This window comes from Clostridium hydrogenum, assembly GCF_021432385.1.
Classification (GTDB): Bacteria; Bacillota; Clostridia; order Clostridiales; family Clostridiaceae; genus Clostridium_S; species Clostridium_S hydrogenum.
Genome location: NZ_JAEACT010000002.1, coordinates 2,407,501 through 2,465,171, shown reverse-complemented (window position 1 = coordinate 2,465,171; position 57,671 = coordinate 2,407,501). Strand labels below are relative to the sequence as shown.

Genomic DNA, 57,671 nt, shown 5'->3' with positions numbered 1-57,671 from the left:
GTCCCAGATGGATATATATTTGTTATGGGTGATCATAGAAGTGTAAGTGAAGATAGTAGAGATTTTGGACCAGTATCGCTTAAAGCATTAAATGGTCATGTTGTTTTTAGATTGTATCCTTTTAATAAAATTAAAATATTTTAAGGGGATGTGCAGGGGATGGAAATAAAGGATAATGAAAAAAATAAAAATGTTAAAAAAGAAATAGCTCAATATGTAATAACTATAGGCATTGCTATAGCAATTTCTTTACTATTTAGAACTTATGTGTTTGCTAGGGCTAATGTAGATGGTTCTTCAATGGTATCTACACTTAAAAATAAAGATGTGCTATTTGTTGAAAAAATTAGCCTATATACCAAAAATATAAAAAAAGGCGAAATAGTTACATTTAACTCTGGAGATTCAGCACATGAAACCTTTGTAAAAAGAGTAATAGCTACTGCGGGAGACGAGATAGAATTAAATTCTGGAAAAGTTTATTTGAATGGTAAGGTATTGAAGGAAAGCTATCTTGATCCGAATACCTATACAGGAGGCGAAAGCTTTTTGCATGAAAACCAAAGCTATAAAATTCCAAACGGATATATATTTGTACTTGGGGATAATAGAAGCATAAGTAAGGATAGCAGGGATTTTGGACCAGTGTCTCTTAAAGCATTAAATGGTCATGTCATACTAAGGGCGTACCCATTTGATAAAATAAAAACTTTTAAATAGTATTGACACTATAATGGAATAGTGATATTATAAATAAAGCAAATGAAAACTGAATATACCTTTAATGATTGGTCCAGAGAGGCTAAGAAGGATTTGGGAATATGTTTAAAATTTACTTAAAGTATTGTTATGTACATTAAGTCTTCTTTCTGGAGAAGGCTTTTATTATGCAGTTTTATAGTAAGTACATAATTAGGTGATTTTAAATATGATTTAGAATGTTACGGTTGTTTATAAACCTTCTGTCTTTGGCAGAAGGTTTTTTTTATAAATAATTGTATAAATATAAGAAAAGTTTGTTTGCATATTGTAAATAAAAAGTGGATAAAATAATCTGATGCCATTGACACTATTAAAAAATATGAGATAATATATGTATAATTATAATAATAAATGCATAATAAATCAAAGAAGTAACTTAGCGTAAGCTAATATTATAAAGAAGAGGTGTATTAAATGAAAGGCATAGTATACTTAGAAGATGGAACAGTTTTTGAAGGAAACGGATTTGGAAAATTAGGAACTGAAGTTGGAGAAATTGTTTTTAACACTTCAATGACAGGTTATCAAGAAATATTAACTGATCCTTCTTATGCAGGACAAATAGTAAACATGACATATCCTCTTATAGGAAATTATGGAGTAAACAGCGTTGAAAATCAATCAAACCGTGTGTACGCAAAAGGTTTTGTTGTAAAAAATGTAAGTGAAAATCCATCCAACTATATGAATGAAATGACTTTGGATGAAATGTTAAAGAAAATGAATATTGTTGGAATATATGGAGTTGATACTAGAAGCATAACTAAGAAAATAAGAAATGCAGGAGTAATGAAGTGTGTAATTTCAAATGAGATTTTTGAAATAAGTAAACTTAAAGAAATTATAGATTCAACGGAGATTGTAGATAGATACGTTTCTGAAGTTAGCACAAAAGAAATTTTACACATTGCTGGAACTGGATATAAAGTTGCAGTTATGGACTTCGGAATAAAAAATGATATAATAGAAAACTTAAAGGCAAGAAATTTTGATATAACTATATTCCCATATGATACTGATTATAAGAAGGTTTTAAGCATCAATCCTGATGGGTTATTTTTGAGTAATGGACCTGGAGATCCAAAGTCCATACCTAATGCGGTGAAAAATGTAGCAAAACTGTTAAAATGCTTACCTACTTTTGGAATATGCCTTGGTCATCAAATAATTGCACTTGCAATTGGAGGAAATACCTATAAAATGAAATATGGGCATAGAGGCGGAAATCATGGTATATATGATATTGAAAGAGATAAAGCATATATAACTGCACAAAATCACGGATATGCCGTAGATGAAGCAAGTATTTTGGATAAGAATATGGTAATAACACATAGAAACTTAAATGATGGAACTGTAGAAGGTATGAAATCGACTGAACTTCCAATATTCTCGGTTCAATTTCATCCAGAAGGTGCTCCTGGTCCTACAGATACAACAATATTATTTGAACAATTTGAGGAAAATATAAAGAGAAGCAAACTTCAAGATGATTCTTGCTTAGAAAAAGTAGCATACTAAAAAATACTGGATATAATAGAGGAGGATAATTATGCCTTTAGATAAAACAATAAAAAAAGTATTAATAATAGGTTCTGGTCCAATAATAATAGGTCAGGCAGCGGAATTTGATTACTCGGGAACTCAAGCTTGTAAGGCAATAAGAGAAGAAGGTATAGAAACAGTTTTAGTAAATAGTAATCCTGCAACTATAATGACAGATTCACATATTGCAGATAAAGTTTATATTGAACCTTTAACAGTTGAAGCATTAGCTGAAATAATTAAAAACGAAAAACCAGATGGTATACTTGCAGGTTTTGGAGGTCAGACAGCTTTAAATCTTGCGATGCAATTAAAAGAAAAAGGAGTGCTTACAGAAAATAATGTAAGGCTTCTTGGAATAAACAGTGAAGCTATAAAAAAGGCAGAAGATAGAGAAGCTTTTAAAGATTTAATGGAAGAAATTAATGAACCTATACCTAAGAGTATTATAGCTACGCATGTAGATGAATGTGTTGAGTTTGTAAATAAATACGGCCTTCCTGTTATAATAAGACCTGCATATACACTTGGAGGAACTGGCGGTGGAATAGCAACTACAATGGAAGAACTCCTTGAAATATGTTCAAGAGGTATAAAGCTTAGCCCTATTGGTCAAATACTTTTAGAACAAAGTGTTGCCGGTTGGAAGGAACTCGAATATGAAGTTATGAGAGACAAGAAAGATAACTGTATCATAGTATGTAATATGGAAAACTTAGATCCTGTTGGGGTACATACTGGAGATAGTATAGTTACAGCACCATCACAAACACTTAGAGATAAAGAATATCATATGCTTAGAAATTCAGCTCTTAAAATTATAAGAAATCTTAAAATTGAAGGTGGATGTAATATACAATTTGCTCTAGATCCTAAAAGTAGCAATTATATTGTAATAGAAGTTAATCCAAGAGTAAGCCGTTCTAGTGCTCTTGCATCAAAAGCAGCTGGTTATCCAATATCAAAAATTGCAGCTAAAATAGCAATTGGATATAGCCTTGACGAGCTTAAAAACTATGTAACAAAAAATTCAAGTGCATGTTTTGAACCGGCTTTAGATTATGTCGTAGTAAAAATACCAAAATGGCCTTTTGATAAATTCAATACAGCTGAGAGACATCTTGGAACACAGATGAAAGCTACTGGAGAAGTTATGGCCATAGATAGAACTTTTGAAAATGCACTTTTAAAGGCAGTCACTTCTATAGAAGGAAAAATGACTGGTCTTAGAATTGAAAAGTTCCAGTATACAACAGTAAGAGAACTTATTGAAAAAATAAAAATGCAGGACGATGAAAGAATATTTGCTATAGCTGAAGTGTTTAGAAGAGGCGTTGAAATAGAAAAAGTACATGAAATAACGCAAATTGATAAATGGTACTTAAATGGAATTAATAACATAGTAAAGATGGAAAAAGAACTTGAAGACAAAGATATAGAAGATAAAACTGAATCTATAAGAAAAGCTAAGAAAATGGGATTTACTGTTAAAGAAATAGCTAGATTAACTAGCATGTCAGAAAATAAAATATACAAGTTAACGGAAGATGTTAAACCAGTATACAAGATGGTTGATACTTGTAGCGGAGAGTTTGAGGCTGAAACACCATATTATTACTCATGCTATGAAAAAGAGGATGAAGATGAAATCACAGACGATAAAAAGATAATAGTTTTAGGTTCTGGTCCTATAAGAATAGGTCAAGGAATAGAATTTGATTATTGCTGTGTTCATGGAGTGTGGGCAATAAAAGAAGCAGGCTACAAATCAATTACCATTAATAATAACCCTGAAACAGTAAGTACAGATTTTGATACTGCTGATAAGCTTTATTTTGAATCACTTTATATAGATAATGTAATGGACATTATTGAAAAAGAAAAGCCAGAGGGGGTTATAGTTCAGCTTGGTGGTCAAACTGCAATAAATCTTGCTGGAAAACTTAATGAAAAAGGCGTTAAGATACTTGGAACTTCTTTTAACTCCATAGATCTTGCAGAAGACAGGGAAAAATTTAGTGAACTATTAAAGAAACTCGAAATTCCACAAGCACCAGGAACTGCAGTAACAAGTATGGAAGAAGCTTATGATGCAGTAGCTAAGCTTGGATATCCTGTAATCGTAAGACCATCTTATGTAATAGGCGGACGTGCGATGCAGGTTGTTTATGATATGGCAGGTCTTCAAAAGTATATGAGAGAGGCAGTTACACTTTCAACGGAGCATCCAGTGTTAATTGATAGATATATAAAAGGAACAGAAATAGAAGTTGATACAATAGCAGATGGTGAAGATATACTTATGCCTGGAATTATGGAACATATTGAAAGAACAGGAGTGCATTCTGGAGATAGTATAACAATGTATCCTTATCATACACTTCCAGAAGAAGTTATACAAACACTTACTAAATATACGAACAAACTTGCAAAGGCTCTCGAAGTAAAGGGACTTATGAATATACAGTACGTTTATGATGGAAAAAAAGTATATGTAATAGAAGTAAATCCTAGAGCATCAAGAACAGTGCCTATATTAAGTAAAGTAACCGGTGTCCCAATGGTTAAGCTTGCAGTTGAAATTATAACAGGCAAAAAGCTTAAAGATCTTGGTTATGGCACAGGTTTAAAGAGAGATAATAAGCTATATGCTGTAAAAGTACCTGTATTTTCAAATGAAAAACTTGCAAATGTAGATACTTATTTAGGACCTGAAATGCGTTCTACAGGAGAAGTAATGGGTGTAGATAAGAAATTTGAAATGGCAATCTACAAGGGATTTAGGGCAGCAGGCTATAATATACCAACTGAAGGAAATTTATATGTTTCAGTTAAAGATGTAGATAAAGAAGAAAGCGTACCATTAGTAAAAAAATATAAGGAACTTGGATATAAAATTTATGCCTCAAAAGGAACTGGAGACTTCTTAATGGGAAAGGGAGTTGAATGCAAGGTTCTTACATTGAATGAACTTATGAAAGCCATTGATGATGAGAAGGTAAATTTAATAATAAATGCTCCAACAAAAGGAAATATAGTTGGTACAACAGGCTTTAGAATAAGAAGAAAAGCAGCTGTATATAGGGTGCCAGTATTTACATGTATTGACACGGCAGAAGCTTTTGTAACTGCTATTGAAGTACAGAAGCAAAATAAAAAAGTAGAATATTTACCTATGAAAGAATACTTTAAATAAAGATAAACAATCTGGAAGATTGAAATTGCTAATACCCAATTTATACTGTTAAATTACAATTTAACTAAGAGTACGGAGTACAGAGTACAGTGAAGGATGCTTTTTCTACGAGAGCGTAGAAAAAGCTAAGAACTTATTTTTTTATTGCTTACGCAATACCGCTATAGATAGCGTTAAGCGAAGCTGATACATTTAAGTTTAAGATTTACCTGAGAGAATCGAAAGGTAAATCATCCTTCACTGTACTCTGTACTCCGTCATCTGTACTCTGCTTTTTTATAACTATAAAAAATTTCACTAATTTACAAAAAATTATTATTAAAATACACCCATATGAGGTATAATAAAGTAGATAATTACTTAGGGGGGTTGAAAATTGGGTAGACCAAGTATTTTTAGCAGTCAATATGAAAAACAGTTAAAAAGAAAGAAGAGGATAAAACGAGCAACTATATTTTTGGCTGTGTGCATTGCGATCGTAGTAATTATACGAGTGTATTTAGGAATAAATTTTAAAGGCGCAAACTTTAAAGAAATGGCAGCAAAATTTCAGACGTCAACAACTAAAAAGGATACAAATACATCAAAATCACATGACGTTGTAATTAAGAGCAAAACTAAAACGGATACTAAAAAAAGCGTTGATAAAACAGCAAATATACAATTAACTAATGATAAACAAGTAATTGTCACTTATGGAGACAACAAAAAGATAAAATCAGTTAATTTGAATGGATTAGATGGTGAATATAATATAAGTCCTTCAGCTCAAAGTGTGATAATTTATCAAAAGGCAGGACAAAATATATTTTATATAGATTCAAATGGGACTGCTTCAGATATAACATATAAAACATATAGTTCAACAAGTGGTATGGTATTTTCGAAGGATGACGTACTTAAAAACAATCCAAATTATGTTTGGTGTGCATCACCAAAGTTTATTGATGATAATACAATTGTATATATATCACAGGTTCCTTGGTTTGATAATAGACCAGATAAATATATTTGGAGAATTAACCTTACAGATAAATCTTATGGTAACACAAATTTACATGGAAATGATGTAAAAATCAATGATGTAAGTGCAGATAAAGGAATACAAATAGTCACAGATGGTAATACGCAATATATGAAAGCAGATGGAACTGTTTCAAACTAAAAAGAATTTATAGTTTAAAAGAAGTGGAGTTGGTTAGTTGAATATAGGATTATCATCAGCAGTTTTTTATCCAGAGGTAAACACAGAAAATGCTGTATCGGTGATAAGTAAACTTGGATTTAAGAGTGCTGAAATTTTTTTAAATAGTCCGTCTGAATATGAGGAGGATTTTGTAAGTAAGCTTGTTTATGAAAAAAACAAATATAACTTAAATATAAACTCGGTGCATGCTTTTTCATCTTCTTTTGAACCATATATTTTTGATTCATATAAACGAAGAAGAGATGATATGCTTGCCTATTTTAAAAAGGTTTGCAGAGCAGGCAGCAGGCTTGGAGCATCATGCTATACTTTTCATGGGATGAAATATCAAGATATAAGACATATTAATAAAAAGCTAATAGTTGATGTGTATAATGAACTTACATATATAGCGTTAGAAAATGATATAAAATTAGCTCAAGAAAATGTGTCATGGTGCATGTCAAGTAATTTAGAGTTTATTAAGTTTATAAGTGAAAAATGCAGATATGATTTATATTTCACAATGGATATTAAGCAGGCGTATAGAGCCGGAGTTGATCCATGTGAATATATAAATTGTATGGGAAAAAAGCTCATTAATTTTCATATAAATGATAAGGACGATAAAAATTCATGTCTTCTGCCGGGCAAAGGTAATGTTGATTATGGTAGAATTTTTGATAAATTACAAAGTATAAATTATCTGGGAAACTTGATAATAGAAGTTTATAAAGAAAATTTTTCATCTTATGATGAGTTAATTTATACCAAAAAAAAATTAGAAAAGTTTTTACAATAATCTAAATTATGTTATAATATATAAATGTGAATTAAAATTGTTTGTAAATAACTATTTTTATATGTTATAATATTTAAGTTAATAAGTAAGGTACTTTAGTAGGAGGAATATTCATTATGAACGTAAATATGGAAAAAGTAGAAAAGAACGTTATAAAATTCGACATAACAGTTGAAGCTGCAAAATTTAATGCGGCTATTACAAAGGCATATAATAAAAACAGAGGAAAATATAACATACCAGGATTTAGAAAAGGAAAAGCTCCTTTTGCAATAATAAAACAATATTATGGTGTTGGCGTGTTTTATGAAGATGCAATAAACTATTGTATAGATGAAACATATCCTGAAGTTATAAAGGAACATAATATAGAACCAGTAGCATATCCTGAAATAGATGTAGTAACATTAGAAGAAGGAAAAGATTTTGTATATACTGCAAAGGTTACTGTTAAGCCAGAAGTTGAACTTGGAGAATATAAAGGTGTAACAGTTAAAAAAGTTGAATACTTAGTTTCAGACGAAGATGTAGAAAATGAATTAAAGAAAATGCAAGAAAAAAATGCAAGAATTGAATCAAAAGAAGAAGGAGAAGCAGTTGAAAAAGGAAACTTAGCTGTTATCGACTTTGAAGGATTTGTAAATGATGTTGCATTTGAAGGTGGAGAAGGAACAGATTTCACTCTTGAAATAGGAAGTGGAACTTTCATAGATAACTTTGAAGATCAACTTATAGGCGCTAAAAAAGGTGATCATGTAACAGTTAATGTAACTTTCCCAGAAGAATATGGTAAGGAAGAATTAAATGGTAAACCAGCTAGATTTGAAGTTGATGTTAAAGATATAAAAATAAAAGAAATGCCTGCACTTGATGATGAATTTGCAAAAGAAATATCTGAATTTGATACTTTAGATGAAGTTAAAGCTGATATAAGAAAGAAAATTGAAGAATCTAATGAAGAAAGAGCTAAAGTTGAATTTGAAGATAAAGTAGTAGATGCAGTAACTGCAAATGCTAAAATCGATGTTCCAGAAGTAATGATAAAAGCTGAAACTGATACTATGCTTAAAGAATTAGAACAAAGATTAAGTTATCAAGGTTTAGACCTTAAATCATACTATCAATTTACAAATAGTTCTGAAGAAAAAGTTAGAGATTTCATGAAAGAAACAGCTGAAAAAAGAGTAAGAACTAAATTAGTTATAGAAAAAGTAGCTGAAGTTGAAAAAGTAGAAGCTACTGAAGAAGAATTAAAAGAAAAGGCAATGGAAGTTGCAAAACAATATACTGATAAAGATTTAGACAAAATGGCAGAACTTGTATTACAAGCTCAAAAAAGTTTGATTGAAAAAGATGTTGTTAATAGTAAAGTTATAGACTTAGTGGTAAAAAGCGCTAAAGTTGAAGCTTAAAATATTATAAATTTTGATTAGGAAATAGAAAATATAGCATAATATATAAAAAGAAGTTAATTGCCAGGAAATTTCTTGGCAATTAATTTTAAATAAAATTATAGAATTATTAGGAGGGGATTTATATGAGTTTAGTTCCTTATGTAGTTGAACAAACTAATAGAGGTGAAAGATCTTACGATATATATTCAAGATTATTAAAAGATAGGGTTATTTTTCTTGGAGAAGAAGTAAATGATACATCAGCTAGTTTAGTTGTTGCACAATTATTATTTTTGGAAAGTGAAGATCCTGATAAAGATGTTTATCTTTACATAAACAGTCCTGGTGGATCAATAACTGCAGGAATGGCTATTTATGATACAATGCAGTATATAAAATGTGATGTTTCTACAATTTGTATAGGTATGGCTGCTTCTATGGGATCATTTTTACTTACAGCTGGTGCTAAAGGAAAAAGATTTGCACTCCCTAATAGTGAAATAATGATACATCAGCCTCTTGGTGGATTCCAAGGTCAGGCTACAGATATTAGCATTCATGCTAATAGAATTCTTCATATAAAGAAGAAACTTAATACTATATATAGTGAAAGAACAGGAAAGCCTCTTGAAGTTATAGAAAGAGATACTGAAAGAGATAACTTTATGGATGCATTTGAGGCTAAGGAATACGGCCTTATAGATGATGTAATAACTAGTCACTAAAAAGAATAACCTTTTGAAAGAGGTGTAGAAATGGCAAAGTTTGATGATAAAAAACAATTACGTTGTTCTTTCTGCGGCAAAAGTCAAGATCAGGTTAGAAGATTAATAGCAGGACCTGGAGTATATATTTGTGATGAATGTATAGAACTATGTTCAGAAATAATTGCTGATGAATTTGAAGAAAATCCTCAGGTTGATGTAGGATCACTGCCAAAACCTTCAGAAATTAAAAAATACCTTGATCAATATGTAATAGGCCAGGATAAAGCAAAAAAATCATTATCTGTTGCAGTTTATAATCATTATAAAAGAATAAATTCAAACGTAGCAACTAATGATGAAGTTGAATTGCAAAAAAGTAATATAATGCTTTTAGGACCTACAGGCTGCGGTAAGACATTGCTCGCACAGACATTAGCTAAATTTTTAAATGTTCCATTTGCAATTGCAGATGCAACTACTTTAACTGAGGCTGGATATGTTGGCGAAGATGTAGAGAATATTCTTTTAAAGCTTATTCAAAATGCTGATTATGATGTTGAAAGAGCTGAAAAAGGTATTATATACATTGATGAAATTGATAAGATAGCAAGAAAATCTGAAAATCCTTCAATTACTAGAGATGTATCTGGAGAAGGTGTTCAGCAAGCACTATTAAAAATACTTGAAGGTACTGTTGCTTCAGTTCCACCTCAAGGTGGAAGAAAGCATCCTCATCAAGAATTTATACAAATAAATACAACGAATATACTATTTATTTGTGGTGGTGCTTTTGATGGTATCGACAAAATCATTGAAAAGAGAACAAGGGTTAGTTCTATTGGATTTGGGGCTGATGTTCAATCTAAAAAGGAAAAAGATGTAGGAGAATTGCTTAAAGAAATTATGCCTAGTGATCTTTTGAAATTTGGATTAATACCTGAATTTATAGGAAGACTTCCTATAATAGTTACTTTAAGTTCACTTGATAAAGAGGCACTTGTAAAAGTTCTATCACAACCGAAGAATGCCCTTGTAAAGCAGTATAAAAAATTATTTCAAATGGATAATGTAGAGCTTGAATTTGAGAAAGAGGCACTTGAAGAAATTGCAAATGAAGCAATTGAAAGACGCACAGGTGCTAGAGGATTAAGAGCAATTTTGGAAGAGATGATGAATGAAACTATGTTTGAAATCCCATCTAGGGAAGACATTGAAAAGGTAATAATAACAAAAGAAACAATAAAGAGTAAAAAGCCAGAATTATTACTTAGTGAAGGTGGCAAAAAACTTCCATCTCCGAAGAAAGCAGATGAAATAAAGAAGAAAAAAGATATAGAAACTGCATAAATCATTTGAATAAAAAGGAATAGTTAATATTTTAGCTATTCCTTTTGTATATTTGTATATTAGAAGATAAAATATCACATAATATTGTAAGAGAATAAAATAAGTGGAGGCGCTTGTATAATGGCTACAATATTAATGTTGATAGAGATAGTTTTTACAGTAATTATAGGTCTATATTTTTTTAATGCTTTAAAGGGGCAAAAGTCAAGCAAAATTGTTGTTGATAAAGAAAATAGAAAAGAAATGGATAATTTAGATAAAATGAAACGCATAAAGCTTTCAGTACCACTATCTGAAAAAAGCAGGCCATCAAAGTTTGAAGAAGTGATAGGGCAAGAAAAAGGTATTAGAGCATTAAAAGCGGCAATTTGCGGACCTAATCCACAACATGTTATAATATATGGACCACCGGGAGTTGGAAAAACTGCTGCTGCAAGATTGGTTCTTGAATATGCCAAACAATGTTCATATTCACCATTTGGAAGCCAAGCGAAGTTTGTTGAAATAGATGCTACTACTGTAAGATTTGATGATAGGGGAATAGCTGATCCACTTATAGGTTCTGTTCATGATCCAATTTATCAAGGCGCAGGTGCACTTGGAGTTGCTGGTATACCTCAACCTAAGCCAGGAGCTGTCACTAAGGCACATGGTGGAATACTCTTTATTGATGAAATTGGTGAACTTCACCCTGTAGAGCTAAACAAACTTTTGAAGGTGTTGGAGGATAGAAAGGTATTTTTTGATAGCTCATATTATAATTCATCAAATACAAATATGCCTAATTATATAAGAGAAGTTTTTGAAAATGGGCTTCCAGCTGATTTTAGACTCATAGGTGCTACAACAAGAAATCCAGAAGAAATTAACCCTGCAATTCGTTCAAGATGTGTTGAAATATTTTTTAGAAGTTTAAATCCAAATGAAATAGAGGTTATAGCAAAAAATGCGGTTGAAAAAATAAATATACATATTGAAAATGAGGCTTTAAAATTAATAAGTAAATATGCTTCAAATGGTAGGGAAGCAGTTAATTTAATTCAACTTGGTTCTGGTATTGCACTTAATGATAAAAATTATATAATAACAGTAAAAGATGTAGAATGGATTATAGAAAATGGTCAATATTCACCTCGCTTTGATAAGAGAATAAATGATGTACCTAGGGTTGGATATGTAAATGGAGTTGGCGTTTTTGGAAGCAATAATGGTGCATTAATGGAAATTGAGGCTACAGCCATTAGGGTTGGAGGAAATAATGGCAGAGTAAAGACTACTGGCATAGTGGAAGAAGAAGAGATAGATACTTATCATAAAAAAATGAAGAAGATGAGCAGTGCTAGATGTTCTATAGAAAATGCGCTTACAATGTTAGAAAAAGTATTTGAAATTAATGTGTATGATTATGACATTCATGTTAATTTTACAGGTGGGATTCCAGTTGATGGTCCTTCCGCTGGAATAAGTATAGCTTGTGCAATTTACAGTGCAATAATAAATATTAGTGTTGATAATAAAATTGCGATGACTGGGGAAATAACACTTTATGGAGATGTTAAACCAGTTGGTGGAGTAAATACAAAAATAAATGTTGCAGCAAAAGCTGGAGTAGAAAAAGTTTTGATACCATATGATAATTATCAAAATTGCTATGCAAGTTATGAAAATATAAAAGTTATTCCAGTAAAAAATATAAAAGAAGTGTTTAAATATGCTTTATTGACTAATAAAAATATCAATGAATTTATTGAAAACAAGCAAAAGATACTTACTGCAAAAGGAATAAATTAAGAAAAGTTTTAAATTTATTTTTATATAGTGATAAACCATGCGAAACTTCAAAATTAATTTGTATCAAAATGACATCTTCTAGGCATTATAGTGCATATGAATTTTAATAGTTGAGCTGGTATATCTATAGATTAAATTACATTTTGAAAGGTAGGGGAGAAAAAGTGAAAAATAATAAAGAAATTCTTCCTTTAATCCCATTAAGAGGGCTTATAGTATTTCCATATATGGTAACGCATTTTGATGTAGGTAGACAAAAGTCTATTCTTGCATTAGAGGATGCCATGATAAAAGAGCAAAGAGTATTCTTAGTTTCCCAAAAGGATGCAAAGGTTGAAGATCCAGATGAAAAAGATATAAATGAGATAGGAACAATATGCAGCATTAAGCAAATACTAAGATTACCTGGAGATGCGGTTAGAGTTTTAGTAGAAGGAATAAGTCGTGCTAAAATAGATAAATACATAGAAAAAGATCCTTTTATTAAGAGCGGTGTAGAAGAATTAATTGATACAGATGATTATGACAAAACAGAAGCAGAAGCACTTATGAGGCTTATAGAAAAGTCATTTAAAAAGTATATACAATTATCTGGTGTTGTCCCTAAGGATGCTTTGTCATCAGTAGAGGATATAGCTATTCCAGGAAGGTTTGCGGATATTATAAGTTCATATCTTGTGATAAATGAAGATGATAAGCAAGAAATGCTTGAAGCTTTTGATCAAGTAGAAAGACTTGAAGTGCTATTAAAAATATTAAAAAATGAACTTCAAATTTTAGAACTTGAAAGGAAAATTGGAACTAAAGTTAAAGAAAAAATAGACAAAACTCAAAAAGAATATTATCTAAGAGAGCAAATTAAGATAATGAAGGAAGAACTAGGCGAAGATGATGAGGAAAAGGATGAAATAAAAAGATATAAGAATAAAATTTCTAAAGCAAAATTGCCTGCTGAAGCAAAAGAGAAAGCGTTATATGAACTTAAAAAATTAGAAAATATGGGAAGCTACTCATCAGAAGGTGGTGGAATAAAAACTTATATTGACTGGATTTTAGATCTTCCGTGGAATAAAAAAACAAAGGATAATCTTGATATAAAACATGCTAGAGAAATTTTTAATAAGGAACATTATGGACTTGAGGATGTTAAAGAGAGAATTATAGAATACCTTGCAGTTAAGAAAATGAGTAATTCGCTAAGAGGACCTATACTTTGTCTTGTTGGACCTCCTGGAGTTGGTAAAACATCTATAGCGAGATCAATAGCTAATGCTGTAAATAGAAATTTTGTAAGAATGTCTCTAGGTGGAGTAAATGATGAGGCAGAAATAAGAGGTCATAGGAGAACATATGTAGGAGCAATACCAGGTAGAATAATATATGGTATGAAAAAGGCAAAATCAAAAAATCCGTTATTTCTTCTTGATGAAATTGACAAAATGAGTTCAAATTATAAAGGGGAATCAGCGGATGCACTGCTAGAAGTTTTAGATAGCGAACAAAATACCACTTTTAGAGATCATTTTTTGGAACTTGATTTTGATTTGTCAGATGTAATGTTTGTAACAACGGCTAATACTTTAGAGACAATACCTATGCCACTTCTTGATAGAATGGAAATTATTGAAGTATCAGGCTATACTTATGAAGAAAAATTCCATATAGCTAAAAATTATCTTATTTCAAAACAATTAAAACAACATAATATAGAAGATGAGGATAAAATAAAATTTATGGATTCTTCAATATATTATATAATAGAAAACTATACAAGAGAATCTGGCGTAAGAAACCTTGAAAGAAAAATAGCAACAGTTATTAGAAAAGCTATAGCTGAAATTGTTGAAAAGAATAAGAAAAGCATAAATATAAATACTAATCAAGTTAAGAAGTATTTAGGTACAGATGTTTATACTTTTGAAAAAATAGGCAAGGAAGATAAGATTGGAGTTGTAACAGGTATGGCATGGACAGCTTATGGAGGAGACACTCTTCCAGTTGAAGCAGTAGTAATGCCTGGCAATGGAAAACTTCAATTGACAGGACAACTTGGAGATGTTATGAAGGAGTCAGCTGAAGCTGGTTATAGCTATGTAAGAGCTAATGCTGAAAAATACAATATAAATAATGAGTTTTACAAGGATAAAGATGTGCACATACATGTTCCAGAAGGTGCAGTGCCAAAAGACGGACCGTCTGCCGGCGTAACAATGATAACAGCACTTGTTTCTGCTTTAAGTGGAAGAAAGGTTAAGCATAATGTGGCAATGACTGGTGAGATAACTTTAACCGGTAGGGTACTAGCCATAGGAGGACTTAAAGAAAAAACTTTAGCTGCATATAGAGCTGGTGTTGATACAATAATAATTCCTAAAGAAAATGAAAAGGATATTAAAAAAATATCAAAATCAGTAAGAGAAAAACTCAATTTTATACTTGCAGAAGAGATAGATACTGTACTTGAAAATGCTTTGATAGGTGGTATTAATAATGGAAATAAAACAAGCTGAATTTATAATTTCAGCAGCATATAAAACACAATTCCCGGCAGATGCTAAGGTTGAAATTGCTTTTGTTGGAAGATCTAATGTTGGTAAATCATCAATAATAAATACTTTAACAAATAGGAGAAAGCTTGTAAAAACAAGTGGTACTCCAGGTAAAACTAGACTTGTTAATTTTTTTATGATAAATAATGAGTTTTATTTTGTTGATTTGCCAGGTTATGGATATGCAAAAGTATCTAAAAGCCAACTTGAAAATTGGGCAACGACTATAGAAAATTATCTTATTGGAAGAAGGCAACTTAAAAAAGTAATATTACTTGTTGATTCAAGACATAAGCCTTCAAAAGATGATATAACAATGTATGAATGGATTAAGCACTTTGGATATGAATGTATGGTAGTGGCAACTAAGAGTGATAAAATAACTAAAAATGAAAAGTTTAAAAATGAAAAAATAATAAGAGAAACTTTGCAAATGGATAAGGATGAAAAGTTATACTTTTTTTCATCACTTAATAGAAGTGGCAAAGAAGAAATTTTAGATAACTTATTTTAAAGTAGGCCATATATATGGGGGATAGAGATGGGTGAAATTTTAGTTAATGTGCTTGTGTTGGTTTTGATATATATTACCCCTTTGGTGGTATTTATTAATTATTCAAGAAAGTTAAATATTGGGAATTTGCTTAAAATATTATTTACAATCTTGTATATATTGGGAGTGATTTTAACTGCCAATTTTATGGACAATCTTTTTCCATTTGTTTTAGTTATATTGTCAATTCTAATTTTGCATCGAGAAAAGCGAAATAGAGATATAAATGGAGAGGTAGTTACCGATGAGCAAATTCCTTATGACAGATTTAATTTTAGCTTTATAAAGAATAACTGGATAAAAATAATTATGTATTCAATGATTTTGTATGTGGTAAATATTGTGATTTCATTGATTTTTGAATGGATCTTTTCGAAATTTAGTATAAAGGTCACACAGCAAGAAGTAGTAAACGACATGCAAAAAATGTCTATAATGGGATTGTTGAAATACATACCAATAAGTTTAATTTTTGCTCCAATATTAGAGGAATTTATATTTAGGTATGTATTATTCGAAAGATTGTTTACGAAAAAATTAGGAATATATATTTCCAGTATTTTATCCAGTGTTTTATTTGCAGCTTTACATTATAACTTGCAAGCATTCCCGGTTCTTTTATTTTTAGCTATTGAAAATTGTTTTTTAATTCATAAAAAGGGGTATTGGTATTCTGTTGGAAATCACATGCTTTTTAACTCAATGACTGTAATTACAATTTTAATTAGTAAAATAAAATAAATATATTTATACTGAATAAAAGTAATGAAAGTGGTTATCATATATTAATGTGAGTGGAGAATATATCTCCATTTGGTGTAAAATGAGGGCTTAGAGCTTTTGTTTTATGCTAAAACCCCCCATCCCCCTTGGGATCGCTAGTTGCGGTCCCATTCTTTTTTAGTTAAAGCATAAGCTTGTTATTTTAAAGGAATAAGGTTTCGAGTTGTCTTCAGAGCTTTTTAAAAATACTTGAAATGAATAATTTTTTATTTTTTGGTTGTCTAAATTAGATATAGCTTTAAAGTTTAATTTCCATTTAACTTGAGATATTTCCCCATCCTTATCGTATTCTGTATCTGAAAAAGAACCATCCTCAAAAACATATTTATTATTGTCAACAGTTAATTTGTTTATTAAAGCAGAAGAGTTATCAAAAGTGTTAGGATAAAATATATCGCTAGGGATTTTGGTAGTTTGAACATGTATGTTTTGGACATAATTTATAAGTTCTGCTATTGTATCCTTTCCAATAAAATTTTCGGGATAATCGCAATTATAATTTTTTAATTTATTTCTAACTAGAATATAATTTGAAAAATCTATTCTAGAATTAAAATAATTAGCAGATATTATTTTAGGAGTTTCATTATTATGGCTATTAACTAGGCCTATAATATTGTTATAATTAGAAAGAACATCTTTAAAGTTATGGTTGTCCCATATAAACATATGTTGAATAGCAGTATCATTTTGAGAGGTTTGAATAAAAATTTCACACAGCTTGTCCCTGGATACATCAGCTAAAGTAAGGGTTAAAGGCCAATAGTTCTTATAAGAACCCATTGTATTTACTAATTTACTTGGTTCAAGTATATAGCTATTTTTGTTACAGTTAACTTGTACAAAATATTTGCCTTTGTTAGTTTTTATGTAAACAGGATCATTAATGCCATCACCATTTAAATCATGATTTTTTATTATTATATCTTTTGAAAAAACATTAAAGGTGGAAACTGACTTTTTTGATGAGATAAAGACAATAAAAAGTATAAATAATGATAATAAAAAAATTATATAGTAAATATGCTTTCGTTTAATAAATACAACTTTTAATTTCAAATTAATCACCCCACATATAATTAACATACTTAATTATATGTGGGGCGATTAGGAAATATTAATGATATTCTCATATGCAGTTATACAGAATTATTTGCAGTCTTTACATATTCCATAAAAGTATACTTGATTAGATACGACTTCGTATTCTGTATAAGGCGCTACTTCCTGATTTAAGTTTTTGAAAGTTATATTACAAATATCATCAACTTTACCACAAGACAAACATTGAATATGAGGATGAGGTTCCACGTTTCCATCATATCTAAAATTGCCTTCACCAACATTTAATTCTTGCACTAAATTTACCTCTACAAGTGTTTTTAGAGCTTTATAGACTGTAGCTAAACTCATGGTAGGATAATCCTCTTGTAATGCCTTGTAGATAACTTCAGCAGAAGGATGCTCTTTTGTTGATTGTAGATATTTATATACTGCAATTCTCTGTGGTGTTAATTTTAATTTTTTTTCTTTAAAAGTTGCTGAGATACTGTTCATACAAACAAATCCTTTCTAATAGATTATTTATATTATATAATAAAAATTATTAGTTGTCAAAACGGAAATTATAGGATTTTAGTTTCTAAAATTGGATAAATATGTATTTTTTAAGTTAAGAGGTTAATTATAATTTTTTCAATTATTAATATATATAATTTTTATAGGAATTTAAAAGAATTTGTTGTAAAATAGAAATTATGTTGTTAAGTTATGTATTAGCGATTTGACTTATTTTGTATATTGAGTTTTAATTTTTATAAAGATATAGCAATTGAAACTTCAAATTAACTTGTATCAAAATGCCGTTTTCTGGACATTTTGATGCAAATTGATTTTGATAGTTGAAACGGTATATACATAGTTGTATAAAATTCAGGTTGGTATATGAGAAAGGAGAAAAAAATGTCCTTAGAAAGACCAGATTATAGGAAGAAAAATATAAAAAGAAGAACATTAAAAAAGAAAAACAGCAAGGTTAAACTGGCTATATATTTTATTGTTTTTCAAATTTTATTTGGAATATTAACAGCACCATGGATAGTATATTATGGTCCATTTAATAATTTAAAGAAAAATATAGTTGGAGCAGCTATGACCACTTATTCACATCAATTTATAGCAACTTTATTTTTGTCAGATGCCTCGATACAAAAAATACGTAATGGCGGAGATGTAGGAGTATCAAACTATAAAGATGAGGATTTAAGTCAAATTAATGTAGCTTCAAATGATGATACTATACAAACGGAAAAATTTACTTCAGAAAATGGCAAGTTCAGCGGACAGCTGCTTATAATACATAATCCTAAAAAAGTGAAAATAGGTTATTCCTCACAACTTGGAATTGAGGGACAGAAAACTAGTCAAATAGCTAAAAATAATAATGCCCTTGCAGCTATAAATGGTGGTGGTTTTCAAGATAAAGGAGCAAATTCAACGCAACTTTGGACAGGCACAGGAGCGTTTCCAATAGGTATCATAATAAGTAAAGGCAAGGTTGTTTATCCTAAGGATGGCAATTACAATGAAAAGCAATATGGTGTATCTGGCTTAACACGAAATGGAATATTGGTCGTTGGCAATTATACTATAAATGAACTTTTGGCTAAAAATGTAACTGAGGCAATTAATTTTGGACCAAATTTAATTATTAATGGAGTAGCTCAAAACAGAGATGAAAATGGAAATAATATTGATAGTCAAGGTGCACAGCCAAGAACTGCCATTGGGCAAAGGAAAGATGGTGCAATATTGCTGCTTGTTATTGATGGAAGGCAGGGCCTTCAAATGGGGGCATCCATCAAAGATGTACAACAAATAATGCTTAAAGAAAAAGCATATAATGCTGTAAATTTAGATGGAGGAGCATCTACCACGATGTATTATAATGGACGTGTAATAAATAACCCTTGTGATAAATTTGGTGAAAGAACGGTATCAACTGCAATATATGTTGAACATTAGAGGTAATTAAAATGAAAGCATCGAAAATATTTATAAAATGGATTGCAATATCGCTTGTTATTCAGGTATCAATTTATTTCTATTTAGATCATTTTTATTTTTCAACAGGTGGAAATATTAAAATAACAGAAGGTAAAAGTTTGTATCAAAAGAAAGAGATAAAGCCTAACGTTACAGTTGCAGATGATTGTAGTGATATTAGTCTTTCATCAGATTGTAGTTATACGGCATATTTTCAAAATGGAGTAGTAAAAGTTGTCGATACGAATACTGGAAAGGCTAGGGGGAATCTAAACTTTGGACAAGGTATTCAATGCTTAGCATATAAATGGATTCCAGATAGTGATAGGATGATAATTGCCGAAAAATTACATACTGACACTGGAAGATTTATAAGATTTTATTCATATGATGCAGAAAATCAGCGTAAAGAAGAGGTTAAGGAATATTCAACTCAAAAATCAGATTCTATAATTGCACTTGCAGGTAGTAATGAAAAGGTTGATATGGCAATGTCAACACTTACTAATGTAATGTATTCAAAAGTTTTATATAGCAGTGGGCTTTCTGCCATATATAGAATTGATGCTAATGAAACAATGACTAAAGTAGTTACTGCTGTTAAAAGAATAGGTAAAATAGGTGTTGCATCAAGAGATGATCAATTAGTTTATGAGGATTTAATAAATTCAAAGGTAAGAACAAATACAAAAAGCCGTGTTATAACTATAAATGGTAATAGTAAACTTAAATTAGTTGGAACAGATGACGATGATAACATATATGTTGGATCTGCAATAGGAAATGGAAAAGTAAATAAAATATTTTATGGTAATTTGTCACAAAGTATGAATACTTGGAAAAGTATAAATTTAAATTTAGCTTCTAGTACTGACAATTTAAAGGTTATGCCAAATGGAAAAATATATTTAATTGATCACATAAATAATAATATCAAAGAGATAAAAAGTGGACAAACTATTAATTATTCGGGAACATTTGTTGGAATATATGATGATGGAATTGTTTCAATTGATAATTCAAAATTAAAGCTAGAAAATGTAAAATAATTATTTGTTTTAGTGCAGTTTTCCGATATTATTTTACAATAAATATAAAAAAATTGTTTCATTTTTGTTACAAAAGATGTTCTCACTTGACTTAATAATATTTTACAGGTATCATTAAAATAATTGCACATGCATTTCAAAAAATTGTGTGTAATTATTTCAAGTTTTAGTATATTATATTTTTTGTGAATTCCTATATAAATATTTAAATATTTATAGTAAAATATACAGTAGAAATTTGGGCGTTTGGGGGGGAAGCATTAAATTGATTAATGAAGTTGATGAAAAGTATAGAGCAGAAGATAACAATGGCTCATCTATGGGACGTGAAAAAAAGGTGAATAAGGGTTTTGTTGCGGTATTGGTGATAATTGTATTGATTGCTATGATTTTTGGAGGCGATTTTGTTTATAAAAAAATGCTAGCCAGTCAATCAACGAATGTAAGCAGTAAAAAAAGTGTATCCGTAAATAAGCCGAGTACTGAGGTAAATATTCAAAAAGATAAAAACGTAAAAATTGATAATAGTAAAGTTCCTTCAGCTAATGATAATAATGATGCAAATAATTCAATAGAAAATGACAAGAAAAATCTTATAGCATTAAATGAAGCTGTAAAACCTTTAAAAATTGAAGTTGATTTAGATAAACAGAGAGTTTATGTTTATGATGCAAAGTCAAGGATGGTACAAGCATTTGTATGTTCATCAGGAATTTCTGGCGCAGACACGCCAAAGGGTGAATATACAATTAAGGAAAGAGGATACTCATTTTTTAGTGAGAAATATCAAGAAGGAGCGTATTATTGGACTCAATTTATGGGAAACTATTTATTTCATAGTGTGCCTTTTGATAAAAATCAAAACATTGAGACAAGTGAAGAACAAAAACTTGGTACTAAGGCATCACATGGTTGTATTAGGCTTGCTATAAGTGATGCAAAATGGATACATGATAACATACCAAGAGGAACCTTAGTTGTAATAAAATAGTGGTTTATAGAGAGGAATTGCAATGGATAGAAAGGAAAAAAATAAGGGGAAAAGTAAAAAAAAAGGTAGCTTATTAAAAACGTTTATAATTTTTCTTGTTTTCGAAATAGTATTTACAGGAATTACAATTCTTCCATATGGAATGTATGGACCTTTTAAAAATTTTAGAAACAATGTAATTACTATTTTAATGGGAACAGGAAAACATCAGTATATTGCGAAAATGTTTTTTAGTGATAAAAAAATTTCGGAAATAGTAAAGGAACAAAGTAAGCCACAAAAAACTAGTGGAAATACAGCAGTTACAAAAATGGATGTAAAAGAGGATAAAGTTACCGGTATAGAAAGAGTCGACTTCGATGGAACCGGAGGAACGTATAGTCATGCTTATGCTTATATAATAAATGATCCTACAAGAGTTAAAGTAGGTGTTTCAAAGCAAATAGGATATGTTGGTCAAACAACTCGTGAGATGTCAAAGGAATATAATGGAATACTTGCAATAAATGGCGGACATTTTCAAGATCCACAGGGAAATGGACCTGGTGCCGTGCCAAATTACGGAGTTATATCTGATGGTCAAATTAAATATGAAGATTCAGAACATCCAATTTGGTACGATATGGTCACTATTGATAAAAATGGTAAACTTTCTGTAGGTCAAAGCGGTACGCCAAATGATTTTATTAGTAGAGGTGTTGTTCAAGCTGTTGCAGGTGCTCCATATGTTATTGAAAACGGTAAACGTAATATAGAAAAAGGTACAAATCTTGAAGGACCACAGCCTAGAACTGTAATTGGGCAAGATGATAAAAATAGAATTATATTTCTCGTAATAGATGGTAGACAGGGATTAGCTTTGGGGGCAACTGCACAGGATGTTCAAAATATTATGCTTAAGTTAGGTGCAGTTAATGCAGTGTGTCTTGACGGTGGTGGATCTAGTACAATGTACTATAATGGCGAATTAATAAATAATCCATCTAGTTCGACTGGCGAAAGAGCAATTCCAGATATGTTATACATAGAACCATAGTAAAGGAGAATTGTATGAAGAAAGTTAGAAATGTTATTATTTGGGTAATTGTTTCTGTGATTGTTCAAACTGGTATTCTATATTATTTTAACAATTATTACTTTGGTTCCACAACTAAAGTAGTAGGTAAACAAATACAGAATACTACAAAAAAGATTAATAATATTTCAGTATTTATACCAAAAGATGCTGATCAAATAAAAATATCGCAATCAGGAAAATATGCGTATTATTATTCACAAAATCAATACTATGTTGTAAATATGTTAGATGGAAAAATTAATAAAATAGATTTGGACGTCAGTCCTACAAACGTTGGATTATGCTGGCTTATAGATAGAGATGCTATAATGATTTTGGAAAAAGATGGTTCTCAATTTCAAGCCTATACATATAATCCAGTTACTAATTCAAAGGATTTAAATCGTGACTCAAACGATGAAATGCAAAAATATAACTTAGGATATAATTTGAAATTTATAGACATAAAGCAGAATAATATTAGCACACATACTTTCATTAAAGTTGCAACTAGTAAGGAATCACTAAGAAGGTATATCTATAGGCTTGATATATCAAATGGACTAGAGCAAATGGATTTACCAATACACAACATAGGTGATTATTATATTTTTAAGCCAGAAGATAAACTTGTATATGAGGATGAAGTTGATAAAAAAGTATATATAACAGACCAAAACCAGGAAACTCAGCCAGTAAATATAGATGGTGTTGACCAATGCAAACTTCTAGGCGTAGACGATACTAATGGATACGTATATATTGGTAAACTTGAAAATGGAAGTATAACGACTATATACTATGCATCCTTAAAATCTGAAGATACGACTAATTCAATTAGTTCAAATAGTAATATAAAAAGTAATAATTCTATTGGAAAAAAGAAAACAACCTATAGTAATGATTCATTTAATCCTAGTTGGAGTGAACTTCATTTAAATGAAACTGTTACTCCAGAGAATATATATATATCGCCATATGGGGATATATATACCATAGATAATTTAAAAGGATTTGTTAAAAATGAAAAAACAAACAAGAAAACTACTTTTGATGGAAAATACTTTGGCATGTCAGATGATGATGTAATAAGTTTTAATCAAGATACGGGTAAACTTATAGAAACAAAATTAAATTAAAAACAAAGTTCTATAAAGGCTGCTAGCCTAAAAAAGTTGTTTTATACTTAACTTTTTTAGACTAACAGCTTTTTTTATAGTTATATTTCCATTAATACGTTATTTATGTTTAATATACTATTAATGGAAAATTAACAATTCACAAAACCGATTTAACATTGGCAGTATATACTCTTTGAGGATGAACGAAATTAAAGGTGTTTATCTTTTATAAAGAAATAAGAGGAGTGAAGGTCAATGAATAAGAGAACCATATCTGTAATGGTGGCAGCGGTTATGACTATTTCAACTGTAGTTTTGGGGGGATCTGGAAAAGTTTTTGCTGCTTATGATGGTACAAGCATAAATTCAGATTTAAATGCTACAGCAACACCAGATCATATAACACTTACATGGTCAGAAGATCCAACAACAACACAAAATGTAACTTGGAGAACAAATAAAGCAGTAGATAAAAATGTTATACAGTACATGTCTTTAAACGCCGAAGATGGTTATGTTATGCAAACTGCAGATGCCACTAAGGAGGTTTTTACTACAGCACCAACAGATGATCATCAAGGAAGTATGAATGTTTTTTCAGTAGAATTAAAAGGATTAAATCCAGGTACAAAATATATATATAGAGTTGGTAATGGAGAAAACTGGAGTGCCTTTAGGACATTTACTACGGAGGCATCTAATACAAGTAATTTTAAATTTTTAGTTTTTGGTGATAGCCAAAGTGGTAATGCAGCTGTACCTAACTATGCACCTTGGAATAAAAATTTACATGCAGCATATAATGCAAATAAAGATGCTAAGTTTATGATAAACATGGGGGATCTTGTTGAAAAGGGACAGGATTATATACATTGGAATAATTGGTTTGATGCGGCAAGTGGAGTAATAGATACGATTCCTGACATGGTGGTTCAAGGAAATCATGAAACATACGATGCGGCTGATTGGAATTCAACTAAACCTCAATATTTTGTAAATCAATTTAAAGTTCCACAAAATGGACCAGATGGCTATAAGGGACAAACATATTCATATAATTATGGTAATGCTCATTTTGTAGTTTTAGATAGCCAAGAAGATGAAGAAGCTCCTAACGATAACTCGTTTTTACAAAAACAAGCTGATTGGCTTGATAAAGATTTAAGTGCTAGTACTGCAAAATGGAACTTTGTTTTCTTCCACAAGACTCCATATTATAACAAAGCTTCAAGAGCAAATGTTACACTTAAAAATATTTTTGATCCTATAATAGAAAAACATCATGTTGATGTTGTATTTAACGGTCATGATCATGGAGTTTCAAGAACATATGCTATGAATGATGGAAAGTATTACAGTGATTATTCAAAAGGAACTGTTTATTATGTAACTGGCAGAAGCGGAGCAAAATATTATCCTGATTTATCTTCAAAAGTGTGGGATGCGTTCTTCTATGATCCAAATGATATGCCATGTTATGAATCAGTTCAATTAAATGGTGATAAACTTGATATAAAGGCTACTAAGGAAGATGGAACTGTAGTTGATGATTTTGTTATAGATAAAGATAATCCAGCTAACAGCACAAAAGTAACTCTTCCAACAGCATATAATGTTGATTCTACAAATCCTGAAGTAAATGCTATAGGTACAGATGCAAGATTAGTTGTATATGGAACTCCAATAGCATTTGGAAGTAATCAAGCTGAAGTGATAAGTGGAAAAGCATATATTAATTTGAAATATGTTGCTGCTTATTTAGATGGAACTTACGATTCTAAAGCACATACATTGACAATAGGAAAAGATGTATATACATTTACAGCTGATCAACTTTCAAAGAGTGGTAATGTTTCTATAGATGCATTAAATGAAAAAGGCTTTAACTGTGAATATAATACTCAATTTAACATGGTTATGATAGATAAATAAATATTGCGAACTAAAGTGTAGTGCAAAATCAAAGAACCTTTGGCAGGTGCAGAAAAATGATGTTAGTGAATAGCGGCTCAAAATCCTAAATAAAATTAATAAAACTAAGCGGCAAATTTTTTAAAGCTTAAGAGCTTTCGAGAACTCGCAAAGATTAGCTCAAACAATCTAAAGCTCTAAAGTTTTAAAAAATTTCCCACTAAGTTTTATACAATTTTATTTTAGAAATTTTTTCGCCACTATTCACTAACATCATTTTTTTCATACACCTGCCAAAGGTTCTTTGATTAATCCACTACATCTTTATTTCACAATATATAATTATTTTCTAATCTAAAAACCATTTTCCTGTACTACACCAAAATTCCGTAGGTACGCTAATATTTTTGATTAATTTATATCCTTGAAATGGAACACTAGAAATTAATAATATAGGTTCAAGAATCTTAATGGGCTTACACCCAAGCCTCTGGTATGTGTTCTTACATTTAAAACCATGTACATTGCGAAGTAGGTGTGTTGTAGGATGATTTAAATAAAATTTTATAAATCTTAGGTAAAAACCTTTAAAAGGCTTAGACGTTTCAATTGTCTGAGCGTTTCTCCAGCGAGTTATTGAAACTTCTTAGGCTTTTAAAGGTTTTTGCCTTAGATTTATTAATTTTATTTAATATCCTGCAATACACTTACTTCGCAATAATTTTTTTATTATAGAAAAAATTATTAGTTATTTTACAATATTTTTTGTTTATTTTATTACAAAGTCTGATATAATTAAAGGGTTACGAATATGCCTTGTAAAAGGAGATGTGAATGGAGGGATTGTTTTGGATTTAAAGCAGTCAATAATAAATAAAATGCTTATGTTACCAGCAATACTTATAGCCTTTACTTTTCATGAATATGCACATGCAATTGTAGCAGATAAGTTAGGAGATAAGACACCTAAATTTCAAGGTAGAATTACACTAAATCCACTAGCACACATTGATATAATAGGTTTTATAATGATACTTTTAGTTGGTTTTGGATGGGCTAAACCTGTAGAAACTAATCCGAATGCATATAAGCATTATTATAAAGATGATTTAAAGGTGTCTTTAGCAGGGCCGCTAGCAAATCTTTTAGTAGCTTTTGTTTTTGGTATTTTAGCTGGAATTATACAAAAATTTTTTGCTGTTAATGAAGTTGGAATTATAGTTTATTGGATAGCTGTTTTTACGGTTTCAATTAATTGTATGTTATTCTTGTTTAATTTAATTCCTATACCAGGATTAGATGGATTTCATATACTTAGGGATTTATTTCCTAAAGTATTTTATAATATTGCGGATTCATTATATAGATATCAAATGATAATACTTCTTATTATAATAGTACCAGTGATTGGTGGAAATTCCATAGCAAGCTACATAATAGGTATACCGCAAAATTATTTGACAAATATTTTTATATCAATTATAAAATAATAAGTATATCTTCATAGATATACCAGTGCAACTATTGAAATTTATGTGCACCAAAATGCCTAGAAGATGGCATTTTGGTACAAATAAATTTTAAGTTTCACAATGGTATATCTTTAATAACGTTAATAAGGAGAAAAAATAATGAGGCTTAGAAAAAAGTGGTGGGCAAGACCGGAGATGGAAGCTAGTCCGTTGTGCATAACAAATCCAAGTGAGTATAAAGGAAAATGGAAAGAAGTTTTTACAAATAATAATGACATTTACCTTGAATTAGGATGCGGCAGGGGAGAATTTGTTTTACAAAGTGCACTTAAAAATCCGGATAAAAACTATATTGCTATAGATCTTAAAGATGAAGTTGTAGTGTTGGCACTTAGAAAAATTGTTGAAGCTGAAATTGATAATGTTAGAACTGTACCACTGCAAATAGCATTTATTAATGAAATATTTGATAAGGATGAAGTTAGCAGAATATATATTAATTTCTGTAATCCATGGCCTAAGGACAGACATAAAAAAAGAAGATTAACTCATACAAAATTTTTAAATAAATACAAAGAATTTTTAAAAAGTAAAAGTCAAATTTGGTTTAAAACAGATGATGATGAATTGTTTATAGAATCACAAGAATATTTTGCAGAATGTGGTTTTGAAATTAAGTATATTACTTATGATTTACATAATAGTGGCTTCGAAGGAAATATAGTAACGGAGTATGAAAAGAAATTTTCTGACCAAGGTGTAAAAATAAAGTTTTTAATTGCCGAACGTATATAAATTTAAAGGGATGATGTTTTGTGTATGACGATTTAAATGGCAAGGTGGCGGTAATTACAGGTGCTTCAAGGGGAATAGGTAGGGCTATAGCGGTAGAATTATCTAAACATGGAGTTTGGGTGGTAATAAATTATAAAAGTGACAGAAATGGTGCGGAGAAAACTTTAGAAATTATAAAAGAAAATAAGGGCAATGGCATTATTTATCAATGTGATGTTAGTTTAAATAATACGGTTAAAGAAATGTTTCAAGACATTGCTAATAAGTATGGTAAGGTAGATATACTTGTAAACAACTCAGGAATATCCAAAGTTGGACTTTTCATAGATATGTCTGAACTAGATTTTGATGAAATAATGAATGTAAATTTTAAAGGGGTTTATAATTGTACAAGTTATGCTGTACGAAGTATGATTGAAAGAAAATGTGGAACTATAATAAATATTTCATCAATATGGGGCAATGTAGGTGCTTCTTGTGAAGTGTTATATTCTGCAACAAAAGGTGCGATAAATTCATTTACAAAGTCACTTGGAAAGGAACTAGGAGCATCAGGTATAAGGGTTAATGCAATTTCACCAGGAGTTATCGATACAGATATGAATAAATGTTTTTCAGAAGATGAACGAAGCCAACTTAAAAATGAAATACCTATGATGAAATTTGGAAAGACAGAGGAAGTGGCTAAAGTTGCTGCTTTTTTAGCTAGTGATGAGTCCTCTTATATTACAGCACAAGTTATAACTGTTGATGGGGGAATGATTTAAAATTAAGTACTAAGATTATGCACTGAATTGAATATAATAATAGAAAACTGTCAATAATCACCAGTATAAATATATATGTAGAGGTGAAGGTATGGCAGTTTTTTGTGTTATATTTGGTGCTATTTTTAGCATGGTTTTTGGTATAATTTCTTTAATAATAAGATTGATTAAAAAAAGAATAAATATATTTTTTACTATTATGACTTTTCTTTCCATGGTGGTAGCAATAGTTGGATTTTGTACAGTTCCAGCGGAAAATTCTAAGTATACAATGTATAGTAAAAATATTAAACAGGATTCATCAAAAATATCTAATACGAATTCAAATACAACAAAAAAGCAATTTATGATTCGTATAATTGAAAATGGAGAAAGTGTTCTTATGCAGTATAATGGTAAAAATATACTAGTGGATGCACCTAAAGAATTAAATAAATCCAAGGAGATATTTAATATATTAGATAAATACAATGTAAAAAAGGTAGATTCAATTATAATTACTTCAAGTGACGATAATTTATCAAGTAATGTTTCAGACTTAATAACTAGATATAATATTAGTGATGTAAGATACAGTACTGATGAATTAAATTATAAAATAAGCGATGCTGCAAAAGCAGTTAATTCGGTTAAAGAAAATTCTAATAAAATGCCACAAAAAATAAAAGGCAATGATAAAATTGAGGATATTAACATACAAGTATTAAAAAATGAGAAGTTGCAAAAAAATATAATTTTTAGCACAAGTGAAAATTGTAATATAAATGTTGTGCTAGATTGTGATAAAGCGAATAGTTATGATAAAAATACGTATAATCATACAATAGAAACAAGCTATAATAATAACGGGGTTGCAATGGCAGAATTAAATATAAATGAATTAAAATAGTAATTACATATATGCTATTTGCACTTTGTATTCTGCAATCTGAATAAATATAATCTAGTTTTATTCTATTTATGGTGATATAATTAGTATAAAGGTAGTAATACGTGTACGTGAAGTAAGGCATACTAAAAAATAATAAGTTTATTTAAAAGCTATTTTCTTTAAGATGCCTAATAAGAGTTTAATTGATTATAAAGGACGTGTTTTTAGATGGATATTAATATGTTAAAATGTCATGGTACAGGAAATGATTTTATACTAATTGATGAGTATAATAATAAATATAATTTTGACGATGATGCTAGAAAACAATTATCTATATTAGGTTGTAATAGAAAGAAACTTATTGGTGCAGATGGAATTTTATTTGTACAAAAAAGTATAACAAGTGATGCAAAAATGAGAATATTTAATTCTGATGGTTCAGAAGCTGAAATGTGTGGAAATGGTTTAAGGTGCGTTGGAAGATATGTAATGGAAATGTTGCATAAAGATAAAGTTGAAATTGAAACCATGAAAGCAAAATATATAGTTGAAAAAGAAGAGGATTTATATATTGGTGTTAAAACCGTAAAAATTTATATAGACTCAATAAGTCTTGATTCAAATTCTCTTCCCATAAAATCTAAGAGCGATAGAGTTCTTTTTGAAAATATACCAGAATTATCCGAGGAGCTTAAGTTTACAGCTGTTAGTATTACAAATCCACATTTGATAGCGCTTACGGATAAAATAGATGAAAAAGAACTTATAGAGGTTGGTGTTAAAGGAAATAGCACTAAGAGCATTCTTCCTAATGGAGTTAATATTAGTTTTTTAAAGGTTTTTAATGAAGGTAATGTTTATGTTAAAACATATGAAAGAGGAGTTGGGTTAACGAAATCTTGCGGAACTGCAATGACTGCATCAAGTGTAGTGGCAGCTTTAAGTGAAAATGTTAAATTTGATTATCCGGTTAATATTTTTAATGATGGTGGAGCCATAAAGACTATAGTTCATAAATATAATGGTAATAAGTACATGGTTGAATTTATAGGAAATGCAACTTTTGTTTTTAATGGTACAATAGAGTTTGATGGAGAAGGGATTAAGAATGTTACAATAGATAAATCTCCATATGACATGGAAACTGAAAGTTATAATAGATTTTTTGATTTTACAAGGAAAAAGTTACAATAAAATTGGTCACAAAATAGTTAATTATTCTAGAAAATATTTCTAATACAATATGTATTGATTACTATATAAATATTTATATTTATATAGTTTTTTAATTATATATATAAAAAAAATAGAAAAAATTTGAAAAAAACATATTCATTTTACTTATAAACGATTATAATATATGAGTATGGATAAAATAGTTCAGCTATCAAAATCAATTTGGAGCATAATGCCTAGGGACGGTATTTTAATATAAATTAATTTTGAAGTTTCAAGCGGTTTATCTCTATACATTGAAAATAGGAAGTGAAATTATGCGAGTTATTGATAATAGATATAAAATAATCAAAGAAATAGATAGCAGTTTAAACTTCAGTTTTTTTGAAGTGGCTGATATGTTGAAAGAAAATTTTAAACTTATACTTGTAATAATTGATCCAAATTATTTTTCTAAGAATATGCGTGAATATTTGAAGAGAGAATTTGTAAATTTGACAAATTTAAAACAGGACAATATACATAAAGTATATAATTTTAGGGTATTAAATGTTATTGATAATAAGCATATAAAAGAATTAAAATGGTACTACACATATGAATTTAATGATAAAGAAAAAAAATTAAGAGACTTTTTATATAGACTTAATGAGGAAATGATATTAGATTTATTTATTGAAATATGTATAGCTGTTCAGTATACTCATAATATCGGATATGTTTATAAGAATATAAATTTAGATAATATATATATAACTTGTGAAAATAATAAATTAAGTGTAAAAATAAATGATATATTAACATGTTTTATTAAAAATATATCAAACAATGAAAATAAGGATTTAAGTTCTTTTTTGTTCAATAATAATTCAAAAGAAATGATTAAACATAACATATACAATCTAGGAGCAGTTCTATTTCAACTGTGCTCTAAAAGGTATCTTTATGAGTTCAATATTCAAGGTGAAATAGAAAAAATAGAAGACTCTTTAAAAAATGATGAATATTATAGAAAAATAAATGATCCTTTTTTAATTAAGATGCTGCCCGTAATAAAGAAAATGATATTACCAAAAGGGTATTCAAAAGTTAGTGATATAGTAAAAGATTTAAACAAGATATTTGCAAAAAACTATACATGTTTTGATACTGCTGCATTAAATAAACTAAACTATTATACTAAAATTGTTGGAAGAAAAGCTGAAATTCAAAAGGTGCTAGAAATATATAAAGATATTAAAGAAAGTAATTTGAAATCAAATATTTTTTTGATTCACGGGGTAAGCGGAATTGGGAAAACAAGGTTTTTAAGAGAAATAGAATATTTAATAATGTTTAATGATAATAATGTGTATTCTAGCTATAGTGAAAATAATATTGGGGAGAAAAAAAGGAATGTTATTTTAGAAATATTAAAAAAGATAATTATTAAAACAGATGCTGAAATAATTAATAAATATGATGTTAATGAAATTTTAAATCTGATAAATAAAATTTCATTAAATAAAAGTGAAAATGGTATTAGTAATGTTGAGGAAATCTTTAGGTTCTTAAATAAGTGTAATAGGTTTATAAATGAAATTTCTAAAATAAAGCCTATGGTTATAATAATTGATGATTTTGATGAGATTGATGAATTAAGTTTACAATTCATAAAATACATTTATGGAAGAATGAATACTAATAGAAATATAGTTGTTTTTATTTCATATTCTGATGAGAAACTTTACAAGAATGTACAATTTAAGAATTTTGAAGAATCTATTATAAATGATTGCTATGAAATTCAATTGAAAGAATTTAATTATGAAGAAACGCTTGAATATATTAATTGTATAATGGGCATAGGATATGATGTAAAAAGCTTTTCAAAAGTAATTTTTAATAAAACAAATGGTAATCCTCTATTTATTATGGAGGTAATAAAAGATTTATATAATAAAAAGTATATATATTTTAATGGAAATGAAGGAATATGGTTTACTACATATGAAGAAATTGACGATTTACCTATCCATACTTCTATTTTTCAAGTTATAGAGAATCAAGTAAAGGATATTAAAGGTATTGAACTAGAATTAATGAATGTAATTGCTTTATTTAATATACCTTTAAATATCGATATAATAAGTAAGGTATTTAATAATAATGATATTGATGTGATTGAAAAATTAATTGATAAAGCTTTAAACCAAGGGTTATTAGAAAGGATAGAAAACCAAAAAGGAATAACTTTCTATGTAATTGCAAATAAGATGTTTAAGGCAATTCTTATTGACAAAATTAAAGGCGAGGAAGAAAAGAGACTTCATGAAACTGCAGCGAATGTTCTTGAAAAAATAGATGAAAAGGAATATATTGATGAAATATTATTTCATTTTGAAAAGTCAGGAAATATAAATAAAGTAATTGAATACTATTTAAAAAAGTATTCTAAGCCAATATATATAAAGGAGAGAGGCAATGCAATAAATAATATTAAAAGAATAGTAAATAAGGAAGAAAACAATTTATTAAATCTAAAAGGGATTAAACTTATATATATATTAGGTGAATTATTAATATTTGAAGAAAAACGGGAAGAAGCAAAATTTTATTTTTTAATGTGTGAAAGATTAGCTTTTAAAATAAAAGAATATAAAATGCAGTTTGAAGCTATTAAAAAATATGTAAATATAATTTTAGAAGATTTTCAATTAGATGAAGTTGATAAATATATTAGAAAGCAAGAAGAAATACTTGAGATATTTCATTATCCAAAAGGTAATTTAGAACTAGAATTAGAAAAGTCACTTAAATATTATGCCAGTGGTGAACTTAATAAAGCTGAAAATATAAGTAAAAATATTCTTGATAAATGTGGAAAAGATTTTTCTGAGGAGAAGGGAATTTGCTACTATATATTAAGTAATATATCTATAGATAGAATGAAAATTGATGAAGCTTTGTATTATACTAAACTTTGTATAAAAAGCAGAGGATTTTTTAATAACATAAGTTATGTTCTTGACTCAATGAATAATATGTCATATATATATGGTACATTGCTTAATGATAATGTAAATTCAAAAAAATATTTGGTTGACATGCTTGAAATAGTAAATAAATTTGGATATTATCACTATAAACTGTTATCGCTGTCACAAATAGCTGCATTAGAATTAAATGAGGCAAAGTATTTAGAGGCTTATGCTAACTTTAAAGATGTAACGGAGTTGGCAAAAAAACTAAACGATGAAACTATAGAATTTTATTGTTACTGTAAATTATCACAAGTGTGCGTTAGGATATTTAAATTAGATGAGGCTTCACATTATTTTGAAAAAGCAACTGAAAGAATTGATAATTATAATTGTAAAAATAATAATTCGCTAGTAAATATTTACTATGTTGCGGGCGTTGAATTATATATAAAATTTGGCTGCATTGAAAAAGCAAAAAAATTTATTGAAAGTGATTCTTTTTCTAAAAGGAAAGTTTTATTAGAAAATTTTATTTATTATTTTTATGAAAAAAATCCAAATTCAAAGAAAAAGTTAATGGAAACTATTGATTCAGTAAATCTATCATCTTCTGATATAGATGAATTGAATAGTTTAGCAGTAATATTCTATGCTAATGAGGAAGAAGAGTTATTTAATTGTATTTATAAAAGATTAAGCTTTAGTAGTATTGAGAATGATAAAATAGATGTTTTAAATGCTCTAGCTAATCAAGGAACAAAAAGATTTAGATATGCATTAAATTTCTTAATTAAATACAATAATAAGAATGATAATCTATCATGTATGATTCCATATTTTTTGGTTGGTGAATACTATTATGAAAAAAAGGATTATATAAAATCAATAAATTATCTATTTGAAAGTGTAGATAGAATGATAAAAAATATTATTCAAATACCGAATAAGTATAGAATAAACTTTTTTAAAATGTTTAACTTTAATAAATATATAAATATATTTATTAAAGTTGTTAATGAGTATAGTAATGATGAAATAGTTCAGCCTGTAAATTTAGAAGATGATTTAAGCAATCAAGCTATTGAAAGATTTGTTGAAAATTTTAACTTTAAAAAATTATTTTATAGTGATAAATATAAAAAAGATATACAGGAACACTATATTTCGCATATACCAAGAAATATTAATGATTCTATCAATCTAATAAAAAATTTATCTATATCTTCAACGAAAAATATAAATAATTTGTTGAGGCATTTAAAGTATATTACATTAGCCAAAAATATTTTTTTGCAAATTAAGGAAAATGATAACACTGTGGTTTTTGATACAAATAAAGTTTATATAAATAGTAAGGACGCCATTATTAATAAGTGGGTTATAGACAGGGTGAGGATAAGAAAAAATTTCATATTTTTAAAAAGATCAGGATTAAAACATGAAACTGCATTTAAAAATAATGAAAAGTCTATAATATGTATTCCAATATACAATATGCAGGTTAGTGGTACTAAGACAAAAAATGCAAGTAATAAAGATATATCTGGAATATTGTATTTAGATACAGACAAAATACTAAATAATTTCAATGTTGAAATCCTAAATAAATGTATTGAACTTAATGGTTTACTTAATTTAAATATTGAAAAATATAAATTAAAAAGAAATTCATCTGTTGATAAGTTAACAGGTACTTTAGTAAGAAGATATCTTGATATTAGGTTAGAACAAACAATGAGAGATGCTAAAGAAAAGAACGGTGAATTTTCAATTTTAATGTATGATCTCGATAATTTTAAAGGGATAAATGATAAATTTGGGCATAGAACAGGTGATGAAGTACTAAAAAAAGTAAGCGAGATAGTAATGAATAATATAGATGATAATTGTTCTTGCATAAGATATGGTGGAGAGGAATTTATAGTAATACTCCAAGAAAAAAATGAAGAAGATGCCTTAAAATGTGCAGAATTAATTAGAAGCAAAGTTGAAGAAGCAAAAATACTCGGAAATAAGAGAAGTGTAACAATAAGTATAGGAATAGCATCATATCCCAAAACTGCAGCATCAAAAGACGATTTAATTGAAAAGGTAGATAAAGCACTTTATGTTGCAAAGAATAATAGAAAAAATCAATGTGTTGTTTGGAATGAGAATTTTAGAAATAATGCAAAGGTAACAAACAAAATAACAGGTATAATAACAGGAAGTGTTGTTCAAAACTCAAGAAATGTTCTTGTTATGGTGGAATTTATTGAAATGCTTAAAGAAAATGGGGATATAGAAAGTAAAATATTTAATAGTCTTGGAAGATTAATTGAATATTTTGAAGCTTCATATTGCAGTATAATATTAATGAAAGATGGAGAAATATCCCAAACCTATACGAGAAAAATTTTCCAAACAAAATGGGCAAAGGAAACAAATTTAAATATGAAACTTATTAAAGAGGTTTATGAGAAAAAATCAGGTATCTGCCAAATTGATTGGGATAATATAAGTATAATTGATGAGACTACAGGAATGCCAGATTGGGATTCTGTGATGATTATGCCGCTAATAAATAAGGGTGTAACAAAGGGCGTTTTATATTTTAATGTCCCAACAAAGCAAAAAGAATTTAATTTTGAAGAGTTTAATTTTTCGAGTTCAATATCTAATATAATAGCGGCGTTGTTATAGGAGCATGATAAAAGATTTAGATGGCTTAATGCCATCTAAATCTTTTTAAAAAAACTTTATAAAATGGATTGGAAATGTTTTGTTAAGATGATATATTAGATATAAGCAAAAGAAATAAAGAATTTGTAAACGTTATAAAATGGATGCGAGAGAGGTGTTATTTCATGAAATTTACCAATGGATATTGGTTAGTTAAAGAAGGATATAAAATTATAAATCCTAAGGTTGCATATGATTTTAAAATTACGGATAAAAAGGTTACAGTCTATGCACCATGCAATGATATAGTAAATAAGGGATGTACCTTGGATGGTGGTCTTATAACAATTGAGTTTTCTTCTCCAATTAAAGAAGTAATGAAAGTTAGACTTTATCACCATAAGGGGGGGATAAATAAAAAACCTGCCTTTGAAATTTATGATGAAAAGTTAAACTTAAAAAGCAAGGTAATAGATGATAAGGTGGAATTCTCATCAGGTAATTTAAATGTAGAAGTTGATAGGAGAAATTGGGGTATTAGATTTTTTAATGGAGATAAATTAATAACATCCAGTATTTCAAATGGAATAGGATATATAACAAGCAGCAACAAAGAGAAGTATGTTAAAGATGAACTTACGTTAGATATTGGGGAACTTGTGTATGGACTTGGAGAAAGATTTACACCTTTTATTAAAAATGGACAAGTAGTTGACATGTGGAATGCAGATGCGGGAACAGGAAGTGAACAGACGTATAAAAATATACCGTTTTATATAAGTAATAAAGGATATGGAGTTTTTGTTAATCATCCTGAAAAAGTTTCATTTGAAATTGCATCAGAAAAAGTTTCAAGAGTACAGTTTTCAGTTGAGGGAGAATATCTCGAATACTTTATTATAAATGGACCTTCGTTAAAGGAGGTATTAAAGAGATATACAATCTTAACAGGAAAACCAAGTCTTCCGCCAGCATGGACTTTTGGGCTTTGGCTTTCAACTTCATTTTTAACAAACTATGATGAAGAAACTGTAAATAGTTTTATAGATGGAATGAAAGAAAGAGATATACCTTTAGATGTGTTTCATTTTGATTGTTTGTGGATGAAAGAGTTTGAATGGTGCAATTTTAAATGGGATGAAAGAATGTTTAAAAATCCTGAAGCAATGCTAAAGAAAATAAAGGATAAAGGAATAAAAATATGTGTATGGATAAATTCATATATAGCACAAAAATCACCTTTATTTGATGAGGGTATGGAACATGGATATTTCTTAAGAAGGCCTAATGGAGATGTATGGCAGTGGGATTTATGGCAGGCAGGTATGGCAATTGTAGATTTCACTAATCCAGAAGCTGTTAAATGGTATCAAGGATATCTTGAAAAATTAGTTGATATGGGAGTAGATGCATTTAAAACTGATTTTGGAGAAAGAATACCAACTGATGTAGTTTATTATGATGGATCAGATCCTAAAAGAATGCATAATTATTACACATATCTATACAATAAAGCAGTTTATGAAGTGATTGAAAAGAAATTAGGAAAGAAAGAAGCAGTTTTATTTGCGAGATCAGCAACAGTTGGTAGTCAAAAATTTCCGGTTCATTGGGGTGGAGATTGTATGTCGAGCTATCCTTCTATGGCTGAATCACTTAGAGGGGGACTTTCGTTTACTCTATCAGGTTTTGGATTTTGGAGTCATGATATAGGTGGATTTGAAAATGGAACAACAGCAGATTTATATAAGAGATGGACTCAATTTGGATTGTTGTCAACTCACAGTAGGTATCATGGAAGTGGTCAATATAAAGTGCCATGGGTATATGATGATGAAGCAGTAGCTGTAACTAGGAAGTTTACAAAATTAAAGTGCAGTCTCATGCCTTACCTTTATAGAAATGCATGTGAAACAGCTGAAACCGGCGTTCCAATGATGAGGGCAATGGTATTGGAATTTAATTGTGATGAAACTTGTAGTTTTCTAGATAGGCAATATATGCTTGGTGATAGCCTCCTTGTAGCACCAATTTTTAAGGAAACAGGAGAGGTTAAATACTATTTGCCAAAGGGTAAATGGACTAATATACTAACAAATAAGGTTTATGAAGGTGGAAATTGGTATAATGAAAATTTTAATTATATGGAACTTCCGCTTATGGCAAGAGAAAATTCAATAATAGTTTTTGGAAATTGCGATAAAAAAGCTGAATATAATTATGGTGAGAAACCTACTTTGCATATATTTGAGCTTGTAGATAATAATGAAGCAGAAACAGAAATATATGATTCAAATGGGCAAAAAATTGCACATATAACTGCTTTAAAAGAAGAAAATAAAATAACAGTAAAGACTGATGGAATAAAAGGAAAATATAGAATACTTCTTAGGAACATAAATGAAGTGAAATCTGTTACTAAAGGAGAAGTTTCAAGTACAGAGGAAGGAACAATAATAGAATTATTAGATAGAAGTATAGTTATTTTACTTTGAAGATTTGTAAAGAAAATTAGAGATGATATTTAAGTCATCTCCAATTTTTTTTGCAAAATGTTTAAATTGAAAATGAACAAGCTATTCTGATAATTTTGGAGTTTTACTTAGTATGTACCAATAATATTGACCAAATGCACTTTAAGTGGAAAAATTTACAGCATAGAGGCAATAATCATAATTGTGAAGTAAGAACAAGTATGATAAACTTTTAACAAGTCGGTATTTTATATAAAACTGAACTTAGAAAAGTGAATAAAGAAATTTCGACTTATATCCAAATAAGGAATGAGAGCGAGGAAATGTGAAATGATTGAAAAAGTTTATGGAAAGAAAAAGCTTGAAACTAGACAAATTACAATGATAGGACTGCTATTTGCTATAACCATTGTTTTGGGAGCAACAGGGCTAGGCTTTTTTCCGATTCCACCATTTAAAACTACTATTATGCATATACCTGTAATAATAGGCGGAATAATAGGAGGACCTATAGTAGGAGCGTTTACAGGATTACTGTTTGGTATATTTAGCATTATTCAAGCCATAAATACACCAACACCAGTATCATTTGTGTTTTTAAATCCTTTAGTTGCCGTTTTGCCTAGAATTTTAATCGGGGTAATATCATATTATGTGTACAGATTAATTAGAAAAAAGTCTGAAAAAATAGGTGTAATAGCTGGAATAATAGCAGGAACTTTAACAAATACAATAGGTGTTCTATCCATGATTTACTTATTATATATAAATGCTTATGCAAAAGCACTTCACTTAAGTTATAGTGTTGCCGTAAAAAGTCTTTTTTTAGCAGGATCAGACTGCATTATATCAGTAGGTGCGGCTTTAATTATATCAATTCCAATTATAACAGTATTAAAGAAACTTAAGTTCTAAAAATTGCGAAGCAAGAGTTAACTTTTTAGCCTAACAAGGAAGGAAAAAAGTTAACTCTTTAATGTTTAAAGCATCTTTAAAAACGAGCCTGTAAAAAATTTTGTGTAAACTGAATAAAAGTCACTCTTTCTTGGCAATAATTTAGATAAATAAATTACAATTATTTACAAGAAGGAGTGCTTTTTTATGTCGAATATTTCTAAAGAAATTTTAAGAAATTATATTAATGAACAGAATTTTAAAAGTCCAGATGATATTTTAGCTGCCATGAAGGATATGTTTAAAGATGTACTTCAAGAAGCCTTAGAGGCTGAAATGGATACACAGCTTGGATATGACAAATACGATGTTGCTGAAAAACAAACCCAAAATAGTAGAAACGGCTACTCAAAGAAAACTTTAAAATCTGAACTTGGAACAGTTCAATTAAATGTACCACGTGATAGAAATGGTGAATATGAACCTAAAATCATTCCTAAATATCAGAGAAATATAACTGGAATTGAGGATAAGATTATGGGACTTTATGCAGCTGGAATGACTACAAGAGATATAACAGAACAAGTTAAAAATCTTTATGACATTGAATTATCAGCTGAAATGGTATCAAATATAACAAATAGAATTATTCCAGTAGTTTCAGAATGGCAGAACAGACCTCTTGAAAAAACTTATTCTTTTGTATTTATGGATGCAATTCATTATAAGGTACGAGAAGATAAGCAAATTGTAGTTAAGGCAGCTTATGTTGTATTAGGTGTAACTATGGATGGAAAGAAAGAAGTATTGGGCATATGGGTAGGTGCAAATGAAAGCAGCAAATTCTGGCTATCAGTATTAAATGATCTTAAAAATAGAGGCGTTAAAGACGTCCTTATATTCTGTGTAGATGGTTTAAATGGCTTCAAGGAAGCCATTGGTGCAGTATATCCTTTTGCTAAAATACAACGTTGTATAATACATCAGCTAAGGTCCAGTATGAAATATATACCATATAAGGATAGAAAGGCTTTTGCATCAGATTTAAAATCTGTCTATGGAGCAGTAAATGAAGATATTGCGCTTGAAAATCTTATGGCTATAAAAGAAAAATGGCAAAGTAAATATCCTAATGCAATAAAAAGCTGGGAAGATAATTGGGATAACTTGATAACTTTCTTTGCTTTCCCTGACTTTATACGTAAGATTATATATACAACCAATGCAATAGAAAGTCTTAATAGTCAATTTAGAAAAGTAACTAAAACAAAACTCATATTCCCTAATGATGATAGTCTTATGAAAATGTTGTACCTTGCTACTCAGAAGGTAAGCAAGAAATGGACTCGTGCATATGAAAATTGGGATCTTGTTATAAGCCAACTTAATATATTATTTAGTGAAATCTTAAACAAAGGAGCATAAATTGGGGACTCTGTCCCCAAACCCCTGAGGTTTATCGCTTTAGTTCTCCCAGAAACGGATAAAACGGATAGTTTAAAACCATCCGTTTCTGTAAAGAACACTAATATCCGCTCAGGTTGCTCCTCAGCATTGCCTTATCCTGCTATTAGCAAGTATATTATTGACCAAAATTGGATATAATATACAATGTAATGCTGAATAAACAATAAACTTTGAAAAATTTATTTTACAAAATTTTACAAAAATATCATTTCGAAATTATTTGTCTAAAGAAAGAGAATACACATAATTATTTACACGGCCTTAAAAACTTCCAATTCGGTTTACTTATTTAATTCTGGCAGTACGCTATCTGTTTTGTCTATTGACCAATTATTTCCATTAAAGATTAGAGTAGCGTGTATTGGACTGTTTGATCCATCCTCGTACATGGTGTTTAGAACTACTGTTAAGGTATTTCCATTATAGCTTTTAGATACAACGCTGCAGTGATTGTCATAAAGAGCTAAAGTTCCGTAATTACCATAACATGAATAATAATATCCATTTACCATTCTAAAAGTTACATCCATAAAATTTCTAATGAAGTGGTCTGTATAATAATTGTTAAGTGTAGAATTTTGGTTTACAAATCTTCTTAAAGAATTATAGTCTTTAATATCTGGAGATAATTTTATAAAGCTGCGGCCATTTATATCTATTTCATTACCAGTTTTGTGATTCATTATAATGTTGGTATAGGAATTTCTAAGTGAAACATCTCCTTTTGATAGCAAGTTTATAATACCGCTGTTTGAAATTTGCGTAAAATTTGAATTGGATGCTTCATTAGTGCTTTTTGCTTGTGGGATAGAAGCTGGTTTAATAGAAGCGACGGTAGTATTTGTTTTTTTAGATGAAGGTGCAGCAGATGAAGGTGCAGCATTAGTATTATTAGAGTTAGCAGAGGGATTAATAGAGACAGCAGTAACTGAAGAAGGTTTAACAGGAATACTAGCTTTTTTAGTCTTAGGGGATTTATTGCTAGCAGTTGAAGAAGTTTTTTGTGTTTTAGTACTTGATGATGAATAGTTAGTCAATACTACACAAGCTATTACAGCAGCGAGAATAATACCTACAGCAGACCATATTATTGTTTTTTTCTTAAATTTAGAAATCATAATAATTCTCCTTTTAATTTCAGATTTACTTATTATTGCAGTAGTTCCTGGGATGCACTTGGGTTTTGAAATAATTTGAGCGAGTTTTATAAGAGTTTCACCATAATTGTGGTGCTCATCAATTATAATGTGGGTTAAAATAGTAGAATCACAGGATAATTCACAATCCTTTTTCAATTGTTTAAAACATATTAGTAGTATTGGATTAAACCAATGCAAAATTTGTAAGGCAGTGCTAATCCAGCTAATTAAGATATCTTTTCTCTTGAAATGTATGAGCTCATGAAGAATGACATACTTAAGTTCGCTTGATGATAGCTCATATATTAAATTTTTTGGAAGTATGATTTTTGGTTTAAAAATTCCTACTAAAGTTGGTGTGTTTATTTTTGTGCTGGTTATAATCTGAAGGTTATTGCTTTTTATGCAAAGCACTTTTTTACAGTGTTTTAGTAAAGCAATGATAGTTACATCAGTACATATATCTTCTTTTTTTATTTTTGCTAAAAAACTAAAGTATACAATAAGAAAATATAAATATAATGATGCTGCAATTATAATCCATATAATGCTAGCAGTTTGAAAATTTATAAGGTAGTTAAGATTATTTTTAGTGGTTTCAGTTGGAGGAAGCTTTTTTAAAAAAATAGGCTTTGAACTTTGATTTTTTACAGTAGTATTAAAAGATGAAGCATTTCCTAATGCTGGTGATAAACTTGATGCTGACTTTTCGTTATTATACATAGTACTCTTGTAAATGCCTGAAAACTGAAGTATATTAAAAATGCTAATATGGCTTTTAGGAGAGTAGGGCATTAAAAGTCTTACAATAACCAAAATCCAAATATAGTAATGCCAAGTTGAACTTAATTTGTTTTTAAATAAAAATTTTACTAGAAAAATTACTAAGGCAGTTATACTTGCCATAATAGAAATATTAAGAACTATTTTAAATACAGTATCTAAGCTCATCAAAAGAATCCCCTTATTTAGATTTTTGATTTAAAATGTTTTTTAATTCGTCAATTTCTTTATCTGTTAGGTTTTCTTCTTGTAAAAAGTTTGCTACTAGCAATTTAATAGATCCATCATATATTTTTTTTATGAAAGATTGTGTTTCAAATCTTTGAAGCTCATTTTGTGACATAAGTGGAGTATATTCATTCAATGAATGGGTTTTTGTAACTTTAACGGCACCTTTTTTTACAAGCCTATCTATTAAGGTTCTAATTGTTTTTGAACTCCAAGTTGTACTTGTTCTTAAAGCTTCAATTATTTCTGGTGAAGTGGTATTGGATTTTTCCCATATAATTTTCATTACAATCCACTCAGCATCAGATAATTTAGGAATATAACTCTTCATTAATTTACCTCCCTACATTTGTAGTCTATAGTCATATACTATGTTTGTAGTCTTAAAATGTTACAAAAAATTAGAAGGGCTGTTCTACAATGTTATGTAGGACAGCCCTTCTAATTTTTTTTATTTTCTATTGTTTAGAAGTTCATGTAAAATATATGTGGCATCCATATATTTAGCAATAGATTTATCTCTATTTAATTTATTTATTATTATAGAGATGAATTGTGACATATCTACTGCTCTAAACCATTCAGCTTTTTTAAGTTCAGGTGATATATAAGTTAAATTTGTTGAATAAACTCTTGATATTATACCATCATCATAATATTTTTGGAATTTTTCTAGTCCTTCTGTAAAGAAAGCAAAAGTAGTAGCTACATAGACGTTTCTTGCTTTTCTATTTTTTAATTCTTTTGCTATGTCAAGAACAGATTCTCCTGAAGCTATCATATCATCAACTATTAATACATCTAAATCCTCAACATCCCTTCCCATATATTCATGTTTAACTATAGGGTTTTTTCCGTTTACAATTGTTGAGTGGTCTCTTCTCTTGTAAAATAAACCAACATCTGCTCCAAGAACACTTGAATAGTAGATTGCTCTATCCATAGCACCAGTATCTGGGCTTATAACGAGCAAGCTGTTTTGATTTATTTGTATATTTTTTTCTTCGGTTAGGATAGTTCTAACAATATCATATGTAGGGTACAAATTCTCAAATGACAATAATGGAATTGCGTTTTGAACATTAGGATCATGAGCATCGAAAGTCAATATCTCTTGTACACCCAATCTCTCTAATTCCTGAAGGGCTAATGCACAATCTAGAGATTCTCTGCCTTTTCTTCTATGTTGTCTTGATTCGTAAAGTAATGGCATTATAACAGTTATCCTTTTTGCTTTTCCTCTTATAGCGGATACTGTTCTCTTTATATCTTGAAAATGTTCATCTGGACCTTTGAAAGTTTTTAATCCAAACATGTTATATGTACAACTGTGATTTCCTACATCACAAAGTATGTAAATGTCTTTTCCTCTAACTGAATCTGTAAGTTTTACCTTTCCCTCACCATTGGAAAAACGTATTTCTTGAGCTGGTAATAAGAATGTTTCATCAGTTTTTCTTTTTTCTTTAATATGTTCGTTAATTTTTTCTCCTAATTCTTTGCAGCTTTCTAAAACAATTAAACCTAAATCTCCATTAGTATGGTCAAAAAATTGACTGTTACTCATTATTCATCCTCCATCTGTTATGTTAAATTATTGTTATAAAAGTGTTAATAAATATCACTAAATTAATTTTAGATTTTTAAAAGACTTATGTCAATTATAATTTGTAAAGATTTTTATATATTTAATTTTTACAATAATACAAAAAAATATTAATAATCTACGTTTTTTAGACATAATCCCTTTGCTTGTGCTATTGGACCAGCTTCTGATCTTTTCTTTTCGTCTAATATTTTTTCTACATCAGATATTTTTAAGTTACCATTTCCTACTTCCAAAAGTGTTCCGACTATTATTCTTACCATATTAAATAAAAAGCTGTTACCATTTACTTCAATTTCTATCAAGTTGGAGTTTTTTGTTATGTTTATATAGTTTATAGTTTTAACAGTTGATTTTGTTTTGCTTTTTAAATTTGTAAAACTTTGAAAATCATGAGTTCCAATTAAAATTTCAGATGCTTTTCTCATAGCGTCTATATCTAGCTCATCATCAGTATGATAAACATATTTCCTGTTAAATACACTTCTAAAATTACTTGTATTTATTCTGTAAATGTAAGTTTTTGATTTGGCGTTATATCTTGCATGGAATCTTTCGGTTGTGTCTTTCATAGATTTTACAACTATATCTTCGGGCAAGAATTCATATAAATAATTGAGCATTGTATTTATGCTTAGTTCGCAATTTGTATGGAAGTTTGCAGTGTAATTTTCGGCGTGAACACCAGAATCTGTTCTTCCGCAGCCAATTACTTGAATGTTTTCACCTGTCATTTTTGATAGTACATTTTCTATTCTAGCTTGAATAGTTGAAACGCCGTCTTTTTGCTTTTGCCAGCCTTTATACCTTGTTCCGTCATATTCAATTAGCATTTTTATGTTTCTCATTTAGACCCACCTTTTTAATTAAATCTTTAATTTCACCATATATTATTATATCCTTTAAAATCATATAAATCTATTAATAATGACAATTTATTTATAAGGTCATGTGAAAATAAATACAGAGTACAATGTAAGGATGATTTTTCGCTGTTAAAGCTAAACCAACATTCATTGTACTCTGTACTTTGTAATCCTTTTATACGACGAGTCTTTTAACATATATATTTTTTTCCTCTTTTAAATCAACGAAGCCATTTTCATCAAGCAAAAGAGGGTTTGTAATATCATTTATATCAACTTGAATAATTTTGCAGGAGCGATCATCACTTAACACAACGCTTTCACCCATGTAGTAATTTACCATTTGGTGTAAAAACATGTTGCAGAATTTATTATCAAGTTTCCCTAGGCTTTGCTCTTGAACGATTTTTAATGCTTCAAAAGGACCAGTAAATTTATCAGTATATCTCCCTGAGGTAATATTATCAAAAGTATCTGCAATTGCTATTATTTTCGCAAATTTATGTATTTTATTGTCAATAGCTCCAAGAGGATATCCTGAGCCATCAATTCTTTCATGATGCATAATTACACCTCTACATACACTATCATCTAAGTATGGAATTTGCTGCACGAAGTGATAGGCCAAAATAGGATGAGTTTTGTATTTTTCATATTCTTCAGGTGTAAGTTCTTCGATTTTTTTATTCAATAAATATTCATCTAATTTGGTTTTCCCAAAGTCATGCAATACAGCAGCATATGTTAGTGAGTTTATTTCATCTTCATTAAGGCCTAACCATTTGCCAAGTATATAACTAAGTGCTGATACGTTTACGCTGTGTCTATAAATATTATTTTCTTTGTTGCCATAAAAAACGATATCTCTAATAACAAGACCTGTTGATTTGAACTCTTCTTGTGTTCTTTTTGTGAACTTTCTTAGTTCCTCTAAATCATCAAGCTTTAGTGAAGAGATATTAGTAAATATATTTTGTAATTTGGAAGAAAAATTATTGAAAGTAGATTCTAACTCTTTAACTGTTTTAGCTTTTACGTTCAAAATATCAGTATATTCATCTTCAGAATAAATTTCAACTGCATCAACTATATAGTTTTGCTTTAAAATATTTATAGCAAAGTCTGTTATTGCAACATCTTTAGACAATAGTAATACTCCAGAGAAATTTATATTACTTGCAGATACCATTCCTGCCGTTAAATCATTTATTGGAACTAACTTCTTTTTTAACACCATAACCGCTCACCTCATAACAAATAATTCTAATATATATCATCTATGTATATATTATCGTGGAATTACCATATGACTAAATAGGGTTTATGATAAATTTTAATATATTTTTTATTTTTATTGAAATTTGTATTAAATTAATTCATGCTAAAAGTAGAATATTTTTTTGGAGATACTCCAACAGCCTTTTTAAAGGATTTTAGAAAGTTGCTGTAATCATTAAAACCACATTTAAAGTATACGTCGTTAATGCTAAAGCCATTTGAAAGAAGAGCTTTTGCCATAGATATTCTTCTAGCAATAATATATTTATTTATCGTAGTACCAGTAGCTAGTTTGAAAATTCTGCAAATATATGATTCGCTTAAGAAAAAGTTATCTGCTATGCTTTTTACAGTAATATTTTCTGTAACATTATCGTTAATGTAGTTAATTATTTCTTGAATTTGATTGTTATATTTATATATAGAAGAATCTTCATTAGCTAAAGATAGCTTGGTCAAATAGACCATAAGTTCTATAAAGCTTGAATACTCAATAATATCCGAACCAAAACCTTCAGTACTTATGATTTTATTTATAAAATATATAAATCTACTTTGTTGCTCTTTGTTAAGTTCAATTTTATGCCTAAAATTATTATCACGATGTTTAAAGCAGTAGTTTAAATCTGTTTTATTAGTAGAAATTGCTTTTAAAAAATCAGGGTAAATAGAGATTACTATTCTTTCATGAGTTGTTTTACTTATTTGGGAAACATAGTGACCTTCAAATTGATTTATAACAAATAAATTTCCAGGGGTAATAGTATATAATTTATTATCTATTAAGAATTGTTTTCCGCCAGAAATAGAATAATAAATTTCGTAACAATCATGTATATGAATAGCCATAGTTTCTTCCTCTGAGTGCAGATGTGCGATTGAAAAATATTTATTTTCTATGCAACTTTTAATAGATTCTTTACAAGATGTAAATTCTTTCATGTAAAACCACCTCAATTTTTCATATTTGTCCATATAATTCTATTATAAATATTGCTTCAATATTTGCAACATTTTAAATAAAATATAACAAGAAATAGTGAAATCTCAATAGTATAATTAAATCATCAAGTAAATGTTATAGTTTAAGGAGGAATATTAATGGATATATTGAAGGATTTTTCGTTAAAAGGTAAAGTTGCACTTGTAACTGGTGCATCATATGGTATTGGATTTGCTATTGCAAAAGCTTATGCCAGTGCAGGGGCTACAATAGTATTTAATGATATTAAGCAGGAATTAGTAGATAAAGGATTAAAAGCTTATGAGGCAGAAGGAATAAAAGCACATGGCTACGTATGTGATGTTACAAATGAAGAAGCAGTAAATGAATTTATTAATAAGGTAGAAAAAGAAGTTGGGATAATAGATATCCTTGTAAATAATGCTGGAATAATCAAACGTATTCCAATGCTTGAAATGAAAGCAGAAGATTTTAGAAAGGTTATAGATGTAGATTTAAATGCACCATTTATAGTGTCTAAAGCTGTAATACCTGGAATGATTAAAAAGGGACATGGAAAAATAATAAACATATGCTCTATGATGAGCGAACTTGGAAGAGAAACAGTTTCAGCTTACGCGGCTGCAAAAGGTGGACTTAAGATGTTAACAAGAAACATTGCATCTGAATATGGTGAACACAATATCCAATGTAATGGTATCGGACCTGGATATATAGCTACACCACAAACAGCTCCTCTTAGAGAAGTTCAGCCAGATGGTTCAAAACATCCATTTGATCAATTTATAATTGCAAAAACTCCAGCAGCACGTTGGGGAGTAACAGAAGATTTAATGGGACCAGCCGTTTTTTTAGCATCTGATGCATCAAACTTTGTAAATGGTCATGTTTTATATGTGGATGGTGGCATATTAGCCTATATTGGAAAACAACCACAATAATAGGAGGAAGATAAAAATGAAAATTGCATTAATAAACGAAAATAGCCAAGCAGCAAAAAATGAATTAATATGTGAAACATTAAAAAAAGTAGTAGAACCAAAAGGCCATAAAGTATTTAATTATGGAATGTATACTTCAGATGATAAAGCACAATTAACATACGTTCAAAATGGTATTTTAGCAGCCATTCTATTAAATTCAGGTGCAGCTGATTATGTAATAACTGGCTGTGGCACTGGAGAAGGAGCAATGCTTGCCTTAAATTCTTTTCCAGGAGTAATATGTGGACACGTAGAGGATCCATCAGATGCCTTCATGTTTGCACAAATTAATGATGGAAATGCAATAGCATTACCTTTCGCTAAAGGCTTTGGCTGGGGCGGAGAATTAAATTTAGAATATATATTTGAAAAGTTATTCCAAGGTGAAAGCGGACAAGGATATCCAAAGGAAAGAGTTATACCAGAACAAAGAAATAAAAAGATATTAGATGAAGTTAGAAAAGTAGCATTTAAAGATATAATAACAGTTTTAAAAGAAATAGATCAAGAGTTACTTAAAGGTGCTGTAAGCGGAGAAAAGTTCCAAGAGTATTTCTTTGATAATTGTAAGTGTGATAAAATGAAGGAATTTGTTAAAAGTGTATTAGAAAAGTAGAGAATATATTTGTTTTAATAAATTTTAGATGTAAAAGGAACTGTTGCATGCAAGATAATTGTTAGTGCACAGTTCCTTTTATTTTGCAAATTTAAGGTCATTTTTATATTATTAAGTATATTTACAATTAAAATAAATATAATGTTATTAGCAAAAGTCTTTATAGGGAGTTAAAAAAATCGTATTAATTACTTTTAGTTGGGAGGTGCAATAGATTTTGACAGGCCCATTTGTGCAGTTGGCCTCCTATTAAAGGATACTGTAAAAAAAAAGAAGGAGTTGTTAAAATGGCTTTTTCAAGTATGGTGGGTCGAAGAATAAAATTGAAAACAATTGACAGTATTGAATATCATGGTATCCTTAAAGAGTATCAGGCCAATGGAGGATATTTGGTATTGCGTAATTGTAAAACTAAAGATGGAGTTGAAGTTGGCATAACTGTTAATTTTGTGATAAGCAATATAATATGGTATCTTATATTTTAGGCATATTACACAAAACTATCTCTCAATTTGGACTTATTATTTTTTTTTAATATGCCTTAAGTGTATAATTTTGCAGTATAATATATATTATAAAGTTTTATAGAAAAAGGATGATGTTATGTTTACTCCAGTAAAAAATCAAAAAGTTTATGAAGTAGTAATTGAACAAATAAAAGAAATGATAAAAACAGGCAAATTAAAAAAAGGTGATAAGCTTCCCCCTGAAAGGGAACTTGTAGAAGAACTTAAAGTAAGCAGGGCTTCAATAAGAGAAGCATTAAGAGCACTTGAAATATTAGGACTTGTAGAAAGCAGGCATGGTGATGGAAACTTTATAAAAAATAATTTTGATGAAAGTCTTCTTGAACCGCTATCTATTATGTTTATGTTAGAGGAAAGCAGTCCAAAAGATATACTTGAGCTTAGAATGGTTTTGGAGACGGAAACTGCTATGCTTGCAGCTAAAAGAATTGACAATGATACCCTTAAAGAAATAAAAGATATAATAGATAGATTTAAAGCGACTACAGATGAAAAATTAAATACAGAATTAGACGTTGAATTTCATCATAAAATTGCTCAAGCTTCTAAAAATCTTCTTTTGGTTAATATTTTATCTGCAACTTCTGTATTAATAGATACATTTATTAGTAATGCAAGATATAAAATTATGCAGAAGGAAGAAAATAAAGAAAAACTTGTAAGTCAGCATGAAAGCATATATGAGGCACTATCAAATAAAGATGCATCAAGTGCTGCAGAAGAAATGAAAAAACACTTAGAATTCATAAATAGATCCATTTTCAAAAGTTAAATTTTTAACTTTTGTTTTTCTATGGAATTAGTTTTTTTTATGTGGTATAATTTACTTACAAATTGGTCATACCAATATACCAATATTAAATGTGGAGGGGTTACAATGGAAATATTAGTATGTATTAAACAGGTTCCGGGTACTAGTAAAGTTGAAGTAGATGAAAAAACAGGAGTATTAAAAAGGGATGGAGTAGATTCTAAAATGAATCCGTATGACCTATATGCGCTTGAAACAGCACTTAGGCTTAAAGAAAAGCTTGGAAGCAATGTAAGCGTTATCAGCATGGGACCTCCTCAAGCAAAGGAAGTCATTAAAGAAGCATACATGATGGGAGTAGATAGAGGAGCACTTATCTCAGATAGAAAGTTTGCAGGAGCTGATGTACTTGCTACAGCTTATACAATTTCCCAAGGAATTAGAAAAATGGGAAACTTTGATTTGATATTATGTGGAAAACAAACTACAGATGGAGATACCGCACAGGTTGGACCAGAAATAGCAGAATATTTAAAAATACCGCATATTGCAAATGTAATAAAAATAGAAGAAGCAAGTGAAAAAGCTATAACTGTAGAGATGGATATGCCAGATACAATAGAACTTGATAAAGTTACCTATCCATGTTTGCTTACAGTAGATAAGGACATCTTTCAGCCAAGACTTCCTTCTTATAGGCAAAAGCTTGAAACTAAGGATAGAGAAATACAGACTATTTGTCTTAATGATTTTGAGGATAAGGATGAAAACCAATATGGACTCAATGGTTCTGCAACTCAGGTAGAAAAGATATTTCCGCCTTCAGTAAATAATGACAGAGAAACTTGGACGGGCAGCAGTGATGAAGTATCAAACAAAATAATTGGAAAGCTTAAACAATTAAAATATGTTTAGTGGAGGGGATTATTATGGGAAAGTTAGTTGTTAATCAAAATAAAGTTACAAAAGAAAATATAAATGAACTTTTGAGTATATGTCCATTTAATGCTATAGAAAATCATGATGGAAAAATTGAAGTAAATGCAGGCTGCAAGCTTTGTAAGATGTGCGTTAGAAAAGGCCCTAAAGGGGTAATGGAGTTTGTAGAAGAAGAGGTAAAGGCAATTGATAAAAGCTTGTGGAAAGGAATCTTAGTATACGTAGATCATGTTGAAGGAAATATACATCCAGTTACCTTCGAGCTTATAGGAAAGGCAAAGGAACTGGCTTCAAAAATAAATCATCCAGTTTATGCATTATTTATTGGGCACAATATAAAAGAGAAGGCTGAGGAACTTTTACATTATGGCGTTGATGAAGTTTTTGTATATGATTATGAGGAATTAAAGGATTTTTCAATAGAACCTTATACCGCTGTATTTGAAGATTTAATAAACAAAGTAAAACCAACAGCAATACTTGTTGGAGCAACAACTGTTGGAAGATCTTTGGCGCCAAGAATTGCAGCAAGATTTAAAACAGGGCTTACAGCAGATTGTACAATACTTGATATGAAAGAAAATACAGATTTAGTTCAAATAAGACCTGCTTTTGGAGGAAACATAATGGCACAAATAGTAAATCCAAACAGCAGACCTCAAATGGCAACAGTAAGATATAAAGTAATGAGTGCCCCAGAAAGACAGAAAGAAGAAAGTGGAAAAATATCTTTATGCAGTATAAGTAAAGAAAAACTTGCTTCTAATATAAAGGTTTTAAAGGTAACTAAAAAGCTTCCAGAAAACAGTATTTCAGATGCAGAGGTAATAATTGCAGTTGGAAGAGGTATAAAAACTAAAAAGGATATGGACATGGTATATGAATTAGCAAATCTTTTGAAGGCAAGAGTTGCTGGAACAAGGCCACTTGTTGAAGCAGGCTGGATAGATGCTAAAACTCAAATAGGTTTAAGTGGAAGAACTGTAAAGCCTAAACTCATAATAGTTCTTGGAGTTTCAGGAGCAGTTCAATTTACAGCTGGTATGAACAGCAGTGAATATATATTTGCAATAAACAAGGATGAAAAAGCACCTATATTTAATGCAAGCCATTATGGAATTGTTGGTGATATATACGAAATAGTACCAAAGCTTATTGAAGAATTAAAACAAAATAAGAAAATAGAATCAGCTGTTTAGGAGGGGAAGCTTTATGGTTAATGTAGAAGATATAAAATATTTTAAAGAACTTTTAGGTGAGGATAGAGTACTTAGTGGAGATGAAATAAATGAGGACTTCAGCCATGATGAACTTGGCGGTGTAAGTAAAATGCCAGAAGTACTTCTAGAGGTAGAGACTACAGAGGAAATATCAAAGGTTATGAAATATGCCTATGAAAAAGGAATACCAGTAGTACCAAGAGGCTCAGGAACAGGACTTGTTGGAGCTTCTGTGCCAATGCTTGGTGGAATAATGATAAATATGAGCAGCATGAATAAAATTCTTGAAATTGATGAAGAAAATTTAACACTTACTGTTGAACCAGGAGTTTTATTAATGGAAATAGGAAAGTATGTTGAACAGCATGATCTTTTTTACCCACCAGATCCAGGAGAAAAATCAGCAACAATAGGAGGAAACATCAGTACAAATGCAGGAGGCATGAGAGCAGTAAAGTACGGTGTTACAAGGGATTATGTAAGAGGTCTTGAAGTTGTACTTCCAAATGGTGATATTATGGAGCTTGGAGGAAAGGTTGTTAAAAACAGTTCTGGCTATAGCATAAAGGATTTAATATGCGGTTCAGAAGGAACACTTGCAATAATAACTAAGGCTATTTTAAAACTTCTTCCACTTCCTAAGAAAACTATAAGTCTTTTAGTGCCTTTTAAAAATCTTGATACAGCCATAGGAACTGTACCCAAAATTATAAAATCCAAGTCAATTCCTACAGCTATAGAATTTATGCAAAGAGAAGTAATAATTTCAGCAGAAGAATATTTGGGTAAAAAGTTCCCAGATAACAGTGCTGATGCATATTTACTTTTAACTTTTGATGGAAATAGCAAGGAGCAGGTTGAAAAGGATTATGAAAGTGTTGCAGAAATTTGTCTTAATGAAGGAGCACTTGATGTTTATATAGTTGATACAGATGAAAGAAAAGAGGCAGTTTGGAATGCAAGAGGAGCCTTCCTTGAAGCCGTTAAAGCCTCAACTACAGAAATGGATGAATGTGATGTTGTAGTTCCAAGAAATAAAGTAGCTGAGTTTATAAAGTATACAAATGAACTTCAAAATAAGTTTAATATAAGAATAAGAAGCTTTGGTCATGCAGGCGATGGAAATTTACATGTTTATATTCTTAGAGATGATTTAAGCAAAGAAGAATGGGACAAGAAGCTTGAGGAAATATTTAAATGTATGTACAGCAAAGCTATTGAACTAGAAGGACTTGTATCAGGAGAACATGGTATAGGTTTTGCTAAAAAGAAATATTTGTTTAATCAGTATGGAGAAGAATATATTTCTCTTATGAAAAATATTAAAAAAGCTTTTGATCCTAAAAATATATTAAATCCTGAGAAGGTGTGTGAGTAAAATGGCTGTATTTAATGTACCTTACTACAAAGGAACTATGGAAATAGAGTTGCCGGATAAAAACTTTAAGAATATTTTAATATCAAAAGCAGCTGATTATAAAACTGATTTAAAAGAAGAAGAAATTGTAGAAAATGCTCTCAATAATCCTATAGGGTCTAAAAGTCTTGAAGAGCTTGTAAAGGGCAAAAATAATATGGTCATAATAACTAGTGATCATACAAGACCTGTACCAAGTAAAATAACCTTACCTATACTTTTAAAGCGTATAAGAAAGGTTAATCCGAGCATTGATATAAAAATACTTATAGCAACAGGACTTCACAGGCCAACTACAAAAGAAGAAATGATAGAAAAGTTTGGAGAAGCTTTAGTTAAAAATGAAAATCTAATTTGTCATAGAGCAAAGGAAGGAAATGAACTTTTGAAAATAGGTATGCTGCCATCAGGAGGAGAACTTTGGATAAACAAATTAGCAGCAGAAACCGAACTTTTAATTTCTGAAGGTTTTATAGAACCACACTTTTTTGCGGGTTTTTCTGGAGGAAGAAAGAGTATACTTCCGGGAATTTCTGGAGCTCAAACTATAATGGCAAATCACTGTTCAGAATTTATAAATAATGAAAATTCAAGAACAGGAAAGCTTTTAAAAAATCCAATACATGAAGACATGCTTTATGCAGCTAAGACCGCAAAACTTGCATTTATATTAAATGTGGCACTTGATAAAAATAAAAAAATAATAGGAGCTTTTGCGGGTGATAGTGAACTTGCACACAATAAAGGCTGTGAATTTGTTTCTAAATTTTATGGCGTTAGTGGAACTAAATCAGATATTGTAGTTACCACTAACGGAGGATATCCACTTGACCAAAATATTTATCAGTCAGTAAAAGGTATGACTGCTGGAGAGGCCTTGTGCAAAGAGGGTGGAGTTATAATAATGATAGCCTCATGCTGTGATGGTCATGGTGGTGAGTCCTTTTATAAAAATGTATCAGAGGCTAAAAACCCAAAAGAGCTTCTATCTAAAATACTTAAAGTTTCAAGAAAGAATACCGTACCAGATCAATGGGAGTTTCAAATTTTAGCTAGAATACTAAATAAGTATAAAGTCATAATGGTGACGGATATGTGTGATCCTAAAATAATAGAGGATATGCATATGTATTATGCTCATGATTTCAAAAAAGCATTAGAACTTGCATTTGAAATTGTGGGAAAGGATGCGGAAATAACCTTAATACCAGATGGAGTTTCGAGCATTGTTAAGGGAAAATAGAGTTTTAGATTATCTTTATTGATGAACCATTTTTCTAAAGAAGAGAATATAATAATTTATCCAGTAGCTTGCAATTTTAAGCTGCTGGATAAATTTATTTTAATATGCCTTATTCAGTTTTTTCTAATTCTTCAATTACATAGTTTGGCAGTGCAAATGCACCTCTATGTAAATTTGTATTATAATATTTTGTTTTTAGTCCAAGAGCATTCCATTTTTCTGCATCCAAATCATTTAGAGGGTGATATTTCTTTGAAGCAAATCCGAAAAGCCAATGACCAGAAGCATAAGTTGGCATATGGAATTGATAAACCATTGAAATAGGAAACTTATCTTTAATTTTACTATGAGCTCTCTTCATTTCTCGACAGTAATCTTTATAGTATGGACTTTCATGCTGATTTATTAAAATTCCATCGTCACTAAGTATTCTTTGACAATCATTATAGAACTCATTAGTGAATAAGCCTTCTCCAGGGCCAATAGGATCTGTTGAATCTACAAGAATTAAATCATAAGTTCCATTTGCAGTCCTTTTAACAAATTCCTTACCATCTTCAAAATGCATAGTAAGTCTTTCGTCATTATCAAGTTTGCAAGCAGTTTGATTTAAGTACTTTTGGCAAAGCCTAACTACTCTTTCATCGATTTCAACCATATCTACTTTTTCTATAGTTTTATATCTTAAAATTTCTCTTGAAGTTCCACCATCGCCACCGCCAATTATTAATACTTTCTTAATATTAGGGTTAACAGCCATTGGGACGTGAGTAATCATTTCATGATATATGAATTCATCTTTTTCAGTCATCATTATATAACCGTCAAGGGTGAAAAAAGTTCCAAAAGTTTCACTCTTAAAGAAATCGATTTGTTGAAAAGGTGTTTTTTCACTATATAAATGTTCCTTTACCCTTATTGAAAATTTTGCGTCATCTGCATGACTTTCAGAATACCAAAGATCTAACATAATACATGCCTCCATTGTGTTTATTTATAATATGATTCATCAAAATTTTTACCATAAAAAATTTCATCCATTTCTTTTTTTACTTTATCAGTTATGGACTTTATCTCTTTTGAATCTAAATCTTTTTTAGTATATCCAAATAAATAGTTGTCTAAATCAAATTGTTTTAGTTTGCATTTTGTATGAAAAATGTTTTCTTGGTAAACATTTACATCAATCATATTGTAGTTGTTTTTTATATTGTCAGGTATATAGTTTTGAATAGAGTTAATTTTATGATCTATAAATAGTTTATGTCCAGTGATATCTCTAGTAAAACCACGAACTCTATAATCCATAGTCATAATATCAGCTTCGAAAGATTGTACTAAATAATTTAGTGCTTTTAAAGGTGATATCTCTCCACAGGTAGATACATCTATATCCGCTCTAAAAGTACAAATACCTTCATCAGGATGATATTCAGGATAAGTGTGTACTGTAATATGGCTTTTGTCTAAATGAGCAAGCACGATTTCTGGTAGAGGACCAGGAGTATCTTTTTTTAGCGCATCTATGGAAGTTTCTTCTATTTCGTTTTCGCATACTAATATTGTAACACTAGCACCTTGCGGGTCGTAGTCTTGTTTTGCGATATTTAAAATATGAGCCCCTATAATTTCAGTAACGTTTGTAAGAATTTGTGTAAGTCGTTCTGCGCTGTATTGCTCATCTATATAAGAAATATAAGCTTCTCTATCTTTTGCAGATTTTGTGTAACATATATCATACATATTAAAAGACAAGGTTTTGGTTAAATTGTTGAAACC

Annotated in this window: 46 protein-coding genes (2 of these 46 only partly in view); 36 read left to right on the top strand and 10 right to left on the bottom strand. The window is 29.5% G+C overall.

Going from position 1 to position 57,671, the window contains the following annotated elements; translation table 11 throughout:
• From lepB (CUEA01_RS11165) to CUEA01_RS11105, 13 genes are all read left to right on the top strand, one after another.
• Window positions 1-144, top strand: the end of a protein-coding gene (lepB, locus tag CUEA01_RS11165; RefSeq protein WP_234121712.1) for a signal peptidase I. 504 nt of this gene lie to the left of the window's left edge; 144 of the gene's 648 nt are visible here — the last part of the coding sequence; its start codon lies beyond the left edge, outside the window; the stop codon is at window positions 142-144.
• Between the two features lie 15 nt (window positions 145-159).
• A complete protein-coding gene (lepB, locus tag CUEA01_RS11160; protein ID WP_234121711.1) occupies window positions 160-720 on the top strand; it encodes a signal peptidase I in 561 nt (186 codons plus the stop codon).
• Between the two features lie 456 nt (window positions 721-1,176).
• Window positions 1,177-2,283 carry a glutamine-hydrolyzing carbamoyl-phosphate synthase small subunit gene (gene carA, locus CUEA01_RS11155; protein ID WP_234121710.1) on the top strand — a complete coding sequence of 369 codons (1,107 nt, stop codon included), beginning with the start codon at window positions 1,177-1,179 and terminating at the stop codon, window positions 2,281-2,283.
• A gap of 31 nt (window positions 2,284-2,314) precedes the next feature.
• Window positions 2,315-5,503 carry a carbamoyl-phosphate synthase (glutamine-hydrolyzing) large subunit gene (carB, locus tag CUEA01_RS11150; RefSeq protein WP_234121709.1) on the top strand — a complete coding sequence of 1,063 codons (3,189 nt, stop codon included), beginning with the start codon at window positions 2,315-2,317 and terminating at the stop codon, window positions 5,501-5,503.
• A gap of 376 nt (window positions 5,504-5,879) precedes the next feature.
• Window positions 5,880-6,668: a hypothetical protein gene (locus CUEA01_RS11145; protein ID WP_234121708.1), complete on the top strand. Its 789-nt coding sequence runs from the start codon at window positions 5,880-5,882 to the stop codon at window positions 6,666-6,668.
• A gap of 37 nt (window positions 6,669-6,705) precedes the next feature.
• On the top strand, window positions 6,706-7,491 hold the full coding sequence (locus CUEA01_RS11140; protein WP_234121707.1) for a sugar phosphate isomerase/epimerase family protein: 786 nt from the start codon (window positions 6,706-6,708) through the stop codon (window positions 7,489-7,491).
• Between the two features lie 116 nt (window positions 7,492-7,607).
• Entirely contained in the window at window positions 7,608-8,903 is a 1,296-nt protein-coding gene (gene tig / locus CUEA01_RS11135) for a trigger factor (protein ID WP_234121706.1), read from the top strand.
• A 125-nt stretch (window positions 8,904-9,028) separates the two neighbouring features.
• A complete protein-coding gene (clpP, locus tag CUEA01_RS11130) occupies window positions 9,029-9,610 on the top strand; it encodes an ATP-dependent Clp endopeptidase proteolytic subunit ClpP (protein WP_234121705.1) in 582 nt (193 codons plus the stop codon).
• Between the two features lie 30 nt (window positions 9,611-9,640).
• On the top strand, window positions 9,641-10,939 hold the full coding sequence (gene clpX / locus CUEA01_RS11125; RefSeq protein WP_234121704.1) for an ATP-dependent Clp protease ATP-binding subunit ClpX: 1,299 nt from the start codon (window positions 9,641-9,643) through the stop codon (window positions 10,937-10,939).
• Between the two features lie 120 nt (window positions 10,940-11,059).
• Window positions 11,060-12,730, top strand: a complete 1,671-nt coding sequence (lonB, locus tag CUEA01_RS11120; RefSeq protein ID WP_234121703.1) for an ATP-dependent protease LonB — start codon at window positions 11,060-11,062, stop codon at window positions 12,728-12,730.
• Window positions 12,731-12,894: 164 nt separating this feature from the next.
• Window positions 12,895-15,240, top strand: a complete 2,346-nt coding sequence (gene lon / locus CUEA01_RS11115) for an endopeptidase La (protein WP_234121702.1) — start codon at window positions 12,895-12,897, stop codon at window positions 15,238-15,240.
• A complete protein-coding gene (gene yihA / locus CUEA01_RS11110) occupies window positions 15,221-15,793 on the top strand; it encodes a ribosome biogenesis GTP-binding protein YihA/YsxC (RefSeq protein WP_234121701.1) in 573 nt (190 codons plus the stop codon). The genes lon and yihA overlap by 20 nt, the downstream gene beginning before the upstream one ends.
• A gap of 27 nt (window positions 15,794-15,820) precedes the next feature.
• Window positions 15,821-16,573, top strand: a complete 753-nt coding sequence (locus CUEA01_RS11105) for a CPBP family intramembrane glutamic endopeptidase (protein WP_234121700.1) — start codon at window positions 15,821-15,823, stop codon at window positions 16,571-16,573.
• Window positions 16,574-16,732: 159 nt separating this feature from the next.
• On the opposite strand, the gene CUEA01_RS11100 is transcribed toward CUEA01_RS11105, so the two are convergent.
• Together CUEA01_RS11100 and CUEA01_RS11095 are read right to left on the bottom strand one after the other, a co-directional pair.
• Complete coding sequence (locus CUEA01_RS11100) at window positions 16,733-17,674, bottom strand: hypothetical protein (RefSeq protein WP_234121699.1); 942 nt, start codon at window positions 17,672-17,674, stop codon at window positions 16,733-16,735.
• Between the two features lie 90 nt (window positions 17,675-17,764).
• Complete coding sequence (locus CUEA01_RS11095) at window positions 17,765-18,172, bottom strand: transcriptional regulator PerR (RefSeq protein ID WP_234121698.1); 408 nt, start codon at window positions 18,170-18,172, stop codon at window positions 17,765-17,767.
• Between the two features lie 405 nt (window positions 18,173-18,577).
• Here CUEA01_RS11095 and CUEA01_RS11090 point away from each other — a divergent pair, with 405 nt between their 5' ends.
• From CUEA01_RS11090 to CUEA01_RS11020, 15 genes are all read left to right on the top strand, one after another.
• On the top strand, window positions 18,578-19,639 hold the full coding sequence (locus CUEA01_RS11090) for a phosphodiester glycosidase family protein (protein WP_234121697.1): 1,062 nt from the start codon (window positions 18,578-18,580) through the stop codon (window positions 19,637-19,639).
• An 11-nt stretch (window positions 19,640-19,650) separates the two neighbouring features.
• Window positions 19,651-20,709: a hypothetical protein gene (locus tag CUEA01_RS11085; protein ID WP_234121696.1), complete on the top strand. Its 1,059-nt coding sequence runs from the start codon at window positions 19,651-19,653 to the stop codon at window positions 20,707-20,709.
• Between the two features lie 265 nt (window positions 20,710-20,974).
• Complete coding sequence (locus tag CUEA01_RS11080; RefSeq protein WP_234121695.1) at window positions 20,975-21,700, top strand: L,D-transpeptidase; 726 nt, start codon at window positions 20,975-20,977, stop codon at window positions 21,698-21,700.
• Window positions 21,701-21,722: 22 nt separating this feature from the next.
• Window positions 21,723-22,736, top strand: a complete 1,014-nt coding sequence (locus tag CUEA01_RS11075) for a phosphodiester glycosidase family protein (RefSeq protein ID WP_234121694.1) — start codon at window positions 21,723-21,725, stop codon at window positions 22,734-22,736.
• Window positions 22,737-22,750: 14 nt separating this feature from the next.
• Window positions 22,751-23,896: a hypothetical protein gene (locus tag CUEA01_RS11070; protein WP_234121693.1), complete on the top strand. Its 1,146-nt coding sequence runs from the start codon at window positions 22,751-22,753 to the stop codon at window positions 23,894-23,896.
• A 237-nt stretch (window positions 23,897-24,133) separates the two neighbouring features.
• The gene (locus CUEA01_RS11065; protein WP_234121692.1) at window positions 24,134-25,810 is read left to right on the top strand and encodes a purple acid phosphatase family protein; all 1,677 of its coding nucleotides are present in this window, start codon (window positions 24,134-24,136) and stop codon (window positions 25,808-25,810) included.
• 857 nt (window positions 25,811-26,667) lie between these two features.
• The gene (locus CUEA01_RS11060) at window positions 26,668-27,279 is read left to right on the top strand and encodes a site-2 protease family protein (RefSeq protein ID WP_407929252.1); all 612 of its coding nucleotides are present in this window, start codon (window positions 26,668-26,670) and stop codon (window positions 27,277-27,279) included.
• 141 nt (window positions 27,280-27,420) lie between these two features.
• A complete protein-coding gene (gene trmB, locus CUEA01_RS11055) occupies window positions 27,421-28,056 on the top strand; it encodes a tRNA (guanosine(46)-N7)-methyltransferase TrmB (RefSeq protein WP_234121690.1) in 636 nt (211 codons plus the stop codon).
• A 20-nt stretch (window positions 28,057-28,076) separates the two neighbouring features.
• Window positions 28,077-28,823: an elongation factor P 5-aminopentanone reductase gene (ymfI, locus tag CUEA01_RS11050; protein ID WP_234121689.1), complete on the top strand. Its 747-nt coding sequence runs from the start codon at window positions 28,077-28,079 to the stop codon at window positions 28,821-28,823.
• A 91-nt stretch (window positions 28,824-28,914) separates the two neighbouring features.
• A complete protein-coding gene (locus tag CUEA01_RS11045; protein WP_234121688.1) occupies window positions 28,915-29,712 on the top strand; it encodes an MBL fold metallo-hydrolase in 798 nt (265 codons plus the stop codon).
• A gap of 210 nt (window positions 29,713-29,922) precedes the next feature.
• The gene (gene dapF, locus CUEA01_RS11040) at window positions 29,923-30,891 is read left to right on the top strand and encodes a diaminopimelate epimerase (protein WP_234121687.1); all 969 of its coding nucleotides are present in this window, start codon (window positions 29,923-29,925) and stop codon (window positions 30,889-30,891) included.
• A gap of 299 nt (window positions 30,892-31,190) precedes the next feature.
• A complete protein-coding gene (locus CUEA01_RS11035) occupies window positions 31,191-36,518 on the top strand; it encodes a diguanylate cyclase (protein ID WP_234121686.1) in 5,328 nt (1,775 codons plus the stop codon).
• A 164-nt stretch (window positions 36,519-36,682) separates the two neighbouring features.
• Window positions 36,683-38,992, top strand: coding sequence for an alpha-xylosidase (gene yicI, locus CUEA01_RS11030; RefSeq protein WP_234121685.1), 2,310 nt, complete (start codon window positions 36,683-36,685; stop codon window positions 38,990-38,992).
• Between the two features lie 309 nt (window positions 38,993-39,301).
• The gene (locus tag CUEA01_RS11025) at window positions 39,302-39,886 is read left to right on the top strand and encodes an ECF transporter S component (RefSeq protein WP_234121684.1); all 585 of its coding nucleotides are present in this window, start codon (window positions 39,302-39,304) and stop codon (window positions 39,884-39,886) included.
• A 186-nt stretch (window positions 39,887-40,072) separates the two neighbouring features.
• Window positions 40,073-41,290, top strand: a complete 1,218-nt coding sequence (locus CUEA01_RS11020) for an IS256 family transposase (RefSeq protein ID WP_234120032.1) — start codon at window positions 40,073-40,075, stop codon at window positions 41,288-41,290.
• Window positions 41,291-41,613: 323 nt separating this feature from the next.
• On the opposite strand, the gene CUEA01_RS11015 is transcribed toward CUEA01_RS11020, so the two are convergent.
• From CUEA01_RS11015 to CUEA01_RS10990, 6 genes are all read right to left on the bottom strand, one after another.
• A complete protein-coding gene (locus tag CUEA01_RS11015) occupies window positions 41,614-43,422 on the bottom strand; it encodes a M56 family metallopeptidase (RefSeq protein ID WP_234121683.1) in 1,809 nt (602 codons plus the stop codon).
• 13 nt (window positions 43,423-43,435) lie between these two features.
• Entirely contained in the window at window positions 43,436-43,813 is a 378-nt protein-coding gene (locus CUEA01_RS11010) for a BlaI/MecI/CopY family transcriptional regulator (protein WP_234121682.1), read from the bottom strand.
• Window positions 43,814-43,933: 120 nt separating this feature from the next.
• Complete coding sequence (locus CUEA01_RS11005; protein WP_234121681.1) at window positions 43,934-45,049, bottom strand: ribose-phosphate pyrophosphokinase; 1,116 nt, start codon at window positions 45,047-45,049, stop codon at window positions 43,934-43,936.
• Between the two features lie 149 nt (window positions 45,050-45,198).
• Window positions 45,199-45,936, bottom strand: a complete 738-nt coding sequence (truA, locus tag CUEA01_RS11000) for a tRNA pseudouridine(38-40) synthase TruA (RefSeq protein ID WP_234121680.1) — start codon at window positions 45,934-45,936, stop codon at window positions 45,199-45,201.
• Between the two features lie 193 nt (window positions 45,937-46,129).
• Window positions 46,130-47,191: an HD-GYP domain-containing protein gene (locus tag CUEA01_RS10995; protein WP_234121679.1), complete on the bottom strand. Its 1,062-nt coding sequence runs from the start codon at window positions 47,189-47,191 to the stop codon at window positions 46,130-46,132.
• Between the two features lie 134 nt (window positions 47,192-47,325).
• Window positions 47,326-48,174, bottom strand: coding sequence for an AraC family transcriptional regulator (locus CUEA01_RS10990; protein WP_234121678.1), 849 nt, complete (start codon window positions 48,172-48,174; stop codon window positions 47,326-47,328).
• Window positions 48,175-48,333: 159 nt separating this feature from the next.
• Here CUEA01_RS10990 and CUEA01_RS10985 point away from each other — a divergent pair, with 159 nt between their 5' ends.
• The 8 genes from CUEA01_RS10985 (at window position 48,334) to larA (ending at window position 55,892) form a co-directional block, all read left to right on the top strand.
• On the top strand, window positions 48,334-49,137 hold the full coding sequence (locus CUEA01_RS10985; protein ID WP_234121677.1) for a gluconate 5-dehydrogenase: 804 nt from the start codon (window positions 48,334-48,336) through the stop codon (window positions 49,135-49,137).
• A gap of 16 nt (window positions 49,138-49,153) precedes the next feature.
• On the top strand, window positions 49,154-49,795 hold the full coding sequence (locus CUEA01_RS10980) for an RpiB/LacA/LacB family sugar-phosphate isomerase (RefSeq protein WP_234121676.1): 642 nt from the start codon (window positions 49,154-49,156) through the stop codon (window positions 49,793-49,795).
• A 287-nt stretch (window positions 49,796-50,082) separates the two neighbouring features.
• Entirely contained in the window at window positions 50,083-50,280 is a 198-nt protein-coding gene (locus tag CUEA01_RS10975) for a hypothetical protein (RefSeq protein ID WP_234121675.1), read from the top strand.
• Window positions 50,281-50,398: 118 nt separating this feature from the next.
• Window positions 50,399-51,094 carry a FadR/GntR family transcriptional regulator gene (locus CUEA01_RS10970; RefSeq protein WP_234121674.1) on the top strand — a complete coding sequence of 232 codons (696 nt, stop codon included), beginning with the start codon at window positions 50,399-50,401 and terminating at the stop codon, window positions 51,092-51,094.
• Between the two features lie 105 nt (window positions 51,095-51,199).
• Entirely contained in the window at window positions 51,200-51,988 is a 789-nt protein-coding gene (locus CUEA01_RS10965) for an electron transfer flavoprotein subunit beta/FixA family protein (protein ID WP_234121673.1), read from the top strand.
• A gap of 14 nt (window positions 51,989-52,002) precedes the next feature.
• Entirely contained in the window at window positions 52,003-53,211 is a 1,209-nt protein-coding gene (locus CUEA01_RS10960) for an electron transfer flavoprotein subunit alpha (RefSeq protein WP_234121672.1), read from the top strand.
• Window positions 53,212-53,224: 13 nt separating this feature from the next.
• Entirely contained in the window at window positions 53,225-54,610 is a 1,386-nt protein-coding gene (locus CUEA01_RS10955) for an FAD-binding oxidoreductase (protein ID WP_234121671.1), read from the top strand.
• Window position 54,611: 1 nt separating this feature from the next.
• A complete protein-coding gene (larA, locus tag CUEA01_RS10950) occupies window positions 54,612-55,892 on the top strand; it encodes a nickel-dependent lactate racemase (RefSeq protein ID WP_234121670.1) in 1,281 nt (426 codons plus the stop codon).
• A gap of 109 nt (window positions 55,893-56,001) precedes the next feature.
• Here larA and speE read toward each other — a convergent pair whose 3' ends face one another.
• Window positions 56,002-56,862, bottom strand: coding sequence for a polyamine aminopropyltransferase (speE, locus tag CUEA01_RS10945; protein ID WP_234121669.1), 861 nt, complete (start codon window positions 56,860-56,862; stop codon window positions 56,002-56,004).
• 20 nt (window positions 56,863-56,882) lie between these two features.
• Window positions 56,883-57,671: the 3' portion of an adenosylmethionine decarboxylase gene (speD, locus tag CUEA01_RS10940; protein WP_234121668.1), read on the bottom strand. 36 nt of this gene lie beyond the right edge of the window; only the last 789 of its 825 coding nucleotides appear in the window; its start codon lies off the right edge, out of view; it ends in the stop codon at window positions 56,883-56,885.

Bases quoted from the DNA above. Each gene is read 5' to 3' on its own strand.
- lepB (WP_234121711.1), top strand. From the start codon at position 160: ATGGAAATAAAGGATAATGAAAAAAATAAAAATGTTAAAAAAGAAATA.
- carA (WP_234121710.1), top strand. From the start codon at position 1,177: ATGAAAGGCATAGTATACTTAGAAGATGGAACAGTTTTTGAAGGAAAC.
- carB (WP_234121709.1), top strand. From the start codon at position 2,315: ATGCCTTTAGATAAAACAATAAAAAAAGTATTAATAATAGGTTCTGGT.
- tig (WP_234121706.1), top strand. From the start codon at position 7,608: ATGAACGTAAATATGGAAAAAGTAGAAAAGAACGTTATAAAATTCGAC.
- clpP (WP_234121705.1), top strand. From the start codon at position 9,029: ATGAGTTTAGTTCCTTATGTAGTTGAACAAACTAATAGAGGTGAAAGA.
- clpX (WP_234121704.1), top strand. From the start codon at position 9,641: ATGGCAAAGTTTGATGATAAAAAACAATTACGTTGTTCTTTCTGCGGC.
- lonB (WP_234121703.1), top strand. From the start codon at position 11,060: ATGGCTACAATATTAATGTTGATAGAGATAGTTTTTACAGTAATTATA.
- yihA (WP_234121701.1), top strand. From the start codon at position 15,221: ATGGAAATAAAACAAGCTGAATTTATAATTTCAGCAGCATATAAAACA.
- CUEA01_RS11105 (WP_234121700.1), top strand. From the start codon at position 15,821: ATGGGTGAAATTTTAGTTAATGTGCTTGTGTTGGTTTTGATATATATT.
- CUEA01_RS11095 (WP_234121698.1), bottom strand. From the start codon at position 18,172: ATGAACAGTATCTCAGCAACTTTTAAAGAAAAAAAATTAAAATTAACA.
- CUEA01_RS11090 (WP_234121697.1), top strand. From the start codon at position 18,578: ATGTCCTTAGAAAGACCAGATTATAGGAAGAAAAATATAAAAAGAAGA.
- CUEA01_RS11085 (WP_234121696.1), top strand. From the start codon at position 19,651: ATGAAAGCATCGAAAATATTTATAAAATGGATTGCAATATCGCTTGTT.
- CUEA01_RS11075 (WP_234121694.1), top strand. From the start codon at position 21,723: ATGGATAGAAAGGAAAAAAATAAGGGGAAAAGTAAAAAAAAAGGTAGC.
- CUEA01_RS11070 (WP_234121693.1), top strand. From the start codon at position 22,751: ATGAAGAAAGTTAGAAATGTTATTATTTGGGTAATTGTTTCTGTGATT.
- CUEA01_RS11065 (WP_234121692.1), top strand. From the start codon at position 24,134: ATGAATAAGAGAACCATATCTGTAATGGTGGCAGCGGTTATGACTATT.
- CUEA01_RS11060 (WP_407929252.1), top strand. From the start codon at position 26,668: ATGCTTATGTTACCAGCAATACTTATAGCCTTTACTTTTCATGAATAT.
- trmB (WP_234121690.1), top strand. From the start codon at position 27,421: ATGAGGCTTAGAAAAAAGTGGTGGGCAAGACCGGAGATGGAAGCTAGT.
- CUEA01_RS11045 (WP_234121688.1), top strand. From the start codon at position 28,915: ATGGCAGTTTTTTGTGTTATATTTGGTGCTATTTTTAGCATGGTTTTT.
- dapF (WP_234121687.1), top strand. From the start codon at position 29,923: ATGGATATTAATATGTTAAAATGTCATGGTACAGGAAATGATTTTATA.
- CUEA01_RS11035 (WP_234121686.1), top strand. From the start codon at position 31,191: ATGCGAGTTATTGATAATAGATATAAAATAATCAAAGAAATAGATAGC.
- yicI (WP_234121685.1), top strand. From the start codon at position 36,683: ATGAAATTTACCAATGGATATTGGTTAGTTAAAGAAGGATATAAAATT.
- CUEA01_RS11025 (WP_234121684.1), top strand. From the start codon at position 39,302: ATGATTGAAAAAGTTTATGGAAAGAAAAAGCTTGAAACTAGACAAATT.
- CUEA01_RS11020 (WP_234120032.1), top strand. From the start codon at position 40,073: ATGTCGAATATTTCTAAAGAAATTTTAAGAAATTATATTAATGAACAG.
- CUEA01_RS11015 (WP_234121683.1), bottom strand. From the start codon at position 43,422: ATGAGCTTAGATACTGTATTTAAAATAGTTCTTAATATTTCTATTATG.
- CUEA01_RS11010 (WP_234121682.1), bottom strand. From the start codon at position 43,813: ATGAAGAGTTATATTCCTAAATTATCTGATGCTGAGTGGATTGTAATG.
- CUEA01_RS11005 (WP_234121681.1), bottom strand. From the start codon at position 45,049: ATGAGTAACAGTCAATTTTTTGACCATACTAATGGAGATTTAGGTTTA.
- truA (WP_234121680.1), bottom strand. From the start codon at position 45,936: ATGAGAAACATAAAAATGCTAATTGAATATGACGGAACAAGGTATAAA.
- CUEA01_RS10995 (WP_234121679.1), bottom strand. From the start codon at position 47,191: ATGGTGTTAAAAAAGAAGTTAGTTCCAATAAATGATTTAACGGCAGGA.
- CUEA01_RS10990 (WP_234121678.1), bottom strand. From the start codon at position 48,174: ATGAAAGAATTTACATCTTGTAAAGAATCTATTAAAAGTTGCATAGAA.
- CUEA01_RS10985 (WP_234121677.1), top strand. From the start codon at position 48,334: ATGGATATATTGAAGGATTTTTCGTTAAAAGGTAAAGTTGCACTTGTA.
- CUEA01_RS10980 (WP_234121676.1), top strand. From the start codon at position 49,154: ATGAAAATTGCATTAATAAACGAAAATAGCCAAGCAGCAAAAAATGAA.
- CUEA01_RS10975 (WP_234121675.1), top strand. From the start codon at position 50,083: ATGGCTTTTTCAAGTATGGTGGGTCGAAGAATAAAATTGAAAACAATT.
- CUEA01_RS10970 (WP_234121674.1), top strand. From the start codon at position 50,399: ATGTTTACTCCAGTAAAAAATCAAAAAGTTTATGAAGTAGTAATTGAA.
- CUEA01_RS10965 (WP_234121673.1), top strand. From the start codon at position 51,200: ATGGAAATATTAGTATGTATTAAACAGGTTCCGGGTACTAGTAAAGTT.
- CUEA01_RS10960 (WP_234121672.1), top strand. From the start codon at position 52,003: ATGGGAAAGTTAGTTGTTAATCAAAATAAAGTTACAAAAGAAAATATA.
- CUEA01_RS10955 (WP_234121671.1), top strand. From the start codon at position 53,225: ATGGTTAATGTAGAAGATATAAAATATTTTAAAGAACTTTTAGGTGAG.
- larA (WP_234121670.1), top strand. From the start codon at position 54,612: ATGGCTGTATTTAATGTACCTTACTACAAAGGAACTATGGAAATAGAG.
- speE (WP_234121669.1), bottom strand. From the start codon at position 56,862: ATGTTAGATCTTTGGTATTCTGAAAGTCATGCAGATGACGCAAAATTT.